Here is a 57,061-nt window from a genome sequence, read left to right on the forward strand (position 1 = left end):
TTGACCAAAGTCAAGGACCGCACCCATACCCCTGACCGAGGGTGAGGGCCGAGCAGACAGACAAGACAGATAAGGACGCCCATGCGCACCCCCAGCCTCCTCGCCTTCGGCTTGATGACCATTTCGGCCTGCGTGACCGAGAACGCCACTCCGACCGAGGCCGATATCGACGCGACCCGCGGGGCCGCCCTTTTCGCTCAGGATTGTGCCGCATGTCACGGCGCGATGGGAACGGGCGTCATCGGGCCGGATCTAACGACACTTTCCAGCCGCAACGGTGGCGCCTTCCCCCGCGACCGCGTGATGGCGACAATCGACGGGTTGGGCCGCCACGAGGAGGCAGGCGGGGTAATGCCCGAGTTCGGCGCAAACGGACTGGGCCCCACCGTCATCGTGGAGCACGACGGTCTTGGCACGCCGGTGCCTGCCGACCTTCTGGCGCTGACGGCCTTTCTGGAAGAAATCCAACGCTGACGGCCCTATACTTCCGCGCGCTATGGGCGTAAGGGCAGCCCCTTGCCGCCCCGACTGCGCGGCCACGAAAGGCCATTCCCATGAAAAAAGCCCTCGCCGATGCGCTCGAGGCGCGTGGATACAACACGCTCACACCTGTTCAGGAAGCCGTCCTCGACCCCCAACTCGACGGGGTGGACATGCTCGTCTCTGCCCAGACCGGGTCCGGCAAGACGCTGGGCTTCGGCCTCGCCATTGCGCCCACACTGCTTGGTACCGCTGAGTCCTTTGCACAGGCCGGTCCGCCGCTCGCCCTTATCATCGCGCCCACGCGCGAACTGGCGATGCAGGTCAAGCGCGAACTCTCCTGGCTTTATGAAAAAGCCGGTGCCGTTCTGGCCTCGACCGTCGGCGGCATGGACATGCGTGACGAACGCCGGTCGTTGGACCGCGGCGCACACATCGTCGTCTCCACGCCCGGCCGCCTGCGCGACCACATCGCACGCGGCTCCATCGACCTGAGCGAGATTCGCGCCGTCGTTCTGGACGAGGCGGACGAGATGCTGGACCTGGGCTTCCGCGAGGATCTGGAATTCATTCTGGGTGAATGCCCCGAAGCGCGGCAAACCCTTCTTTTCTCCGCCACCGTTCCCGCCGCGATCGCCAAGCTGGCCGAATCCTATCAGCAGGATGCCGTTCGCGTTGCGACCGTAAATCCCAAGGAACAGCACGCAGACATCGAATACACCGCCCTCGAAGTCGGCCCGCGCGACGGCGAGAACGCGATCATCAATGTCCTGCGCTTTCACGAGGCACCCAACGCCATCGTCTTTTGCAACACCCGCGCCATGGTCAACCGCCTGACGACCCGGCTGTCGAACCGGGGGTTCTCCGTCGTCGCCCTGTCCGGGGAGCTGAGCCAAGCCGAACGGACGCACGCGTTGCAAGCCATGCGCGACGGACGCGCGCGCGTCTGCGTCGCCACCGATGTGGCCGCGCGCGGTATCGACCTGCCAAATCTGGACCTTGTGATCCACGCAGAATTGCCGACCGGGTCCGACACGCTGCTTCACCGCTCGGGTCGCACGGGCCGTGCCGGACGCAAGGGCGTCAGCGCCCTGATCGTGCCCCCCGCCGCCAAGAAGAAGGCGCAACGCCTTCTGGGCTGGGCCAAGCTTTCGTCCACTTGGGCCCCTGCCCCCGGTGCCGACGAGGTACGCGAGAAGGACCGGGAACGGCTGCTGGCCGATCCCGCTTGGTTCGAGGACATTTCCGAAAGCGAATCGCCCACCGTGGTCGAACTGACTGCGCGCTTCAGCCCGGAACAGCTCGCCGCGGCCTATCTGCGCCTCAAGGCCGAACGGCAGACCGCGCCCGAAGACCTCTCCGACATCAAGTCAGCACCGCCCGAAAAGGCCCGCCAGGAATTCGGCCCGTCCGTGTGGTTTGCCATTCAAGGCGGTCGTCAGGCCCACCAGGACCCGCGCCGCCTGTTGCCGATGCTGTGCAAGGTTGGCGGCCTGACCCGCGACGACATCGGCGCGATCCGCATCCGTGACGACGAAAGCTTCTTTCAGATCGCCGAGGCGCGGGCCGAAGGTTTCGTCAAATCGCTCGGCTCCGACATGGTGGGCGAAGACGGCCTGACCATCCGCCGCTCCGATGCCCCCCCGGCGCAAGGGTACACGCCGGGCGGCAAGCCCGGTGGTGGCTACAAGGGCAACAAACCTCGCGGTGACACGCCGCAGGGCGAGCGCCCCGCATGGAAAGACAAGAAAGAGGGCGCGGGTAAGCCCGAGCATCCCAACGCCAAGCCGCGCAAACCGCATTTCGATCGTCCGGAGGGTGTCGTCGAAGACTATAAGCGGCCGTCCAAACCCGGCGGCAAGCCAAGCGGTAAACCCGGCAAACCAGGTGCGAAGCCCTATCAGGGCAAGCCCGGCGGCAAACCCGCGTTCAAGGGTAAGGGTCCCAAGCCGGGCGGTGCGCCGGCGACGGCCAAGCCCAACAGCAAGAAGAACAAGGCCCGCGCCGCCGCCAAGAAGGACTGACGCTGGAGCACCGCGAACCTGCTCCTCGTCGGGCAGGTTCGCCTGCGTCAACTCATCCGGATGACCTTGGGATCCAGGGCCAGAACATAACCCTGCCGCGTGATGTTGCGGATCAGGAGGTGGGTGACGATCTGGTTGCCCAGCGCATCGCGCAGTCTCTTGATGCGGGTCGCGCCCGCCGCTTCCTCGCACTCGATCTCGGGCCTGCCCGAGATCATCGATTCGATCTGCACACCCGTCAGCATGTCACCGTCCAGCCGCGCCTCGGCCAGAACGGCCAGCGTCTCCATCGCAGCATCGGTCAGCTTCAACTCGATATCGTTGAGCATTACGGCATTCTCGGCCCGCGCCAGGATCAGTGACGTCACCTGGATGCCCGATCGCTCAATCTCGCCCATGCGCCGGTTGAGCGTCACGATCGCCACCAAAAGCACCATGCAGGCAACGAGCAGGGCCGTGGCGAACACCAGAAGCACGAAGATGATCGTCCGGTAACTGGCCAGAACGTCGGAAAACGCCGTGCCCGACTGCGCCAGAACTTCAAGAAGTCCGATCTCGGCCGGGGCGGTCAGGTCGGATTCGACGAACAACTGCTCGACCCGCGCGTTGAACGCGTTGGCATCGGGCAGGGTCGCAAACAGGAAGACCGCCGCCGCCAGCAGGATCAGGACGATGGCCGCAATGCCCAGCCCGACGACCTTGGCCGAGGCTGCGCGCGTTTCAGTAACGGAGGAAGTATTCGCCGGCACTTGCTTTCCTTCGCTGGAGTCCGTCGTCATCGAAGACCGACATTACCTGCAGCAATTGCCACCCGTCGCCAAGGCGCGCGCGCAAAGTATCCGCAGCAGACTGAGGGTCACAAGCCGATGGCCGGAGCTCGATGACGCCGTAATGAAGCTGCAAAGGGTTGTCCTGCTTTGCCTTGTAATCAGCATAGCAAGCCGCCGATGCGGGTCCGGCCAGCAGCAGCGCCAGCATGAAGGGGAGTGCATGTTTCATGCGCCATTCATGCGACACCCATTCGCGTCAGGCAATGACACAGGTGCCGCTATCGCATGACATCGCCCGGTCATTGAGCATCAGACGGCCCGAAACGCAGGCTCGGAGCATCCCGAGACAGCCAGAGGAGTTCCGTTATGTTCCGCACCATCCTTGCCGCCACGCTATCCGCCGCGATTGCCCTCCCCCTGACGACAGCACCCGCCACCGCGCATGATATCGGCTATGCCCACCGCCACGACCGCGGGAGCAATGCAGGCCCCGCCATCGCGATTCTGGGCGGTCTGGCCGCACTCTACCTGCTCAAGCGGCAATCGGACCGACGGGATGACAAGCGTCGCGCCGCGCCCGCCCCCGTGCGCCGCGATGACATTTATCGCCCGCCGCGCCGCGATAGCCGCCGCGTCCTGCCCGATAATTGCTTTCGCAGGCTCGAAACCCGCCGGGGTGAAGTCCGCGGCTATGGCGCGCGCTGCATGCAGCGCTCAGTCGCACGGCCAGGCAGCCTTCCACCGGAATGCATCCGGCAGGTCCGCACCGATCGCGGCACCCGAAACCTCTACACCGCGCGCTGCATGCGGCGGGCTGGCTGGACCTCCCGCACCGCGCGGCGTTGACGCTCTGACGGGGGAACGACAGGGTCGCACGATGAAACGAACAGCGCCGAGCACCGCATCACCCGACTTTACCCACGAGCGCGCCGCCCTTGACCGCGGGGCGCGCTGCGTCGTCGGACTGGACGAGGTGGGCCGCGGCCCCTGGGCCGGGCCCGTCGTTGCCTGCGCCGCCCGCCTTGTCGGCGATGCCCCGCCCGGACTGAACGATTCCAAGAAGCTGACAGCGGTACGCCGGGAGGCCATGGTCCCGCTTTTGTTGACCTGTTGCGAGGTCGGATTCGGCGAAGCGTCGGTCGAGGAGATCGACACCCTCAACATCCGGCAGGCCACGCATCTGGCGATGCGGCGCGCGGTGGCCGCGCTGCCACAAGCTCCGGACTATCTCCTGATCGACGGAAACGACTGCCCCGCCTGGGTGGATTGTCCACGAGAACTGCTGATCAAGGGCGATGGGCGCTCATTGTCCATCGCGGCGGCTTCAGTTCTGGCAAAAACAAGGCGAGATCAAGGCATGGTGTCGCTGGCGCAACAACACCCCGGCTACGGCTGGGAGAGCAACGCCGGCTACGGCACAAAGTCACACCAGGACGGTCTCGCAAAACTGGGCGTGACACTACATCATAGGCGCTCCTTTGCACCCATACGCAAGATGTTGTGCCAATAGGACTGCCTTATTCTTGCCCCATCCGACCCATGGACGGTTAATCGCCGTCCCGTCATGTTGATCTTACAACAACAGGCACCCTGAACAATCAGGGGTCGATTTGAGGCGACAGACAATGGCAAGAAATACCCCGGAGGCACCCGTGCTTCCGCTCGATACGATTATGTCCGGTGACTGCGTGGCAGCAATGGACAGCCTTCCCGAAAACTCCGTCGACCTGATTTTCGCGGACCCCCCCTATAACCTTCAACTGCGCGGCGAGTTGCACCGACCCGACAACTCGATGGTGGATGCCGTCGACGATCATTGGGACCAGTTCGAGAGCCTGAAGGCCTATGACCATTTCACGTCCCGGTGGATGAAGGCCGCGCGCCGCATCCTGAAACCCGACGGGGCCATCTGGGTCATCGGCAGCTATCACAACATCTTTCGCGTCGGGGCCACGTTGCAGGATCAGGGCTTTTGGATCCTGAACGACGTGGTGTGGCGCAAGACGAACCCGATGCCGAACTTCCGCGGCATGCGCCTGACCAATGCGCACGAGACGATGATATGGGCCTCCAAGTCCGAAGGGGCGAAGTACACTTTCAATTACGAGGCCCTGAAGGCGCTGAACGAAGGCACGCAGATGCGGTCCGATTGGACCTTCCCGATCTGCACAGGGCACGAGCGTCTCAAGAACGAGCGCGGCGAAAAAGCCCATCCGACCCAAAAGCCCGAGGCCTTGCTGCATCGCCTTTTGATCGCGACCACCAATCCGGGCGACGTCATTCTGGACCCGTTTTTCGGCACCGGCACGACGGGGGCCGTCGCCACAATGCTGGGCCGCCATTTCATCGGGATCGAGCGGGAGGAGGAATACCGCCAGCTTGCCGCCGAACGCATCGCCAAGGTCCGCACGCTGCCCAAAGATGCGCTCCAGACGACGACCTCCAAGCGTGCCGAACCGCGCGTGCCCTTCGGCCAGCTGGTCGAGCGCGGGATGCTGCGCCCCGGTGAGGAGCTTCAGTCCGGCAACGGCCGCCATCGCGCCAAGATCCGCGCGGACGGCACGCTGACGGGCGAGGGCGTCAAGGGATCAATCCACCAGGTCGGTGCCGCCTACGAAGGCGCGCCCAGTTGCAACGGCTGGACCTACTGGCATTTCAAGCGCGAGGGGAAATCGGTCTCGATCGACACACTGCGCCAACAAATCCGCGACGAGATGAGCAAGCTCAACTGACGTCGCGACCAACTTACCGCCTGCGGTCCCTGTCCAATGTCCGGGGACCGCAACTTAACCCCTGTTCCCGCTTGTCGGGTTCAGGGGTTCTTTTTTGCAGCAAATCCAACGCGCCGGTTGCGGCAAACGAAAAACGCGCCCCCGAAGGGACGCGCTTTCCAAAGAATCGGTTGGTTCGTCGCTTTGCTTGGATCAGTCCGAAGCAGCGGCGGCCAGCAGGATGATCGCCAGGATCGGAACAATGATGCCAGCGGACGAGGACGAGGTGTCCTCGACGATGACAACGGGCTCGACCGGGGCCGGAGCGGGGTTGCCAGCGAAAGCGGCGGTGGAAGCGAACGTCAGAGCGGTCGCGAGAGCGAGTTTCTTCATAGTAGTATCCTCCAAGATACGCCATTATGTGAGGGGACAGCTGCCACACAATATGACACCCAAGACTGTACCTCGTCTTATTCGTTAAACAGCTATGACATGGCTTTGCAACGATTCCAGCATGCAGCGACAACAGCTTTCGCTAAAATTTCGTCAAATTAGCAACACCTGTGTACCCACCTGGGTCATCCCGAAAACCTCGGCGATGTGTTCATTATAGAGGCCAATGCAGCCAGAGGAAGACTTTCGCCCGATCTTGCGCGTGTCGTGGGTTCCGTGAATCCGGTAATAGGTCCACGACAGGTACAGGGCGTGCGTGCCTAAGGGATTTTCGGGGCCCGGCCCCACGACGGCAGGCCATTCCGGATTGCGGCGAAGCATGTTCGGCGTCGGCCGCCAAGTCGGTCCCACGACTTTGCGCACAACACTGGTGCGACCGCGACGCGTCAGATCCTCGGACTGCGGCACCGAGGAGGGGTACAGGTGATAGTCCCCTGATTCTTCCCACATGTGCAGCGCGCGACTTTCTATATCCACAAGGATCGCGCCGTTGGAGAGGTTCGAGAAATGCGACCGCCAGTCACGCGCACGAAAGCTGGATGTGTTCCGACGCGTCGTACTCGAAAGTGCCTGTTCCATTTGCACCGAATCAGGAAGTGTCTGGGCAGCAGCGGGCAGCATCAAGGTGGACGCAGCGGCGGCTCCGGTCGCAAGAAAAGCTCGACGATCAATAGGATGCATGGGACTCTCCTGCGGTTTTCTGTCCAGCCGGGATCGTAAGAACCGCCCTGGCCGAACTATCGGCATGAACAATTATTTCATCCTACATGCGAAACCCGCAACACCCCGCAAAAGTTCGCCTAAAACAGAATGTCCATGGCATTTGCGTCCCCACTTGCTCCGTTATAGTCACGGAGAACCGCTCAAAGACCCTGGGGACTTGCTAATGAATCGCCGTTTTGCCTTGATCCTGCTCGGCTCCACCGTTTTGGCGGCCTGTGCACCGCCACCGCCGCAGCTTGGCCCCGATGGTCGACCGCTCCCGAAACTCTACCGGATTTCCAGCGCAGATGCCCGTCGCATTCCGTTCCGGGCGCTCGACGCCGTGAATGCGCTGCGTCAGGGGGCCGGTGCCCGGCCGCTGGAACTGGACAGCAAATTGTCCGCAGCCGCCGAAACCCATGCCCGCGACATGTCGTTGCAAAATCGTCCCTGGCACTTCGGGTCCGACGGCTCATCACCGATCGACCGGGCTCGGCGCGTGGGATTCGACGGGCAGCTTCTGGGCGAGACACTCTCGGAAACCTACGAAACCGAGCTTGAAACCGTGGCCGCGTGGCTTCAGGAACCCGGGCCGCGCCGCGTCCTGCTCGACCCGGAGGCCCGCCGCATGGGCTTCGCTTTCTACCAAGAGCGCAACGGCAAGATCTGGTACACGCTGAACGTGGGCACCTGATCAAGCTTCTCATATTAATAGAAAAACGGGGACAGCGGGGGCCCGGTGGTGCCCGCGGCGCTTGATCAGGCGAAGATATCGACCGGCACGCCGTTCTGTACCATTGCATAGATCAGCTTCATCTCGCGGTTTGTCACCGCCACGCAGCCGGCAGTCCAGTCCTTGCCGCGGCCGCGGCGCTTATCGCCCCAACCGTGGATAAAGATGTCACCGCCCGGCTTCTTGCCCATGGCTTCGGCATAGGCGCGATCTTCCGCGTTCGGATAATCGATCCCGACCGAAAGATAGAAATCTGAATTCGGGTTGCGCCGGTCGATATGATACCGGCCTTCCGGCGTCTTGCCATCGCCCTCGAACTGCTTGGGGCCCTCGGCAGTAAAGCCCAGTTGAACCTCATAGGGCTCCAGAAGGACGTTGTGGTGAAACAGGTACATCGCCCGGTTCGACTTCTGGATTTCGACCCGCGTGACCTGCGGCCCGCGGTAGGTCATGAACTTGGTTCCGCATCCCATGGCGAATGCTGCCGAACCGAGGGTAAGCGAAAGCGCGCCCCGACGGGTGAATTTTTCCATATCTGCCTGCCTGCACTCTGACGTTGCACTGTTTGGAACCTGCATAGCGCAGAATCACGCCTATCGGAACGGCTCACGTTTTCGTGATGACCCCGTCGCGGTCACGCCGCAACAGGTCCGTCAACCCGGCACGATAGTCAGGGTACAGCAACTCGACCCCCAGATCCGTCTTGATCCTGTCGTTCCGAACTCGCTTTGACTCGGCATAGAAGCTGCGCGCCATAGGGGTCATCTCCGCCGCTTCAAAATCCTCCTCAGGCGGCAATGGCTGGCCCAGCAGTTCCGCTGCGTATCCGATCACGTCCTGCGGCGGGGCCGGGTCGTCGTCGCACAGGTTGTAGATGGCCCCCGCATCGGGCCGCGCAATGCTGGCCGCAAGGACCTGTGCAATGTCTTCCACGTGGATGCGACTGAAGACCTGCCCCGGCTTCACGATCCGCCGCGCCGTTCCGTTGCGGACCTTGGCGAATGGCCCCCGCCCCGGACCATAGATTCCTGCCAGCCGGAAGACATGTAACGGCGCGCCGGTTCTGGCGGCCAGCGCCTGCCACGCCGCCTCGGCCTCGACCCGCCATTTGCCCCGCCGCGTGGTCGGTGTCAGCGGGGTCTCCTCATCGATCCAACCGCCCGCATGGTCGCCATAGACGCCCGTGGTCGACAGGTACCCAACCCAGTCCATCCGGCCCAAATTCGTCTCTAGTAAGTGCAAATAAGCCCGTAGAATCGGATCCCCCGCCTCGTCTGGCCCGGCGGAGATCAGCACATGCGTCGCCCGCGCCATCCCGTCGTCCAGCGCCTCTCCGAAGATCACCGGCTCCACGCCCTCGCCACGCAACGTGTCCGCCTTTTCCGCCGATCGGGTCGTGCCGATCACCGTCCAACCCTCAGCCAACAACAGAGGCGTCAGGGCACGCGCAGAATAGCCATGCCCGAAACTCAGCAACGTTTTCATAACCGACCCACCGCCCAGCGCGCGGCATCAGCCACCGCTGCATCCGCGTCATCAAATAGTCCCTGAACAACGGGTTTCAGCCGTGCTTCCCCGGAATTACCGATGGCATAACAAACGTTGCGCACCATCCTGTCCCGCCCGATCCGCTTGATGGGCGAACCCGAGAACCGCGCCCGGAATGCCGCATCGTCCAGCACCGCCAACCCAGCCAGATCGGGTGCGCGGTGCGGTCCGTGGTACCGCAGATCCGACGCCGCGACCGCGAACTTGTTCCACGGACAGACGGCCAGGCAATCGTCACAGCCATAGATCCGATTGCCCATCCTTGCGCGCAGGTCCATGTCCACCGGTCCGCTGTGCTCGATCGTCAGATAGGAAATGCACCGCCGTGCATCCAATTGAAACGGTGCGGGAAAAGCATCGGTCGGGCAGATGTCCAGACACTTGCGACAACTGCCGCAATGCTCGCCCTCGGCCACGTCGGGTGCCAGGTCCAGCGTGGTGAAAATCGCGCCAAGGAAGACCCAGTTCCCGAAATCGCGGCTGAGCAAGTTCGTGTGCTTGCCCTGCCAGCCCAGCCCCGCCGCCTGCGCCAGCGGCTTCTCCATCACCGGGGCCGTGTCGACGAAGACCTTCACCTCGCACTTGGCGTCGGTCACCATCCAGCGCGCGACGCGTTTCAGCGCCTTCTTGACCACATCGTGGTAGTCCCGCCCCTGCGCATAGACTGAAATTGCGCCGTGTTCGGGTCTTTCGAGATCCTCCAGCGGGTCATGTTCCGGGGCATAGGAATGCGCCAGCATCACCACCGACCGCGCCTCCGGCCAAAGGCTGGCCGGATCGCCGCGCCAAGCCGTCCGCTCGCCCATCCAGCCCATCTGCCCGTGGTGCCCGGCCTCAAGGAACCGGGCCAAGCTGTCCGGTGCCTCAGGGATCGCATCAGGCCGGCACACGCCCAGCGACACGAATCCCGCCGCCCGCGCCTCCGCCTCAAGCCGGCCGCGGAAGGTCAAAAGTCCAGATCGGCATAGTGTTTCGCGGGCCGGAACCCCGGCACCACATCCGCCAGAATCGAACGGAACGCTGGTCGCGACTTGATCTTTGCATACCAGTCGCGCACCGCCTGGTTTCGGTTCCAATCCACGTCCGATGAATAATCGAGGCACGACAGATGTGCGGCAGCCGCAAAATCGGCGACCGTCAAGTCGGGCCCGGCCAGCCAGCGACTCCGATCCAGAAGCCACCCCATGTAATCCAGATGGAATTTGATCGCCTTTACACCGTCCTTGACGTTCGCGCCGTCGGGATAGCCCGCGCGGGTCAGCTTCTTGTTGACCCGCTCATAGACCAGCTTCGAGGTCACTTCCTTGTGGAACTTGTCGTCGAACCAAGCCACCAGCCGCCGCACCTCGGCGCGCGCGGCCGCGTCCTTGGGCATCAAGGCGGGTTCGGGGTTCGTCTCTTCCAGGTATTCGCAAATTGCCCCGCTATCGGACAGCGTAAGCCCCTCGATCCGCAGCACCGGCACTTTGCCAGCGGCGTTGCGGCGCAGAAATTCTGATGACGCCTCCCAATACCTCTCGTCGATCAGCTCCACTTCGAGCTTCTTCTCGGCCAGCACGAGCCGGACCTTCCGGCAAAACGGCGACAGGGCAAATTGATATAGTTGGATCATGGATACGGGATGCCTCGTGCAGCGACGCTTTTCAATCCTCGAAGCACGCGGCCCTGCCATCCGCCAAGATCGTGGCGGCCCCGTCGCGCACGCGAGCGGCTTTCCGCTGTAGCGCAGCGCTCAGCCCGGCGGCGTTCCGATCCTTCGGGTTTGGCAGGATCGAGGCAAGCGCCGCCGCCTGACTGGCTGACAGGTCGCTTGCATTGACGCCGAAGTATCGTTGCGCCGCCGCCTGCACACCGAAGACACCCTCGTCGAATTCGGCCACGTTCAGATAAATCTCGATGATCCGCCGCTTGGACCAAAGGGTTTCCATCAGCGGGGTCAGCCCCGCTTCCAAAGCCTTGCGCGGCCAGCTGCGGCCCTGCCAGAGGAAGGCGTTCTTGACGACCTGCTGGCTGATGGTTGACGCACCCCGATTGCTTCCCTCCTCGATCGCCTCGCGGATGGCTTCGACATCAAAGCCCCAATGGTTGCAGAAGTTCGCGTCCTCGGCCGCCACGGCTGACCGCGCCATGACAGGCGCGATGGCGTCGATATCGACCCATGCCCGCTCGACCCCGCCAAGGCGCGAACCCTCCGACCATATATAGGGCGTCGTCGGCGGATCGATCCAGCGATAGGCCAGCACCCAGGCCACCAGCGCCACCGCCCCCCAGAACAGGCCGCGCACGATCCAACGCAACATACGACGCAGGACCGGCGGTTGCGCCTTGGCCGAAGCCGTCTTCGCCGCGGACCGCTTGCGCGCCGGGGCCTTCTTCTTTGCGGGTGATTTCGATGTGGATCGTGCCATGCCCTCACCAACCGGCCTGCGCGCCTGCGGTCAAGAAAAACCCCGCCCGCCGAGAGGCGAACGGGGCAAAAGCGTCACTTTTCAGGGACTATTCGGCTGGAATCGCCCCTGCATTCTTGCTCAGCGGAGCAGGGATATGGACCAGCATCTCCTTGGGGCAGACCTGAAGGAAATGGGCCTTCTCACGCTCCCAGTCAGACAGGATTCGGCGGGCTTTTACCGAGTTGGTCTCTGCGGCGTGCCTCTCGACAAGGCGGTGCAACTGCGCCTCCCAATGGGGCACCGTGACAGGGCAGGTGACGAGCGTTTCCATGTTCATCAGCACCGCCGAAGACCCGTCCGGATCGTACAGATATGCCATGCCCCCGGTCATGCCCGCGCCGAAGTTCGCGCCGATGCTGCCCAGGATCACGGCAACCCCGCCGGTCATGTATTCGCAGCCGTTCGACCCGCACCCCTCGATCACGACCGACGCGCCCGAGTTGCGCACGGCGAAACGTTCGCCCGCCCGGCCCGCGGCAAACAAATATCCGTCGGTCGCACCATACAGGACGGTGTTGCCGATAATCGTGTTCTCGTCCGCCTTGAGCGGCGACGCCATGGTCGGCCGTACCACGATGGTGCCCCCCGACAGACCCTTGCCGACATAGTCGTTGGCATCCCCCGACACTTCCAGCTTCAGCCCCGGTGCCAGGAAGGCCCCCAGCGACTGACCGGCGGACCCCTGCAGCTTGACCGTCAGGTGATCGGGTTGCAGCGAATTGCGCATCCCGAACTTGGACACCACGTGGCTGGAAATCCGCGTGCCGACGGTGCGGTGTGTGTTCTGCACCGCGTATTGCAGCTGCATCTTTTCGCCGTCGTTCAGGAAACGCTGTGCGTCCTGCACGATCTGCGCGTCCAGCGTGTCGGGCACCGCGTTGCGCGGCTTGTTGCGGTCGTAGTTGATGCGATCCGCGCCATCGACCGTGATCAGCAGCGGGTTCAGGTCCAGGTCGTCCAGATGCGCCGACCCGCGCGAAACCTGCGTCAGCAGGTCGGCCCGGCCAATCACCTCGTCCAAAGATCTGGCCCCGATCTCGGCCAGGATCTCGCGGACTTCCTGGGCGTAGAAGGTGATCAGGTTGACCACCTTGTCGGCGGTACCGGTAAACTTGGCGCGCAACTCGGGGTTCTGCGTGCACACGCCCACCGGGCAGGTGTTCGACTGGCACTGCCGCACCATGATGCACCCCATCGAGATGAGGGCGGCGGTGCCGATGCCGTATTCCTCGGCCCCCATCATCGCGGCCATGACGATGTCCCGCCCGGTCCGCAGTCCACCGTCGGTGCGCAGGGTCACCCGCTCCCGCAGCTTGTTCATCGCCAGAACCTGATGCGCCTCGGTCAGGCCCATTTCCCACGGCAGACCCGCGTATTTGATCGACGTCGCGGGCGACGCGCCCGTGCCGCCGTTGTGCCCCGAAATCAGGATGACGTCGGCCTTGGCCTTGGCCACGCCGGCCGCAATCGTGCCGACGCCCGATGATGCCACCAGCTTGACGGTCACCTTGCAGCGCGGATTGATCTGCTTGAGGTCGTAGATCAGCTGCGCCAGGTCCTCGATCGAATAGATGTCGTGGTGCGGCGGGGGTGAAATCAGCGTCACGCCCTTGGTCGAATGGCGCAGCCGCGCGATCAGGTCGGTGACCTTCATGCCGGGCAACTGACCGCCCTCGCCGGGCTTGGCCCCCTGCGCGACCTTGATCTCAAGCTCCTCGCAGTGGTTCAGGTATTCCGCCGTGACACCGAAGCGCCCCGAAGCGACCTGCTTGATCTTGGCCGACGGGTTGTCGCCGTTGGGCTCCGGCACGAAATGCGCCGGATCTTCCCCGCCCTCGCCCGAGTCGGACTTGGCCCCGATCCGGTTCATCGCAACATTGAGCAGCTTGTGCGCCTCCGGGGACAGGGCCCCGAGGCTCATGCCCGGCGTCACGAACCGCTTTCGGATCGAGGTGATGCTCTCGACTTCCTCGATCGGGATGGGTGCCCCCTTGGGCTTGATCGCCAAAAGGTCGCGCAGGTGGATCGGCGGATTCGACTGCATCGCGTGGCTGAACTGCTTCCAGACCTCGTAGGAGCCGCGGTCGCAGGCCGTCTGGAGCATATGCATCGTCTTGGCTTCCCAGGCGTGCTTCTCGCCCGAGCGACGCGCCTTGTAGAAGCCGCCAATCGGCAGAACGTTCGACGCCCCGTGATAGGCGCTTGCGTGCACCGCCTCCAATTTCTTCTGGATACCGTTCGTGCCGATACCGGAAATCCGGCTCAACATGCCGGGGAAGTACTCCGCGCACATCGCCCGGCTCAATCCGACTGCCTCGAAGTTCAGACCGCCGCGATAGGAGGAGATGACCGAAATGCCCATTTTCGCCATGATCTTCAACAATCCGGCATCAATGGCCTGACGATAGCGGTCAACCGCGACGTCCAGCGTACAATCCAGCAGACCCTTCTCGATCCGGTCAGCCAGGCTGTCCTGCGCCAGATAGGCGTTAACCGTGGTCGCGCCACAGCCGATCAGCACCGCGAAATAATGCGGGTCGATGCATTCGGCCGACCGCACGTTGATCGAACAGAAAGTCCGCAACCCCTTGCTTATCAACCACGAATGCACGGCGGACGTCGCCAGGATCATCGGCATCGCGACCTTGTCTTCGCCCTGCATGCGGTCGGTCAGGACGATATGCCCCGCACCAGAGCGTACCGCATCCTCGGCCTCGGCCCGGATCCTCTCCAGGCCTTCCTTCAAGGCACCAAAGATACCACCGGCCTCGAACGTGCAGTCGATTGTTACCACGGATTCCGCAAAATGGTCGAACATCGCCTGGAATTGCGAGTTGCCGACGAAAGGCGAGGGCAATTCGAGGATCTCGGTCTGCGACGAATCCTCGTCCAGCACGTTCTTGAGGTTTCCGAACCGTGTCTTCAGGCTCATCACCCGGAACTCACGAAGCGAGTCGATGGGCGGGTTGGTCACCTGGCTGAACGCCTGGCGGAAGAAGTGGCTCAGGGGACGATACTTCTCGGACAGCACGGCACTGGGCGTGTCGTCGCCCATGGAGGCCAACGTCTCTTTTCCGTCCTCGGCCATCGGGGCAAGGATCTGCTCCAGCTCCTCGATGGAATATCCGGCGGCCACCTGCCGCGTGCGCAACTCGTCACCCGAATGGACAGCCGTTTCGGCGACGCCCTTGGTGACTTCGGTCAAGTCAGTGATCTTCTCCACCCACTCCCCGAACGGCAGTGCGCGGGCCAGCTTGTCCTTGATCTCTGTGTCGTGGAACAGGGTTCCCTTTTCCATGTCCACGGCGATCATCTGGCCGGGTCCCAGGGCCCCCTTTTCCACGACTATGCTTTCATCGACCGGCACCATCCCGGCCTCGGATCCGGCGATCAACAGACCGTCGCCGGTCAGGGTATAGCGCATCGGGCGCAAACCGTTCCGGTCAAGCCCCGCACAGACCCAGCGGCCGTCGGTCATGGCCAGCGCGGCAGGTCCGTCCCACGGCTCCATCACCGCGTTGCAATAGGCATACATGTCGCGCCAGGCGTCGGGCAATTCGACCGCCGACTGCGACCAGGACTCTGGCACCAGCATCGTCTTGGCCATGGGTGCCGACCGCCCGGCCCGCACCATCACCTCGAACACGGAATCCAGCGCGGCGGAATCCGACGCGCCCTTGGGGACGATCGGCTTGATGTCCTCGGCCATCTCGCCAAAGGCACCGGAGGCCATGCGGATCTCGTGCGATTTCATCCAGTTGACGTTACCCTTCAGGGTATTGATCTCGCCGTTGTGGGCCAACATCCGGAACGGCTGCGCCAGCCACCACTGCGGGAAGGTGTTGGTCGAATACCGCTGGTGGTAGATTGCGAAGGCGCTCTCGAACCGCTCGTCCTGAAGATCAGGGTAGAATTCCGCCACCTGCTCGGCCAGCATCATACCCTTGTAGATCACGCCCCGGCAGGACAGCGAGGCAAGATAAAGCCCGCTGATCTGCGCCGCGATGGCTGCCTTCTCGATCCGGCGGCGGATGACATAGAGCTCACGCTCAAAGGTGTCTTCGTCCACGCCTTTGACGTTGGAGATCAGAATCTGCTCGATCTCGGGGCGGGTCGCGTTGGCCTTCTCGCCCAGACAATCGATGTTCACCGGCACGTGGCGCCAGCCATAGATGTAATACCCCATCCGCAAGACCTCGGTCTCCACGATGGTCCGGCAGACTTCCTGCGCGCTGAAGTTGTCGCGCGGCAGGAAAACCTGCCCCACGGCGATGCGCTTGCCCTCGTGCGGTTCGTGGCCTGTGCGGCGGATCTGGTCCTTGAAGAACTCCACCGGGATCTGCACGTGGATGCCCGCGCCGTCACCCGTCTTGCCGTCGGCGTCCACCGCACCCCGGTGCCAGATGGCCTTGAGCGCCGCGATCCCGGCCTCGACCACCTTGCGCGACCGCTTGCCCGAGATGTTCACGACAAGACCCACCCCGCAGGAGGCGTGTTCGCTGTCCTCATGATACAAGCTGTTGCTGTCCATGGCTTGGCGGCGGGTCAGCTCGTCGCGTTCCCAGTCACTGAAATAATGGGTCATGGGGTCTCTCCTTGAACAGGGATGGCGGGGCGGGACGGTCCTTCGACCATCTCCGAATAGCGTTGGTACAGGGCTTCGACGCGGGCTTTTCTGCCCCTGATAATCGCGCCGATCAGGTCGTAGAGGATCCCCGTCTCTTTCAGCGAACCCGCCAGGTTGTGGCGGCCGCGCGGCAGGATCCAGCGATGCACCCGCTTGTCTTGGGGCGCGAATTCCAGATGGTCGATATCTTCACGACACCCGCCACCTGCCGTGAGATAATACTGTGTGCGTGTGCTGGCAAAGGTTTCGCCGACATTCCGCGCGGGCATCTTGCCATAGCGCTTCATGATATCGGGCCAGCGCGTGTCGTCGGTCAGGTCACGGGCCAGCGTCAACTGCGGCGAGAACGCGATGGCCCGCTTCACGCGCAGGTCCTGCGGCAGCAAGAGCGCGCCATAGCCACCCATCGAATTGCCAAGCGTCACGATCTCTTCGATCCCTTCGGACCGGCGCAGGTACCGCACCAGCTTGACGATTTTCGACCACAGGCCCGGTGCCGAGTACCACGTCGCGCGCCGATCGGTCACGAACAGCACGTTGTTCTCCCCTCGGCGCGACGCAGAGGCGGCAAATTCATCCAGCGGCGCGCCACCGAAGCCGGCCTGCACGCCGGTGAACACCACGATCATCCGCCGCGCGCTGCCGGGCAGCCAGCGCAGAAGAAGCTCCTCATCCTGGAGCACGGTGTCGATGGTCGGAGCCATTTGGATTTCATCAACCTCTGGAACTGGTCAGCTATACTGACCTTTCAGCTTCAATACGTATGCCGTGTATCACCCGCGGATCATCCGTCGGATTCCCATCATTCGGCGGCGATCACCGGCGCATCTGCGGCGGAAAATTTCTCCAGAATTGCATCGGCGGCCTCGCGTCCGTCGCGGATCGCCCAGACCACCAAGGAGGCACCGCGCACGATGTCCCCAACCGCATAGACACCGTCCAACGGGGTCTCATGGGTGCGAAAATCGGCCTTCACCGTACCCCAACGAGTCACTTCCAACTCGGGCTTGGACCACAGCGTCGGCAATGATTCGGGCTCAAAGCCCAGCGCCTTCACCACGAGATCGGCTTCCTCGATATAGTCAGCCCCCTCGATCAGTTCCGGCTTCTGGCGGCCCGTGGCGTCCGGCTCTCCCAGGCGCATTTTCTGGACGTTGACGCCGCTCACGGCAACGCCACCCTCGGAGGCTTCCTGAAGCCCGGCCTCGAACCCGGCGGGCGCTGTCAGCCAGACAAACTCGACGCCCTCTTCCTCGGCGTTCTGCACTTCGCGCTGCGAACCGGGCATGTTCGCCCGGTCACGCCGGTACAGGCACTTCACCGATGTTGCCCCCTGACGGACAGCCGTGCGCACGCAGTCCATAGCCGTGTCGCCGCCACCGATGACAACGACGCGCTTGCCCTCCGCCGACAGCTCCCCGCTATCGAACTCGGGCACGTCGTCGCCAAAGCTCTTGCGGTTCGACGCGGTCAGATAGTCGATGGCACGCACGACACCCCGTGCGTCGGCATTCTTTCCGTCCAGTTCCCGCGTCTTGTAGACGCCGGTAGCAACGATGACCGCGTCATGCTTTTCGCGGATCTGATCGAATGTGATATCCCGGCCAACCTCGCAGTTCAGCACGAACGCGACGCCGCCGTCGGCCAGTTGGTCATTGCGGCGCATCACGACATCCTTTTCCAGCTTGAAGCCGGGGATGCCATAGGTCAGCAAGCCGCCCGCACGATCGTAGCGGTCATAGACGGTAACCTGCACGCCCGCTCGGCGCAGCATATCCGCCGCGGCCAGGCCACCGGGGCCGGCACCGATGATTCCGACACTCTCGGCCCGTTCGCGACGCGGTTTGATTGACGGAACCCAGCCCATCTCGAAGGCGGTATCGGTGATGTATTTCTCGACCGCACCGATGGTGACGGTGCCGTGGCCCGACTTCTCGATCACGCAGTTGCCTTCGCACAGGCGATCCTGCGGACAGATACGACCACAAATCTCGGGGAAGGTGTTGGTGGCTTGGCTGATCTCGTAGGCCTCTTGCAACCGCCCTTCGGCCACAAGACGCAGCCAGTCAGGGATGTTGTTGTGCAAGGGGCAGTGGGTCTGGCAATACGGTACGCCGCACTGGCTGCACCGGCCGGCTTGTTCGGCCGCGCGCTCGGCAGCATACTCGCGGTAGATTTCGCCGAAGTCTTCCTTCCGGGTCTCCGCATCCCGCTTCTCAGGAGTCTTGCGTTCGACGGTTACGAACTGGAGCATCTTGTTGCCAGCCATGGAATCCTCCTGCGTGGTCGGGAATTATCGCATAAACGATGCTTAGGTGAACATAAAGTCAGCAATGCTGACCTAATACATCATTTTTCGCCATTCGCGCGCACGCCACCGCGACAAATTGCCGTTTTTTAGGTCCGTATCGGACCATTCACCCGACTTCCCCTGTCACGTCCCCTGCTTCATGGTGCGAAAAACAAGTCGAATCAGGCAGTCCACAATGGCACTTTGGCATCTTATCCTCCTGGCGATGATTCAGGGCGTGACAGAATTCCTGCCGATATCTTCCTCGGCGCATCTGATCCTTGTCCCACAACTGACTGGAATTCAGGATCAAGGGGTCGCGTTGGACGTTGCGCTGCACATCGGAACGCTGGGGGCTGTCCTGCTGTACTTCCGTACTGAGGTGATGCGCGCGCTGGTCGGCACCGCAGGCTTGTTCGCGCGTCGTTGGGGACCGGACGAACGCCTCGCCGCCGGGCTGGCCATTGCAACGGTGCCGGTGATGATCGCGGGGCTGGTGCTGAAGATCACCGGGGCGTCGGACCTGCTGCGCTCGGTCGCGGTGATCGGGTGGGCTACGATCCTCTTTGGAGCACTGCTTTGGTTGTTTGATCGATATGGCGGCAGCGAAAAGGACATCACAGACTGGACGCCTGGACAGGCGATTAAATTTGGCATCTGGCAAGCGCTGGCGCTGATTCCCGGAACATCCCGCTCGGGCATCTGCATCACCGGGGCGCGCGCGATGGGGTACGGCCGGGAGGATGCGGCCCGCATCTCGATGCTGATGTCGATCCCGACGATCATCGCTTCGGGTTTTTTGCTCTCGCTCGACCTGATCGGCCAGACCGATGGGCAACTTGTGCGCGATGCGGCCATTGCCGCGGTCATGGCCTTCTTCGCGGCACTGGCCGCGCTGGCACTGATGATGCGGCTGCTTCGGTCGGTGAGTTTCACGCCTTACGTGATTTACCGCATGATGCTTGGCGCATTTCTCCTCGGTTGGGTTTACCTCTAGTCGGGAACGGCCTTGGCGGGCACCGCGACCGGCAAGGCGTCGAGCGTCAAAAGATCCGTCGCCCGCGCCGCAACCAAGACGGCCCACGCACCAAACACGTTGGCCAGGACAGCCGCGCCCAGGATGCCCGCATAGCCGAACAGCGTCACTCCCAGCCAGGCCAGTGGAACGTAGACGACCAACACGCGAGCAATAGAGAGCGTCATGGAATGGCCGGACTTAGAGATGGCGTTCAACGCCGCGTTCCCGGTCACAAGCATTCCGAAACCGAACAGCGACCAGCCAACGACACGCAGGTAGGATTCGGCGGCCTGCGTGCTGCTTTCGCTGGCACCGAATGCGTTGGCGATAGGTTCGGCAAATACCGTCAGCACAAGCGCGACCAGCAGGCCGTACCCGACCGAAAACCCCAAACACAGGCGCAACGCCCGACGGGCGCGGTAGCGCTTGTCGGCCCCCCAGTTCTGACCGACCACGGGCCCGATCCCTGCCGAAAGGGCCAGCAGCGGCACAGCCATGAACGATTCGACCCGTGTCGCCGCACCGAAGCCGCCCACGCTGGCGGAGCCGACGGTCGCAACTGCGGCAGTAACCAGCGCCATGCCGGCCGGGTTGATCGCGTTTGACGCGGCGGCGGGCCCACCGATCCCGGCGATGATCTTGGCGTTGCGCCACAGATCCCTGAACGGCTCGGAACAGGGCTGCAACATGCCCGACCGCAGGGCGAGATACCCTGCCAGAATGCTGGCTGTGACCATCGCCACCAACGTGCCCATCGCCGCGCCCGCGATCCCCATTTCGGGCACCGGGCCCCAACCCACGATGAACATCGGAGTCGTCGCCACGTTTACCACCGCCGAAAACACCATGATTCCGGCCGACGCCACGCCGCTGCCGTGCGCGCGAAAAACGGAGTTGATCAGCATCATCGATACAAGAAATGGAAATGACAGGCACCAGAGCGGCGTATACCGCAAAGCCGCGTCAAGAACCGCACGATCCGCGCCCAGCGCCTGAAACAGCAAGCCGTCCAGCAGCCAAAACAGAAGTCCGGCGATGACCGCCAGAACAATGCCGATGCCGAGGGAATGAAGGCCCCGGCGCGTCACGTCGTCATCGCTTTCCTTGCGGCCCAGCGCTTGGCTGATGATTGCCCCCGCACCTGCCGACAAACCGATCGACAACGATGAGATCGCTGTTGTCACCGGATACACGAAACCGACCGCAGCCAAGGCATCGGAGGAAACTTTGGCCAGAAAATACGCATCAACAAGACCCGTCGAGATAACCGCCAGAATTCCCAGCATCATGGGCCCTGCAAGCATTGCAAGCGTCTTCCAGATTGGGCCTTCAGTCAGGTCGCGTGTGTTCTCGGCCATATCGGTCCCCTAAGATGAGGACGGGGACATAGTGCGGATGCGCGGCGCGTCAGGTCTTCATGTTCTTGGCGCTGTCCTTGATATCCGAATACTGACCCGAAGGGCGGAACCTCCACAGGTATCCGGGCAGGACCGTCTCCATCGTCGACGGCTCGATGCCGAGTGCCTTGAACCCCGGATAGTCACCGCTGGTAACATTGTCCTTGGCCAGGTTGCGCACCTGGTCCCGCGTCAGCACCCCGTTGTGCAGGACACCGGCGGTAGCCTTCTGGCCGAAGTCCAGCACGGCCGCCATGATCCGCGCCACGAAAAACGGCACGGTCACGATCAGGGCACGGCGGCGGATGACCTTGAGCATGGTCTGCATCAGCTCCCGAAAGGTGTCGACATCCGGGCCACCCAGTTCATAAATCCCCGCCGGGGCCTTGCCGGTCAGCGCCAGTTCAGCGGCTGCTGCCACGTCATCGACGTAGACGGGCTGAAACTTAGTGTCGGGGCCCACCACCGGCAGAACCGGCGCAAGACGCGCCATGCCGGCGAAGCGGTTGAAGAACTCGTCCTCGGGGCCGAACACGATGGAAGGGCGCAGGATTATGGCCCCCGGCTGATGCTCCAGCACTCCCGCCTCTCCAGCGGCCTTGGTGCGGGCATAGTCGCTGTCGCTATCGGCATCGGCACCGATGGCGCTTATCTGGACCATGTTCGTGATCCCCTCGTCGGCGGCAATGCGGGCAATACGGGTCGCGCCCTCGGCCTGCGTCGCCTCGAATGAGTTCTTGCCGGACGGGGCAAGGACCCCCACGCAGTTGACGACCGCATCGGCCCCCGACAGCGCAGCGGCAACGGAGGCGTCGTCGCGGATGTTCGCGAAAATCGGCTCGACCTGCCCGACGGCTCCGTACATGCGAACGAAATGCCCCTCGTTCGGGCGGCGGCAGGCGACGCGGACACGCCAGCCCTGTTTGGCCATTCGGCGGGCGATGTAGCGGCCGACGAAACCGGATCCGCCGAAAATGGTGACGAGCTTCTGCATGGAAGACCCTCCTGAATTCACGGTCCGCGATACCGCTCGAGAGCGGCGCGGGCAAGACTTTCGATTTTATGAACCAGAGCGATTGACACCCCACTCGACCGGATATACGCACCGCGCACCGTGGATGCCCAGGTGGCGGAATTGGTAGACGCGCTGGCTTCAGGTGCCAGTTCTCGCAAGGGAGTGGAGGTTCGAGTCCTCTCCTGGGCACCACGGTCTACCATGCATGAAACGCCCGGCGCGCCTTCTACCAGGGCCGCCGGGCGTTCGTGTTTTCAGGACCGGATTTCAGGGGGCACCCATGACCATCGCGCTGGACAAGATCACGCTGCACAAGGGCGATTTGCCTGACGGGCTGGATATGGGAAAATCGGTTGCGATCGATTGCGAGACCATGGGCCTGAACCCCCACCGCGACCGGCTTTGCCTGGTGCAGCTTTCGTCCGGCGACGGCACCGCGCACCTGGTGCAGGTGATGCAGGGCCAGACCGAGGCCCCGAACCTGGTCCGGCTGGTGAACGACGACAGCGTGCTCAAATTGTTCCACTTTGGACGGTTCGATATCGCGGCGATGTACCACACGTTCGGTGCACTGGCGCAGCCGGTCTGGTGCTCCAAGATCGCGTCGCGGTTGGTGCGGACCTATACCGACCGTCACGGCCTCAAGGCGCTTCTGTCGGAGCTTCTGCAGGAAGACATCTCCAAGATGCAGCAGACATCCGACTGGGGCGCGGCGGAGCTGACGGATGCGCAGATGGCCTATGCCGCATCCGACGTGCTGTACCTGCATCGCCTGAAAGACACTCTGGACGCCCGGCTGGAGCGCGAGGGACGGATGGAGATCGCGCAGGCCTGTTTCGATTTCCTGCCAACGCGGGCCAAGCTCGATCTCATCGGCTATCCCGAAACCGATATCTTCGCCCATTCCTAATCGGACGCGCCGGGCCTAGATATTAACCATGGCGATACGCAGCCCGACCACTCCCCTCCGCAGCCGGATCATCCGGTCGGCGACGCTGATCCTGCCTGTTCTGGCACTTGCGTTGCTGTCCACAATGTTCCTTCTGGCGCGCAAGGTGAACCCCGACGATGCCATCCCGTATGCCGAAGTCGATGTATCGGAACGGGCCCGCGATCAGCAGCTGACCATGCCGCGCTTCGCTGGCGTGTCGCAGGGCCGGACGGCATTCGATCTGTCGGCGCGCCTGGCGCTCCCCGACCCGGAGGACCCCCGCCGCATGTCAGCCGTGGCCCTACGCCTTGTTCTGAACGACGCCGGTGGCGGTCGTGCGACGGTCATTTCGGATGCAGGCGATCTGGACACTGCGGAACGGACCATCGTCCTGACGGGCGATGTGCGGGTCGAAACCTCGACTGGATACGTGCTCCGAACCGACCAGCTGGAAGGGTCATTGGCCGGGCTGGCAATCGTATCACCCGAGGAGGTCACGGGTGACGGACCGCTGGGCAAATTGCGCGCCGGCAGCATGGTCCTGACCGAGGATGAAAACGGCTCGGCGCTGATGCTATTCACGAATGGCGTGGATCTGCTATACACCCCCCCAAAGTGATCCGGATTATTATGATGTTCTTGCGTGCCCTTGCCCTTCTCTTCCTTGCCCTTCCTGCGACGGCGCAGACATCCGATATCGGCTTCGGTCGTGGAAATTTCGACAATTCCGCCCCGGTTGAGGTGGCCGCAGACAACCTGGAGGTCGATCAGGCCACGGGGCGGGCCGTTCTGACAGGAAACGTCGTGATCGCGCAGGGTGACCTTCGCCTGTCGGCCCGGCAAGTCACCGTCGACTATACCACCACAGGCGGAAATCGGTCGATCGAGCGGCTCAACGCCAGCGGGGAGGTTTTGATTGTCGCAGGCGACGATGCGGCCGAGGGGCAGGAGGCGGTCTATACCCTTGGCTCCTCCGACATCCTGCTGACCGGCAACGTGGTTGTGACGCAGGCGGGAAACACGCTCGCCGGTGACCGGCTGACGGTGAACCTCAATTCCGGTGCGGGCGTCGTGACGGGCCGCGTGCGGACCACTCTGCAACCATGAGCAAGTTCTCGGTCACCGAAGGCGAGGGCGGGCTGCACATTCGCAACCTGCGCAAGTCCTACAAGAAGCGCCCAGTGATCCGCGACGTGTCGATGGACCTGGCGCGCGGCGAGGTCGTCGCACTGTTGGGGCCTAACGGCTCGGGCAAGACGACGACGTTCTATTGCATCGCCGGCCTGGTGACACCGGACGGCGGCACAGTAACGCTGGACGGGGCCGACGTGACCTTCCTGCCGATGTATCGCCGCGCCAAGGCCGGAATCGGATATTTGCCACAAGAGATGTCGATCTTCCGTGGCCTTACGGTCGAACAGAACATCATGGCAATTCTGGAGGTGGCCGAGCCCAAGCGCCACCGCCGCCGGGAGCGGTTGGAGGAGCTGTTGGGCGAATTCCACATCGAACACTTGCGCCGTGCCTCGGCAATGGCCCTGTCAGGCGGCGAACGTCGCAGGGTCGAGATCGCGCGCTGCCTTGCCGCCAACCCCCGTTACCTGCTGCTGGACGAACCTTTCGCTGGTGTCGATCCGATCTCCGTCGGTGATATTCGCGCGCTGGTCGTGGAGCTGAAATCTCGTGGAATCGGGGTGCTCATCACGGATCACAACGTCCGGGAAACGCTGGAAATTGTCGATCGGGCCTATATCCTGCACGATGGCGGCGTCCTGATGTCGGGCACGCCCGACGAAGTGGTGTCCAACGACAACGTGCGACGGGTCTATCTGGGCGAGTCTTTCGCAAGATAGCACGGGTTCACTGGGCCCATTGGGTCGAGGTCGATGCGTTTCAAGATTGACAGATGCCCCTGATAAAGCGCCCAATCAGGTATGGAGACCCGTCCACCTGCCCCTGTTCCGTTGGCTGGAACGCTTGTGCAGACCCTTACCGCCCCAGCGGTTCGGTGCCCGGACCCTCATGCAGCGACTTCGGTCAGGTCCGGCGGCTCCGCTATGCATTTCAGGAGGAATCATGCGCTACCAGATCACAGGAAAACAGATCGACATCGGCGAAGCCCTGCAGACGCACGTCAAGACCGAGCTTGGCTCTGTCATCGACAAGTACGCCCAGCGCCCAACCGATGCAAACATCGTCTTTTCCAAGTCGGCGCACGAATTCGGTTGCGAGGCGACGGTACACCTGTCGACCGGGTTGACCGCGCAAGCCAGTGCAAAAGCCACTGAAATCTATGCTGCTTTCGATGCTTGCAGTGAAAAGATGGACAAGCAGTTGCGCCGCTACAAGCGCCGACTGAAGAACCATCATCAGGAGCGTTCTCAGCCGGTTGAACTTTCGGGGGCGTCCTCGTATATCCTCGCCGCAGAGGCGTCGGATGATGAACCTGATAGTCTTTCGCCCGTGATCGTGGCCGAGATGGAGACCAGAATCCCCTCCCTGTCCGTAGGCGAAGCGGTCATGCAAATGGAGTTGGCCAGCGCACCTGTGCTGGTGTTCAAGAACGAAAAGGGCGGCGGCGTGAACGTGGTCTACAAGCGAGAAGACGGAAACGTCGGCTGGATCGACCCTGCGACCAGCGCCTGAAGCCGTCAGGTCGGCATCAACGAGGAAGAGCAATGCAGTTGAGCGAAATATTGTCCCCCGGGGCAGTAAAGGTGTTGCCCAAGGCTTCCAGCAAGAAGCGTCTGTTCTGCGACCTCTCCGAGGTGGTCAAGGAACTGTATGGACTGGATTATGATGCCGCGTTCAACGCCCTGCAGGAACGCGAGGCGCTTGGAACGACGGGTGTGGGCGACGGTGTCGCCCTCCCCCACTCACGAATGGCCGACCTCGACCAGGTACATGGCGTCTTCATACGGCTGGAAGCGCCGCTGGACTTCGACGCGACGGATCGTAAGCCCGTGGACCTTGTCTTCGCCCTGTTCGCCCCCGAGGGTGCGGGCGTTGCACACCTCAAGGCGCTTGCGCTGGTGTCGCGCACGCTGCGAGATTCGGCGCTTTGCGCCAAGCTGCGCGCCAATGGCGACCCGGCGATTCTCTACACGATCCTGACCGAGGCACAGTCGTCGGTCGCCGCCTGACCGTCAGGAATTCTTCCATTTCTTGAAGCCGAAGCCGAGGTAGTCGCGTCGGTAGGCCTGCATGCAGGCGTGATCGATTTCTTCGGTAAGTATCGCGTCAAGTGCATCGCGTCCCGGCAAATCGAAGGTCGGCGCAATCCGTCCCGACCTTTCAGCCAGGCGCGCAAGCTCATCCTGCGCTTCACCCTCGCGGATAAGGCGCTGGGGCAGGACAGCCTGGGCCATCCCCGACAGAAGCGCGGCTTGGCTTGCCCATTCGGGGGCCGCGGGCAGTGACGACTGCCGGTTCAAATTTGCGCCCAAAAAGTTCAAAAATCCCAAGAACGCCACCGCAGGGGGGCCATCCAACTCGACTGCATGCTGGTTCGTCAGGATCCGACGCAGATTGTTTGCCTGCGGTCCATTGGCGGCCATCATCTTGCGGAAGGCATCGTGCGCACGGGCCAGCGGATGCCGAACGATCGTAAAACTGACGAATCCTTTGGCCTTTCGCATCCAAGGTCGCAATTGTTTCTGGGTGAGGCCTTCGGACGGGGGCACCCCGTCGAGCGCGGTCAGCCAGTCGCGCAGCGATTCCTCGGGTCCGCCCGGAATAGGCAGCGCAAGAAGCGGGCTGTCGGCCGCGGCCATGAACGTTGGCGTCGCGGGACCACGGGCGGGTTCGACGTTGACCGATCGCGACAGCAGAAATGGATCGAGCGTCGCGAGATGCGCGCGCATTTCGTCTGGGTTCTCGACCTTTTCCTCGATTTCGCCGGGGTTTTGCCGTTTGAGCTTGCCCGGCACCTCCTCCAACCTGGCCTTGGACCCAAGGAACGCGGCAAGCCCATTGAGAACATCTAGGTCGCCGATGTCGTCGTAGCCGATCCAGAATGCCGACTGGCCCGTCGTCTGTAGCTGTCGCTGGACCCGGTCACGGAAGCAGCGCTGGCGGTCAATGAGCGCATCGAAGTCGGCGCCGACGAACGTCGCCTTCGCGGCCTTGGCCATCTTGGGGTTCGTCAGGCGCCATTGGCCCGTCTGAGATGCAATCGCCAGCGAGACATAGCTGTCCAGAGGATTGCGGCTGAGAATGACCTTGCCGATCTTCGGATCATCCAGAACCGCATCCAGTACGCGCGGGTCATGATCATGGAAAAACCGGAACCCGCTGACCCCTGTCTGCGCCACGATTTTCCGCAGCAGCGCTATCGGATCAGACTCGCGCATTTTCATGTCGATTCCGAACAACTCGGTCTGGTTTTTCGACCCTATGAAGACCGGGTTGAAAACTTCACCGAAGCTGGTGATGTCGGCCATTGTGTTGAGCGACTCCTCTAGGTGATTGGAGCCGGTCCGCATTTCCGCGAACAGGACGAAGGCGTCGAACCTAGTGGCCATCAAAGCTCCCCATCACCTGCGGCTTCATTCCCGCGTTGCGTAATTTTTGCAGGAAAACCGGGAAAGCGGACAGGTCGCGAATTTCGGGCAGGTCGGTCAGGCGGCGTGGGCCGGGTCCGGTGATTTCCCGCATCACGTTATTTACCTTTTCCTTTGGGTTCACGACGAAATCCGCAAGCGTCCAAAGGTGAAGGCGCGCAGCAACGCCGGGGGCCTTCAGCTCACGCAGGAAGGCAAGCTCGGCGCGTTGCAGGCGCGCAGCCTCGGTTTTCACCTCGTCGAACTCCATGTTTGACGTATGCAGCGGCACGGCCCATGCCCCCGAGATCACAACGAGAGTCGCGTTCGGATCTCGGGCCAGAAATGCCCCTATCTCGGGTTGGTCGTTCGGCCCGAAGAAGAAGCTCTGCCGCTCTCCTCGGGTGGACCACAGAAGATTGGTCAGGAACTGCTCCGGCCGATAGTCGCGCAGCGCGGCGCTGTCGGACAGACAACCGTTGATCACGGTCTCACCGCCCGCGAATTGAACACGGTCAGGGTGATAGAGATGCCCGTGCACGCGACCACCCAAACGCCGCGCGAGCCAGGGTTGGACCTCCTCGAACAGATCCTCGAACCCGCAGAAAACGTTGTAGCGCGCAGCGGTGATCCCGTTTTCCAAACCGGGCGACGGAAAGCGGGCCTGCGAATAAAGACCGGGCCGGCCCTGCCCCCGACGTTCGTTCGCCTTGGAAAACACGCGATCGATCTTGCCCGGATTGGGCTCCCCCCGCCGAGTAACAGGACGGTTGTCATCCAGAAACGTCTGGTACAGCTTATCTGCCCGTGGCCAGATCTTGCGGGCGACGAAGCAATCCGAGCGCTCCAGCAAGGGCTGGTGGTCATCGTAGAAGATATGCGGCTTTCCATACACGTCGAACTTGGACAACGTCAGGGAGCGGCTCTCGATACATGTCGAAAACCGTCGAACGAGAGACTGAAAATAGCTCTCGTCCGGAATCCAGACCTTGGAGAAATACGCATCCAGCTCCGCCCTGTCGGGGGCCTGAAGGATCGATTCAAGCGTCCGCCGCGTCAGACACCACCATTGGCTACCAAGGTGGGGCGACACCGTCTCGGGAATGCGCCTTTTCAGGCCGAGGCGACGTTGGAGTCGGACGTAGGCGTCGAAAAGCTTCCGGTTCTTTCGCCACGAGAATGGGAAGCGCAGCGTGAACCGCTCGGTCTCCAGCCCGTCGACGGTCCAAGTGACCTGATCCGTTGTGACGCTTTCGATGAAGTCCGTCTCCGGCCTCTCATCAAGATAGTCGCGCAGCTCGGCCACAGGACGCAGCGGCAAGCAGGACCCGGACGCCAGGAAGACGTGCCGCACCTCTGGAAACTCCTCCAGAAGGCGCGTTGATGCCTCCTGCGTCGCGCGAACCAACGACCAGGTGCCCCACTCCACGCGGGTACGCCTGCAAAAGCGGATCGCGGGGTCGTCTTTGAAGCGGTCCCGAAACTCCCTGAAGACGCGCTGCTTGACCTTGCCATCCACGTGGATGACCACAGGGCAGTCGTTTGCCGCGAAATAGCGCGCCACCTGCTCGGCCCGGTCAAACGCCGTGTGCACCAGAAGAACAAAGCCCAGCGTCACGCCCAGTTCCCCTTGGAGATCAGGCCCAGTATTTCCAGTTGCCGCCAGTTGATATAGCGCTCCGACCACTTGCACCACAGGTCGGCATCCGCATCGATCCCGTCGGCATAGACCTTGTATTCGTCGCTCGCGCGGTAGTGTTCGGACCGCTTCGCCTCCTCGGCGGCGCGGTCGACGAACAGGCTCAGGAACTTGGCGTGCAGCAGAACACCGGTCGTCTTTTCACCGCCAGACGCGTCATAGGTCAGGTTCAGTCCGCGCGGCAGAAGGGCGTGCGTCGAGCTGATGTAGACGAATTCCTTTCTCCATTTAACAAGGGGAACCTTGTTGAGCGCGGGTGCCTTCCTTGGTGATCCGGCGAAGAATTTCCGTGCGCGGACCCCCCCTTGGATCCAAAGGTTTCCATAGGTGGAGTTCTTCTGGATCATGTAGTTTCCGCTGTCGAACCATGCGGCGATGTCGAATGGGTTTTGCCCCTCGCGGTAGGGCTGCGCGTAAAGGGGGCCCTTGGGATACATGTCCAGAAGCATCGACCCGAAACTGCGGATCGATGACGCGTCGAGCCAATCCGTCAGCGCCCGCAGCGGGCGGGTATCACAGAACGGGTAGACCAGGAATTCGTCAATATCGACGGTCAGGCACCAGTGCCGGTGCGCGTGCAGTCGCATCAGCCAGTTCAGCCAGTCCACGCCGTACGCCGACTTGGCGTAACTGGCCGTCGTCGTCCAGACCGAGACGTCGGGCTGGTCGGAAAGGTATTGCCGCGTACCATCATCACTGCCGTTGTCGACGATTAGAAACTGCTCGACACCCATCTTGCGATAGTAGTCCAGGAAGAACGGCAGGCGTATCCGCTCGTTCCGGACCGTCGAGAAGGCGAGGATCGCGCCGGGCCTAATATCGCGTGTGCGGTCATGGACGACCGACAATTGCCGCCGGCGCCGGAAAGCGCGCGCACGCCAGTATCGCCGCCGCCAGCGCATTCGGTAGGACGAAATCAGCCCCATCTCAGGACGCTTGCCCCCCTTGAACCACAAAAGAAATACCGCCCAACCTTGAGCATTGTTTCCAATCTGAGTGCAATTGCCTGGAACGCTGTCGCTCCGCGAATGAATCCATTGGGCAACGGTTCCGTCATCAATTCCACCCCCCGCGCGACAACAGGCCCAATCCCTCCAGTTGCTGCCAGCCGTGGTATCGCGTCGACTGATCGCACCACAGCACCGGGTCGTCGGTCAGCGCGTCGTAATATCCTTTATAGAGCAAAGAGTTTTCGAAATGCTGACGACGCCGCTTTTCTTCGGCGGATTTGGCGATGACCTCCGGCAGGAACTTGGTGTGCAGCAAAACGCCCGTCGGTGCCTCGGAGCCATCGGTTTCATAAACGTGGTTCAGATGCCTTGGAAGCAGGGAATGTGTCGAGCTGACATAGGTATAGCGGCGGTTCCAGCGGACCAGCGGCACCTTGGACAGGGTTGGCGCGCGCCGGGGTTCGGCTTGGAAGAAAGCACGCGCCCGCGGCCCGCCCTGAACCCAGAGGTTCTGCAATTTCGGCTGGCGGATCATGACGTAGTTTCCCGCATCGAAATAGGGCAGCGCTTTGATCGGGTCTGACTCCGCATCCTGCACGCCCCGTCCCAGCGCGCCCCGCGGATACATGTCGAGCATCAGCGCCCCCATCGATGGTCGCCGCGTCACGTTAAGCCAATCGGTGAGCGCACGCAGGTCGCGACGGTCATGATGGGCGTAGACTAACAGTTCATCGGCATCCAGCGTCAGGCACCAATGCCCGTGCCCATGGCGCATCATCAGCGCCGTCATCCAATCCACCCCGAACCGGGAGGCCTTGTAGCTGTCGGACGTGGACCACAGCGATACGTCCGGCTGTCCGGCGAGGTATTCGGCAGTGCCGTCATCGCTGGCGTTATCGATCATCAGGAAATGGTCGACGCCCAGCGCCCGATGATGGCGCAGAAAATGGGGCAGACGACCCATTTCGTTACGGATGGTCGAAAAGCAAAGGATCGCGCTGGGCGCGATCGTGGGGGTTCGGTCGACGACCCGCGTCAGTTGCCGCGCCTTGGCGAGGGATCGGGCCAGAAGGCCACGCCGCCGCCACCGCAATTTGTAGGAAGCCCAGAGGTCTCCGGCGCGCGGCATGCGGCCTACTTGCTGCTTAGGCTGAGCGCCGAGAGGAATTCCGAAAGCTCATCCCGCAAATCGGGGCGCGCCAGTCCGAAGGCGACGGTCGCCTGCAGGAAGCCGGCCTTCGATCCACAATCGTAGCGTTGCCCTTCAAACCGGAAGCCGTAGACACCGTCGCCATCCACTTCGCGCGCGATCGCATCCGTCAGTTGAATTTCCCCACCCGCCCCGGCTCCGAGGCCGGTGAGGTGCTTCATCACGCGCGGGCTGAGGATGTAGCGACCGATCACCGCCAGGTTAGACGGCGCGGTTCCCGACTCGGGCTTCTCGACCATTCCACGCACTTTCAGGGCTTGGCCTTCGTTGTTTTCGACATCCAGGATGCCATAGGAAGATGCCCGGTCGGGCGCGACCTCCATAGCGGCCACCATGCTGCCACCGGTTTCGGCATAGGCTTCGACCATCTGCGCAAGACACGGCTTATCCGCCGCAATCACGTCATCAGGCAGGATCACGGCAAATGGTTCGTCGTGAATCATGCGACGCGCGCAGGCGACCGCGTGACCCAACCCCTTGGCACGGTGCTGACGGATGTAGGCGATCTGACCCGACTCCATCGTCGTCTTCCTGAGAACTTCCAGAAGCTCGGTTTTCTTCTTGCGGCGCAGCTCCTGCTCAAGAACGGGGGCATCATCGAAGTAATCCTCCAGCGCGGACTTGCCGCGCGAGGTGACGAAAATGAACTCCTTGATCCCGGCCGCGCGCGCCTCGTCGATGGCATATTGGATCAATGGGCGATCAACGAGCGTCATGATCTCCTTGGGCACGGACTTCGTCGCTGGCAGAAACCGGGTGCCCATTCCGGCCACGGGAAAAATCGCCTTGGTAACGGTTCGCTTCATGTTTTTCCCTTTACTCAACCACCCAGAACGCAGGGCCTGAGGTGGCACGCAATTAAGACCACAATTTGTCGATTATGCTGTCTTTAACACCACACCCGGCGCCAATGCGATGAAGAATGGGTTTTCGAAGATCGGCTTGCCATAGGTAAGCGGCGTGTGGTCTTCGAAACGCACCACCTGACCGCCCGCCCCCGAAAGAACAGCGTGCCCGGCGGCGGTATCCCATTCCATCGTGCGACCCAGCCGGGGATAGATGTCCGCCTCGCCCGTGGCCACCAGGCAGAACTTCAGAGACGATCCAGCCGACTTCATGTCCGCGACCTGATACTTGTTGATATAAGCGTCGGTCGCGGCGTCGCGGTGCGACTTGCTGGCAACGACCAGAAGCGCCGAATTGTCCGGTTCAGAGACTGATATAGGGCTCAATTTGCCCGGTGTCTCTTTGTCGAAGGGGCCTGTCTCCTCGACGGTGGTGCCATCCGCCTTGGTCCAGAACAGCCGCCCCTTCGCAGGGGCATAGACGACGCCGCGCACGGGGACACCATCCTCGACCCAGGCGATGTTGACCGTGAAATCACCGCGGCGCTGCACGAACTCCTTGGTGCCATCCAGCGGATCCACGATGAAGAACGTGCTGACCTTCAAGTCGTGCGTCTCGGACTGCTCCTCGGTCACCAGTGCAGCATCGGGAAACGCGGCGCGCAAACCGGCGGAGATCAGCGCATCTGCCGCCTCGTCCGCCTCTGTCACGGGGCTCTGGTCGGATTTCGACTTCACTTCGAAATCGGGAGACGCATAGATTTCCATGATCTTGTCCCCCGCCTCGAGAGACAATTTACGGAGAACCACCATCATTTTGTCGAAATCCATAGCTAATACCCCTATTGAAAATCTTCGGTCCGAAGGCAGGCTTATGATACGGGATGGCTTCAGGGCAAGCGCAGCAAGGGAAGAGCCATGTTCAAGCCAGAGCGCCGCGACACCGCGCTGACCCGCGCCTTCACTCTTGGGGAGTTGGTGTATCACGCCACCGTCCGCAATATCCGCAAGGGCCATTCTACCGGCCTTCAGGCGCTGATCATGAACATCATGCAGTCGGTGATCTTCATCGCCGCCTTCGTTATCATGTTCACATTCCTCGGGCTTCGCGGGGCCGCCCTTCGCGGCGATTTCGTTCTTTATATCATGTCCGGAATCTTCCTGTTCATGACGCACATCAAGGCGATGGGGGCCATCGTCGGGGCCGAGGGCCCGGCGTCACCGATGATGAAACATGCGCCGATGAACACGGCAATCGCCATCCTGTCAGCCGCATTGTCGTCGCTATACATCCAGCTCCTGTCAGTCTTTCTGATCCTGTTCGGCGTTCACGTCATCTGGCACCCCATCGTCATCGAGGATCCGGGCGGAGCCTTCGCCATGTTCATGCTGGCGTGGTTCACGGGGGCCGCCATCGGGATGATCCTTTTGGCGCTCAAGCCCTGGTTTCCGAACTTCGTACAGATCGTCAATTCGATCTACAGCCGCGTGAACATGATCGCGTCCGGCAAGATGTTCGTCGCAAATACGCTGCCGTCCACGATGTTGGCGTTCTTTGACTGGAACCCGCTCTTTCATGCCATCGACCAGTCGCGCGGCTATACCTTCATCAATTACAACCCGCATTATACGAACTGGGAGTACCCCCTCATGATCGGCGTGATCGCCTTGGTCATCGGAATGATGGGCGAATTCTATACCAAGCGTCACACCTCCGCCTCCTGGTTCGCCGGTCGATGAGGTGGCTGGTCGCGGCCATCTTTCTGGCAGTGCCGGCACAAGCTGACGGCGGGCGCTTGCCTGCGCTGTTCGATGTAGTGGGCGTAGCGGCGGACGATCGTCTGAACGTGCGCGCGCAACCCGATGGGTCGGCCGAAATTCTCGGCGATCTTGCAGCCAATGCCGTGAATATCGAAGTTGTCCGCCTGAATGCGAGTGGCGCTTGGGGCCAGGTGAATCTGGGCGAACGCGCCGGATGGGCATCTATGCGATTCCTGTCCCGGCAAGCCGGGCAACCCGACGATCAACCACCGGCGATCACCACATGCTACGGGACGGAACCGTTCTGGTCACTGAATCTGATCGACCGTTCGTTCCGCACACCACTTGAAGAGCTTCCTATCGATACCCCCGTAATCCGTGCCGCTAGCGGCCGATCGGAACCTTGGGGCATCATCGCTCAAACAGAGCGCGGGCCGATTCATGGTATTCTGTCAAGGAACATCTGCTCGGACGGCATGTCTGATCAGCAGTATGGCCTGCAACTGGATCTGACCCACGCAGGGTCGGAAGTCTATACGGGGTGCTGCACTCTCTCACCCTGATTGCCCGCCCAAAGCCTATGTCACGACCCGCAGTGTCAGGTTGATCCGTCCCGGCGCGTCCAGAAGAGTAGAGGTGCCAGGCGCGATCCGGTCGACCCCATGGTGCAGAAGACGTGCCGGACCTTCCATCACCAGTACGTCACCGGATCGCAGCCACAAGCTCTCGGTCTTGCCGCCCCGCTCCGGGTTTCCGATGCGGAACAATGCGTCATCGCCAAGGCTGATCGACACGACGGGCTGCGCGGGATCCGCCTCGTCACGGTCAACGTGCATCCCCATCTTCGCGTCCGGCCCATACCAGTTGACGAGACAGCTTTCGGGCGGGCGGGCCGTCGGAACGACCGCATCCCAGACCGCCCGGACACGTACCGGAATCGGGGGCCAGGGTTCGCCCGAAGGGTGTCGCACCTCGTAGCGGTAGCCCTTCTGATCGGTCACCCAGCCCAGCGCACCGGCGGACGTCATACGCACCGAGAGCGGCCGTCCACGCGGCGTCATGGGCCGGATAAACGGGGCCATGCGGGCGACGGCCCGAACGTCCTCAACAATCGCAACCTGCTCCGCGGTCGACAGAAATCCGTCGATAACACGCACACCCCGTACGTCACGTTCCCATTTTTCCGTCAAATTCACTCCCATCACGTCCTTGCGACGTCAAATGCCTCTCCTTATATACCCCGTGATCCGCGGGGCGGGAAATCTTCGCCCGGCATCGCTTTTAACCTGGGATTGGGACCGGGGCGCCTTAGAGGGCCTCGGGACGCGCAAATCGCCAAGAGAGGACTATTCGAAATGGCAAAAGTCATCGGTATCGACCTCGGGACCACCAACTCCTGCGTCGCCATCATGGACGGCTCGCAGCCCCGCGTCATTGAGAACGCGGAAGGTGCCCGGACCACCCCCTCCATCGTCGGCTACACGGAAAACGAGAAGCTTGTCGGTCAGCCCGCCAAGCGGCAGGCCGTCACGAACCCCGAAAACACCGTCTTCGGTGCCAAGCGCCTGATCGGTCGTCGCTTCGATGATGAGCATCTGGCCAAGGACAAAAAGAACCTTCCGTTCAAAGTGGTTGCCGGTGGCAACGGTGATGCATGGGTCGAAGTTCGCGGTGAGAAGTATTCCCCCGCACAGGTGTCCGCACTGATCCTTCAGAAGATGAAGGAGACCGCCGAGTCGTACCTGGGCGAAGAAGTCACGCAGGCCGTCATCACGGTGCCCGCGTATTTCAACGATGCCCAGCGTCAGGCCACCAAGGACGCGGGCAAAATCGCCGGCCTTGAAGTTCTGCGCATCATCAACGAGCCGACGGCCGCTGCATTGGCTTATGGCCTCGACAAGAAAGAGACGCGCACCATCGCCGTCTACGACCTTGGCGGCGGTACGTTCGACGTCACGATCCTTGAGATCGACGACGGCCTGTTCGAGGTGAAGTCGACCAATGGCGACACCTTCCTGGGTGGCGAAGACTTCGACATGCGCATCGTGAACTACCTCGCCGAGGAGTTCAAGAAAGAGCATGGGACCGACCTGACGCAGGACAAGATGGCGCTTCAGCGCCTGAAGGAAGCGGCAGAGAAGGCCAAGATCGAGCTGTCGTCCAGCCAGCAGACTGAGATCAACCAGCCCTTCATCTCGATGGGTTCGAATGGCCAACCATTGCACATGGTCATGAAGCTGACGCGTTCGAAGTTGGAAAGCCTGGTCAGCGACCTGATCAAGGCATCGATCAAGCCCTGTAAGGACGCCCTGAAAGACGCCGGCATCGCCACCTCCGAGATCGACGAAGTCGTTCTGGTCGGCGGCATGACCCGTATGCCCAAGGTCGTCGAGGAAGTGACCAAGTTCTTCGGTAAAGAGCCGCACAAGGGCGTGAACCCCGACGAAGTGGTCGCACTCGGTGCCGCCATTCAGGCCGGTGTTCTGCAAGGCGACGTCAAGGACGTGGTCCTGCTGGACGTCACGCCGCTGTCGCTGGGTATCGAGACGCTGGGCGGTGTGTTCACCCGTCTGATCGACCGCAACACCACGATTCCGACGAAGAAGGCCCAGGTGTTCTCCACTGCCGAGGATAACCAGAACGCGGTGACGATCCGCGTGTTCCAGGGCGAGCGGGAGATGGCGGCCGACAACAAGATGCTCGGCCAGTTCAACCTTGAAGACATCCCTCCGGCTCCGCGCGGCATGCCCCAGATCGAGGTAACCTTCGACATCGACGCCAACGGCATCGTCTCAGTCGGGGCCAAGGACAAGGGCACCGGCAAGGAACAGAACATCACGATCCAAGCCTCGGGCGGTCTATCGGAGGAGGATATCGAACAGATGGTCAAGGACGCCGAGGCGAACGCCGAAGCCGACAAGGGCCGTCGCGAGTTGGTGGAGGCCAAGAATCAGGCCGAGAGCCTTGTTCATTCGACCAAGAAGTCCTTGGAAGAGCATGGCGACAAGGTCGATCCCTCGACCGTCGAAGCCATAGAGTTTGCCGTTACCGCGCTCGAAGAATCGATGGAGACAGAGGACGCCGGCAAGATCAAATCCGGTATCCAGAACGTCCAGGAAGCTGCGATGCGTCTGGGTGAGGCGATCTACAAAGCCTCCGCCGAAGCCGAAGGTGGCGACGAAGGGATCAACCCAACCGACGGACCTTCCGAAGGAGGTGATGACGGTATCGTCGATGCCGACTTCGAAGATCTGGATGACGAGAAGCGGGCCTGAGCCTCGGATTAGGACAAGAAGGCCGGCCCCTCCGTGGGCCGGTCTTTTCGTTGGAGTGAAATGATGGCGAAACGTGACTACTACGAGACGCTGGGCGTCCCGAAAGGTGCCAACGCGGACGAGATCAAGAAGGCCTACCGTAGTAAGGCCAAGGAATTGCACCCCGACCGCAATTCAGACAATCCAAATGCTGAGGCGCAGTTCAAGGAAGCGAATGAGGCGTACGACGTCCTGAAGGACGCTGAGAAGAAAGCTGCCTACGATCGTTTCGGCCACGCCGCCTTCGAGGGCGGCATGGGCGGCGGAGGCGGTCCACGGCGGCCCCAAGGCGGCGGGCAGGGCGATTTCGCCAGCGCTTTCTCGGACGTGTTCGAAGATCTGTTCGGCGACTTCATGGGTGGCCAACCCGGTGCCGGTCGCGGCGGCCGTACGCGCGCGACGCGGGGCTCCGATCTGCGCTATAACATGCGCATCACGCTGGAAGAGGCATTCTCCGGTCAACGGAAGACCATCAACGTTCCCACTGCCGTGCAATGCGACACCTGCGAGGGCAAGGGCACCGAAGGCGCATCTGAACCGGCCACCTGTCCGACCTGTTCAGGAATGGGAAAGGTGCGCGCACAGCAAGGTTTCTTCACCGTCGAACGGGCCTGTCCGACCTGTTCTGGGGCCGGTCAGATCATCAAGAATCCATGCAAGGCGTGCGGCGGCGGCGGTCGGGTCGAAAAAGAACGTCAGCTCTCGGTCAATATCCCCGCAGGCGTCGAAACCGGCACCCGCATTCGCCTCACCGGCGAGGGGGAAGCAGGGCTGCGCGGCGGGCCGACGGGCGATCTGTATATCTTCATCGACGTCGAAACCCATCCGATCTTCGAGCGTGACTCGGTCAATCTCTACTGCGCGGTGCCTGTGTCCATGACGACCGCAGCGATGGGCGGTGAAGTCGAAGTTCCGACTATCGACGGCGGGCGCAGCCGCGTGAAGGTCCCCGCCGGATCGCAAACGGGTCGCCAGATGCGTCTGCGCGGCAAGGGCATGCCAGCGCTTCGCGGCGGACCGGCTGGTGACATGATGATCGAGCTGGCGATCGAAACGCCAGTCAATCTGACGCCCCGCCAGAAGGAACTGCTGCGCGAGTTCGACAAGATCGAAGCCGACAACAACCCGCAGGGGGATACATTCTTCCGGAAGGTTAAAGGCTTCTGGGATGGAATGACCCAGTAAAGCGACGGACCGCGCTTGCCCGGCGCAGCGCGGTCCTTTCAAGACTCCCTTTGGCGCAAGCCGCCAGCGGACTTAGCTTCCGATCCGGCAAGCGGCCAGCAGCGCCATATTCACGATATCCGACGAGGTTGAATTGATCGAGGCGATCTGAACCGGGTGGTCGACGCCCGTCAGGATCGGCCCGATGATTGTTGCGCCCGCCATTTCCTGCATCAACTTGACCGAGATGGACGCCGAATGGCGCGCCGGCACAACCAACACATTCGCCGGGCCCGTCAGGCGCGAGAACGGGTACTGCGCCGCGACTTCGGGGTTCAGGGCAACGTCGACAGTCATCTCGCCTTCATATTCGAAGTCGGCACCACGCGCCTCCAGCACGACAGGGGCCAAGTGCATCTTGGTCGCGCGCTCCGACACCGGGTATCCGAAGGTCGAGAAGCTGACGAAAGCGACGCGCGGCTCCATGCCCAGCCCGCGGGCAACGCGGGCCCCCGCTTCCGCGATTGTGGCCAAATCTTCCTCGTCGGGCCATTCGTTGACCAGCGTGTCGCCCATCAACACGATTTTCCCGCGATGCAGCAGTGCAGTGATACCAACCGCATCGGGGTTTTTCTGTATGTCGAAGACATGATCCAGCAGCCGGATCGCGTGGGCCGACTTGCGCGTCGCCCCCGTAACCAAACCATCCCCATGTTCATGCGCCAGCATCAGCGCCGCGAAGACATGCCGGTCACGGGACGCAAGGCGGTGCACGTCCTGTTGGTCGTAGCCCTGCCGCTGCAACCGCTCATAGAGAAACGTCTTGTATATTTCCAAGTGCCGGGTGTTTGCCGCGTTTACCACTTCCAGCTCCCGCGTCGCATCACCCAGACCTGCGGCCTCCAGCTTGGCGCGCACATCATCGTCGCGCCCGACGACCAGTGCCTTGCCATAGCCGTTCCGCTGATAGGCCACGGCGGCACGCAGCACGCGGGGGTCGTCCCCTTCGGCAAAGATCATCCGCGCCTGCGCTTGGCGCGCACGGGCAGAGATGCCCTGCACGATGCTCGCCGTTGGATCCATGCGCGCCGCCAGACTGTCAGCATAGCCCGGCATGTCGACGATGGGGCGACGTGCAACGCCGGTGTCCATTCCCGCCTTGGCAACCGCCGGGGGGATCACGTGGATCAGTCGTGGGTCGAAGGGTGTCGGGATGATATAGTCTCTACCAAAGGACAATTTGCGCCCATATGCCACGGCGACTTCGTCCGGGACATCTTCGCGGGCCAGTTCCGCCAAGGCCTCGGCGCAGGCGATTTTCATTTCGTCGTTGATCGCCCGCGCATGGATGTCGAGTGCGCCACGGAAAAGGTATGGAAAACCAAGGACGTTGTTCACCTGGTTGGGATAGTCCGACCGCCCGGTTGCAACGATGGCGTCCGCGCGCACCTGATGCGCCTCTTCCGGCGTGATCTCAGGGTCGGGGTTGGCCATGGCGAAGATGACGGGGTTTTCCGCCATGTTAGAGACCATTTCTTGTGTCACTGCGCCCTTGGCCGAGACGCCGAGGAAGACATCCGCGCCCTTCATTGCATCGTCGAGCGTGCGCAGGTCGGTCTTGACCGCGTGCGCCGATTTCCATTGGTTCATCCCCGTAGTCCGCCCCTGGTAGATGACGCCCTTGGTGTCGCACATGATGCAGTTCTCGTGCCGGGCCCCCATCGTCTTGAGCAGTTCCAGACAGGCGATTCCCGCGGCACCGGCCCCGTTGAGAACGATACGCACATCCTCGATCTTCTTGCCGGAGATATGCAGCGCGTTGATCAGGCCGGCGGCGCAAATCACGGCCGTTCCATGTTGGTCGTCGTGGAAGACGGGGATATCCATCGCTTCCTTCAACTGGCTTTCGATCATGAAGCATTCCGGGGCCTTGATGTCCTCCAGGTTGATCCCACCGAACGACGGCCCCATCAGTTTGACGGCGGCGACGAAGGCATCGACCTCCTCTGTGTCCAGTTCGATGTCGATGGAGTTCACGTCGGCAAAGCGTTTGAACAGGACAGCCTTACCTTCCATCACCGGCTTGGACGCCAACGCGCCTAGGTTGCCTAGCCCCAGAACCGCCGTGCCGTTGGAGATCACTGCGACCAGGTTCCCCTTGGTGGTGTAGTCATAGGCCAGTGCCGGATTGGCCGCGATCGCCTCGCAGGGGACAGCCACGCCGGGCGAATAGGCCAGCGACAGATCGCGCTGCGTTGCCATCGCGGTCGAAGCGTTGATCTCGATTTTCCCCGGACGGGGGTCAAGATGGTAGGCAAGCGCCTCTGCGTCGGTGATCTTGCTGCGTCCGGCCATGTTGTTCCTCCCTCAAGGCCCAGATGGTGTAGCGGCCCCGATCTGAGGGCGATAGGGTGCATTCGCTAACACCGGGGGTTTCATGTCCGTCACGCCGATGATGGCCCAGTATCTGGAGATCAAGGCCGAGGCCCCCGAGGCCTTGCTGTTCTACCGGATGGGCGATTTTTACGAGCTGTTCTTCGACGACGCCGTCGCCGCCTCGGCGGCGCTGGACATCGCTCTGACCAAACGCGGCAAGCATCTGGAACAGGACATCGCCATGTGCGGCGTCCCGGTGCACTCGGCCGAGAATTACCTGATGACGCTTATCCGCAAGGGCTTTCGCGTCGCCGTGGCTGAACAACTGGAAGCGCCGGAGGAAGCCAAGAAGCGCGGCTCAAAGTCGGTGGTCAAGCGGGGAATCGTGCGGCTTGTGACGCCGGGCACCCTGACCGAAGATACGCTCCTGGACGCTCGCGCGCACAACTACCTTGCCGCGTGGTGCGAAGTACGCGGCAAGGGGGCCTTGGCCTGGGCCGATATCTCCACCGGTGCGTTCCATGTGGCGGGTTCCCCGCGCGTGCGGCTGGGGCCTGACCTTGCCCGGATCGGCGTATCGGAGGTCGTGCTGGCCGAGGACTCTGGTGTCGAAGGCATCGTCGAGGACCTGGGCGCGGCGGTCACGCCGCTAGGGCGCAGCGCCTTTGATTCAGGCTCAGCACAAGGACGATTGCAGACTTTGTTCGATGTCGGGTCGCTTGACGCGTTTGGCTCGTTCGACCGGGCGGAGCTTGGCGCGATGGGTGCCTTGGTCGAATATATCGAGATCACGCAACGCGGCAAACTCCCCATGATGCGGCCACCCAAGCGCGAAGCCGCGTCGACCCTGATGGCGATCGACGCCGCAACGCGCCGCAATCTGGAGCTGACGCGCGGGGCATCCGGTGGGCGCGACGGGTCGCTTCTCTGGGCGATTGACCGAACGACAACGGCCGGGGGTGGGCGGCTGCTGGAGCGCCGCGTTTCAGCGCCGTCGACGCAGGAAGATATCATTTGCGCGCGGCTCGACAGCGTGGACTGGGCCGTTACGAACGATACGCTGGCCGATGACACCCGGGCAACGCTGCGGCGTGCGCCCGACATGGACCGCGCCCTTTCGCGCCTTTCGCTGGATCGTGGCGGACCACGGGATCTGGCCGCGATCCGTGGTGGGCTTGAGGCGGCTGAGATGCTGTTTTCCCGCTTGTCAAAGACTGATTTGCCGCTCGATATCAGCGACCTGATCGGGCAGGAGGAGCTGCTTCGGCTGTTGGACGCGGCGCTCGTTGCCGAGCCGCCGCTTGCACTGCGCGATGGCGGTGTAATCGCGCCCGGTTACGACACCGAACTCGATGAAGCGCGCAAGCTGAGAGATGAGGGTAGGGGAGTCATCGCAGCGCTCCAAAAGGAATACGTCGATGCAACGGGCATCGGCTCGCTGAAGGTGAAGCATAACAACGTGCTGGGCTACTTCATCGAAACGACCGCGACCCATGCCGACAAGATGCGCACCGACGAGCGATTCATCCACCGGCAGACAACAGCCAATCAAGTCCGGTTCACGACTGTTGAATTGTCCGAATTAGAGACCAGGATCCTCAATGCCGGGGGTCGGGCGCAAGCAATCGAGGAACGGATTTTCGCCTCCCTGAGCAGTGCCGTTCTAGCCGCGTCAGACTCGATATTCGCCGCCGCGCGCGCCCTGGCCGAACTGGACGTTGCAACAGCGCTGGCCGACCTGGCACGCGGCGAAGGCTGGACCCGCCCCCGTGTTGACGGCAGCCGCGCGTTCGAGGTGACAGCGGGACGCCACCCCGTGGTCGAACGTGCCTTGAAGCGCGACGGCGCGCCCTTCGTGGCCAACGATACCGCGCTGACGGCGGAAGACGGGGCGGCAATTCGACTGCTGACCGGGCCAAACATGGCGGGTAAGTCGACATGGCTGCGGCAGAACGCACTGCTTGCCGTGCTGGCCCAGATGGGCAGTTTCGTGCCGGCCGAGGCCGCGCATATCGGGATTGTTAGCCAGTTGTTCAGCCGCGTCGGCGCGTCGGATGATCTGGCACGGGGGCGATCGACATTCATGGTCGAGATGGTGGAAACGGCCGCAATCCTGAATCAGGCAGATGAGCGCAGCTTCGTGATCCTGGACGAAATCGGACGCGGGACCGCCACGTACGACGGGTTGAGCATCGCGTGGGCCACGCTAGAGCACTTGCATGACGTGAACCGCTGCCGCGCGCTCTTTGCGACGCATTACCATGAGATGACGGCGTTGTCGGCCAAGTTGACCGGGGTGGAGAACGCCACCGTCGCCGTCCGCGAGTGGGAGGGCGACGTCATTTTCCTGCACGAGGTATGCGACGGTGCCGCTGACCGCTCCTACGGGGTTCAGGTCGCCAAACTGGCAGGGCTGCCGGACGCGGTGGTCGCCCGGGCCCGCGCCGTGCTGACCGCGCTGGAGGAGGGCGAGCGGGAAGGGGGCACGAAACCCAAGGCGATGATCGACGATCTACCACTGTTTTCAGCAACCCCGGTGCCAGTACCCGCCCCGAAAAAGGAAAGCGCAGCCGAAGGACGGCTGCGCGATATTCTACCCGACGAACTGACGCCGAAACAGGCGTTGGATCTGATCTACGAGTTAAAGTCCCTGACCTGACCGCTGGCCGGCTCAGTTAGCAGGCGTCGACGACACCCCAACTTGCGCGGGGCGCAAAAGGCGGTCGCGTAGCATGAAACCTTCAGCCGCGACCTGAATGATTTCGCCCGCCTTGGTGCCGGGCAGTGGTGCCTCGAACATCGCCTGATGCATCTGTGGGTCAAACTTGTCCCCCACCTCGGGTGAGACAAGGGTGATTCCATGCTTGTTGAAAACCGAAAGAATTTCTTTCAGCGTCAGTTTTACACCTTCGATGACAGCATCGTCCGCCTCGCCGGCTGCATCCAGCGCGCGGCGCAAGTTGTCGTAGACGGGCAGCATGTCACGCGCCAGCTTGGACCCGCCATATTGCTCCGCTTCGACCCGCTCGCGCGCGGCGCGCTTGCGGACGTTCTCGGCCTCGGCCAGCGACCGCATCAGCCGGTCGCGCATCTCGTCACGCTCGGCGATGAGGGCGTCCATAGCCGCACGACCCGACTTCGGTGACGCGTCCGGATCTTCTTCCATCGCAGCGTCGAGGTCGAATTCTTCGTCCACCATCATTTCGGGATCGTCGAGGAATCCATCATCCTTCGGCTCGGCCATATCTAACCTCTATATTTTTCAGCGCTTGGGGGCGGACAGCATCCGACCAACCAGTTGTGCGGTGTAGTCGACGATCGGCACGATCCGACCATAGTTGAGACGGGTAGGGCCGATCACACCGACCGCGCCCACGATTTTACGGTCCGCGTTCATATAGGGAGAAACGACCAAAGATGAACCGGAAAGTGAGAAGAGTTTGTTCTCCGACCCGATGAAAATACGAACTCCCTCACCGTCTTCGGTCAGGCTGAGGAATTCGGTGATATCCCGCTTGCGCTCAAGATCGTCGAACAGGATCCGAATGCGGTCCAATTGCGCCGCGTCGCCGCCCTGCTCCAACAGGTGCGAGCGTCCGCGCACGATCAGGCGCTCAGACCTTTCACCCTGGTTTTCCCAAGCGGCCAGGCCTTTTTCGATCAGATCATGCGCCAGGGTGTCGATTTCCTGCCGCCGGTCGGCAACCTCCTTCAGCATCAAGTGCTGAAGGTCGGAAATCGTGCGTCCTTCGATCAGCGCGTTCAGCATGTTGGCGGCTTCCCGCATCGAGCTGGGCGTCTGACCGGGGGGCGGCACGAAGACGCGGTTTTCGACGTGGCCGTCCGCGAAGACCAGAACCACCAGCGCGCGATCCGGAGCGAGTGAGACAAACTCGATATGCTTGATCGGGGCCTCCCTCTTGGGGGCCAGCACCAACGATGCCCCCTGTGTGATACCCGACAGGGCGCTGCCCACGCGATCCATCATGGCGGAAACGTCATCTTCCGATGAGCCCACGGTCGCCTCGATCCGGTCGCGGTCCTCATCGCCCAGATTTGCCTCCAGAAGGCCATCAACGAACATCCGCAAGCCCGCCTGCGTCGGAATGCGCCCGGCGCTGATGTGCGGCGCGGCCAGAAGGCCCATGAATTCCAGGTCCTGCATCACGTTTCGGATCGTGGCGGCGGAAACCTTTTCCGACATCGCACGGGTCAGTGTACGACTTCCAACCGGGTCTCCGGTGCCCAGATACCCTTCGACAACCCGGCGAAAAACTTCGCGGGAGCGTTCGTTCATTTCTGAAAGGATTTGGGCGTTATCGTTCATGTTGTGTCCGATGGGGGCGTACGGGATGTATGCAACCAGACCGCCCGGGTCAATCCGCCAGCGACATTCCGGGGGGTTGCACCGCGCAAGGCCGAGGTTCATGTCGGAGCCAACCACGACACAGGAGAGACATATGCGACCCTCAGGACGAGCCCTTGACCAGATGCGCGACATTTCGATCGAAACCAATGTGACGAGGCACGCCGAGGGATCCTGCATGATCCGGTGCGGCGACACCCACGTCCTCTGCACTGCATCGCTGGAGGAGCGGGTGCCCCCCTTCCTGCGCAACACCGGGTTGGGCTGGGTTACGGCGGAATATGGAATGCTGCCCCGCGCCACGACGACACGGATGCGGCGCGAATCCGCAGCAGGCAAGCAATCGGGCCGCACGCAGGAAATTCAGCGCCTGATCGGGCGGTCCCTGCGCGCGGGCATCGACCGCAGCGCCTTGGGCGAGCGGCAGATCACCGTCGACTGCGACGTGATCCAAGCCGACGGCGGCACCCGCTGCGCATCGATCACCGGCGGGTGGATCGCGTTGCGCCTGGCGGTGAACAAGTTGCTGAAGGCCGGAGACATCGTATCTGACCCGATCATCGACCACGTCGCCGCCGTCAGCTGCGGTGTCTACGCCGGCCAATCGGTTCTGGACCTGGACTACCCCGAGGATTCCGAAGCCGGGACAGATGGCAACTTTGTCATGACAGGCGCGGGTCAGATGATCGAACTTCAGGCCAGCGCCGAAGGTGCGACGTTCAGCAAGGGCCAGTTCGCGGAGCTGATGGGCCTTGCCGAAAAAGGCGTGGGCGAGTTGGTCGCCGCGCAAAAAGCCGCCGTCGCATGAGGACCTTCGAGGGGAAAGAGTTGCTGATCGCAACTCACAACCTGGGCAAGCTGGACGAGTTCAAGGCCCTTCTGTCCCCCCTCGGCATCACCTGCCGATCGAACCGCGATTTCGACCTGCCTGAGCCCGTGGAAACCGAACAGACTTTCGTTGGCAACGCCCGCATCAAGGCACGCGCCGCAGTAGAGGCCACAGGCCTGCCCGCGTTGGCCGACGACTCCGGCATAGAGATCGATGGTCTGGACGGGGCCCCTGGTGTTCATACGGCCGACTGGGCCGAAACGCCCGACGGCCGCGACTTCGTTATGGCGATGACCCGCGCCTGGACGGAGCTTGAATCGCGCAACGCGCCGGAACCGCGCACAGCCCGGTTCTGTGCCACGCTCGTCCTTCTTTGGCCCGACGGGCATGAGGAGGTTTTCGAGGGTCACGTCTCCGGCCACCTTGTCTGGCCGATACGGGGTACGGTCGGGCACGGGTACGACCCGATGTTTCAGCCCGACGGCTTTGACCTGACGTTTGCGGAAATGCCTACGGAACAGAAGAACGCCATCAGCCACCGCTCCGCCGCGCTGCGCAAGATGGCGGCCTGCTTTGGGGCCAAGTGATGAGCCGGGTGTCAATCTACGTCCCGCACGCAGTCAACCGTATCGCAGTCCGGGGTACATGATGGAAAACTGGCAGGAGGCAGGGTTCGGGCTTTATGTCCATTGGCCATTCTGCGCCGCGAAATGCCCGTATTGCGACTTTAACAGTCATATCACCGACCGCGTCGAGCAAGACCGTTGGCGCGCCGCCCTTCTGCGGGACATTGACTATTGGGCTGAGCGGACTGGGCCGCGAATTTTGACCTCGATCTTTTTCGGCGGGGGAACGCCCTCGATGATGGTGCCCGAGACAGTGGCCGCGATTATTGACCGGGCCCGCACCCGGTGGACCGCCGCAAACGACCTGGAAGTTACCTTGGAAGCTAACCCGACGTCCGTGGATGCTGGCCGGTTTTCCGGGTTCGTAGATGGCGGTGTCAACCGTATCTCGGTAGGTCTTCAAGCGTTGAACGATCAAGATCTGAAGCAGCTGGGCCGTCTGCACAGCGTCAGCGAGGGCAGGATTGCATTCGATCTTGCAAAAGAACTTGTGGATCGCGTGTCTTGCGACCTGATCTATGCTCGACAGGATCAATCCGCAAAGGCATGGGAACAGGAGTTGGCCCAAGCGCTGACGTTCGCGGGCGATCACCTTTCCCTGTATCAACTGACAATCGAGGACGGGACGGCCTTTGGTCGCCGGCACGCCGCGGGTCGCCTGCCCGGTTTGCCCGACGAGGATCTGTCCGTCGACCTTTGGAACATCACGCAGGATCTGTGCAGCGCAGCTGGCTACCGTCGGTACGAAACATCGAACCACGCGCGTGCCGGGGCCGAGTCCCGGCATAACACGATCTATTGGCGCGGCGGCGACTGGGTCGGGGTTGGGCCCGGTGCGCATGGGCGCCTAACGATGCCCACCGCAAGGATTGCGTCGGAAGCGGCACCCATGCCGGATGCCTGGATTACCCGCGTCGAGAAGACGGGAACGGGCACGATGCGGGAGAGCGTACTTCCGCAACAAGAAGTCGCCGAAGAGTTTTTACTTATGGGCCTGCGGCTGCAGGAAGGTCTGGATCTCGACCGCTATGCCCGCCTTGGAGGTTCAATTGACGCCGATGGGCTGTCTCGAATGATGGCCCAAGGGTTTGTCCGAACCAATAAAAACAGGCTCTATGCAACGGAATCCGGCACGCTGCTGCTAAATTCAGTCTTGGTCGAACTAAGCCCGGTCGAGGCCTGACGACAAAAGCTGACACAGCCGGTCCAGATCGTCGAGCGACTTGTATCGAACCGAAATGTGCCCGCCGTCACCAGCAGTCGCATGATCAATCTTGACGCTCAAACCAAGCGCCGCTGACAGATCACCTTCCAGTGCCCGCGTGTCCGCGTCCTTCTCCGCCGACGACCGCCCGGTCGGTGCCGATGTTTCACCCCGAGGGTTGGTCGCTGCCTTCGCCAACCGCTCCGTTTCGCGAACGGACAGCCCACCACTCACAACGCGCTTCGCCAGTGCCACCGGGTCGGGCGCATTGATCAACGCGCGCGCATGGCCTGCGGAGAGCATTCCCTCGCGCAGAAGATCCTGCACGACGTCCGGCAATTTCAGAAGACGCATCAGGTTCGCGACATGACTGCGCGACTTTCCCAGGACAGTGCTCAACTTTTCCTGCGTATGCCCGAACTTCTCCATAAGTTGACGAAATCCGAGTGCCTCTTCAATCGCGTTCAAATCCGACCTTTGAATATTCTCAATGATCGCGATTTCGAGGACCTCCGTGTCGTCCATGTCCCGGCGCACGACCGGCACCTCGTGAAGTCCCGCCCGCTGCGCAGCGCGCCAACGGCGCTCGCCCGCAACGATCTGGAAATCGCCCGGCCGCCCAGGGTCCGGACGAACAATCAGAGGTTGAATCACGCCCTTCTGCGAAATCGATGCCGCCAGGTCTGACAGGTCGCCTTCGTCGAAAGACCGACGTGGCTGCTCGGGATTCGGCCTGATCTTTTCGATCGGCATCATCTGATCGAGTGAGACGCCGCCGTCCATATCAGTTGCCGAGACACCGACATCGGCCATCAATGCGGACAATCCGCGCCGCATCGCGCGTTTTTGCGGGACTTCAGACATGGGACACCTGCTTCACATTATTTCGCTGTAAAAGTTCCGCCGCAAGACTGCGGTACGCGATCGCTCCGCGGGACGTGGGGTCGTAGTTCAAGACCGGCATCGCATAGCTTGGTGCCTCGCTCAGGCGAACATTTCGGGGGATCTTCGTCTGGAAAACCAGATCGCCCAAGTTCTCCCGCGCATCCTCCTCCACCTGGAGGCAGAGATTATTCCGACGATCAAACATCGTCAGGACAACCCCTTCCACCCGAAGATCGGAGTTCGCCGTCGTTCGCACCTCGCGAACCGTCAGAAGGAGCTGGGAAAGACCCTCCAAGGCGAAGAATTCAGCTTGTAGCGGGACCAGTATCGTATCCGACGCTACAAAAGCGTTTATCGTCAGAAGATTTAGAGATGGTGGGCAATCGATCAAAATATAGGAATATGGGGTATCTCGAAGCCGCAAAGCGTTTCGGAGGTGCATCACGCGCCGTGCACTGCTCATCAGTTCGGTGTCTGCCGAGCTCAGATCCATCGTGGCCGGTACGATCCACAAGTTCTCGACATCTGTCTGCTGCGCAATGTCAGAAGGCGCTGACTCCCCAAGAATGAGGTCATAAGTGCTTTGGTGCCGCGTCTCCTTCGAAACACCAAGACCGGTTGACGCATTCCCCTGCGGATCGAGGTCGATCAGGAGAACACGCTCACCCCGCATGGCGAGCGCTGCGCCCAAATTTATGGCCGTGGTCGTCTTTCCGACGCCACCCTTTTGGTTCGCGATGCTTATTATCTTTGGTTTCACTGCTTGATCCGCCGCGCGTTTTTTATTTTCAAGATTACCGACCCGGTGCCTGCCGGGTTGTCAAAGACCTCCAAATCATACTCCCAATTCTTCCGCGCCACTAGATCTTCGCTACGCCAGTTCGCGCCCTTCAAGAAAAGTAGCGCACCATCTTCCGCCACGTGCCGCGCCGAAAATTCCAACAAACCCGGGAGTGGGGCGAGTGCACGCGCACTGATGACCTCAGCACGTTGTGGGTCAGCCGCCTCGATCCTTGAATTGACAATCTCGACACTCAGGCCCAACTCGCGCCGAGCCGTCGCCAGGAACGCGCACTTGCGGCCGTCGCTCTCGATCAATTTTATGGGCCGCTTGCCACCCTCAATGATTGCAACGACAAGCCCGGGAAAGCCACCTCCGCTTCCCAGATCTACCCATTTCCCCACCCCTTCTCCGTAACGAATTAGCGCAATGCCATCGGCGAAGTGTCGATCTTGAAGGGCGGCAAGCGTCGACTTGGCAACGAGGTTTATTCGCGGGTTCCATTTTCTGACAAGAACTTCCAGATGATCCAATGCGTCCTGTGTTTCACGTGAAACATCGAAGTGTGTTGATATGATGCTCATGCCGTCCGACGAGTCCCGTGTCGGATGGCCGCCAAAAGAACGACGATCGCTGCAGGCGTAATGCCCTCAATTCGGCCAGCCTGAGCCAACGTCTCCGGGCGAACAGTCTGGAACTTACTCCTCACCTCGGACGACAGACCATCTATTGCGCCGAAATCAAACCCAGCCGGTATCGCTAGCCCTTCGTTTGCCCGGACACTCTCGATCTCCTTAAGCTGCCGCGCCACATAAGAATCATACACCGCACCGCACCGAAGCTGCTCCACAGCGGCAATCTTCAGTTCGTGAAACGCTGGAACAGCCGCTATCAGTACAGCGGGATCACAATCTTTAAGCCGTAGCGTCTCATATCCACTCCTCGCCGGCGAGTCTGGACGGATGTTCAAGCCAAGATCGATCAGCGTTTTCGCCGATAGCAGCTCGCCCTCCATACTAGATCGATGGTCAGCAAGCTCTGCAGCCTTAGCACCGAACGTCGCAGCTCGCCGCTCCCCGACACACCCGATCTCAACACCACGCGGGGTCAAGCGAGAATCCGCATTGTCCGCGCGAAGCAAAAGCCGATACTCTGCGCGTGACGTAAACATACGGTAGGGTTCGGTCACGCCCCGTGTCGTCAAATCGTCAATCATCACGCCAAGATAGCCCTCCGACCTCGAAAAGCGGACGGCTTCTTCGCCGCGAACTGCCTTCACGGCATTGATGGCGGCAACAAGACCTTGACCTGCGGCCTCCTCATAGCCGGTCGTGCCATTAATCTGGCCCGCTAGGTACAATCCTCGGGCACCGTGAACCATAAGCCCCGAAGTAAGGCCCCTCGGATCTACGAAATCATACTCAATTGCATAGCCTAGCTGCGCTATCTCCGCCTGCTCAAGGCCTGCGATGGAGCGAACGTAGTCAAGCTGCACATCCGCCGGAAGAGAGGTCGAAATGCCGTTTGGATAGACCAGGTCGGACGTCAGACTTTCGGGCTCTAGAAAGATCTGATGCGACGTCTTCTCAGAAAAGCGTACCACCTTATCTTCAATCGACGGGCAATAACGCGGGCCAGTGCCGTCAATCATGCCTCCGTACATCGCCGAACGATCAAGGTTCGCACGGATGATATCGTGAGTCCTCTCGTTTGTGTGCGTAATTGAGCAGGAAATTTGGGGCGCAAAAGCCTTATCATGGAGAAAGGAGAAAAGTGTCGGGGTCTCGTCACCAACCTGCTCTTCTAGGCCTTCGAATCTGATCGAACTCCGGCGAATACGCGGGGGCGTTCCCGTCTTTAACCGCCCGATCCGAACGCCAAGATCACGAATCCGATCTGCCAGGCGCATTGAAGCATTAGCGCCATGCCGCCCGCCAACGGTCTTCTCATCACCGATGTGCATCAATCCACGGAGAAACGTGCCTGATGTCAGGATCGTCGCACCTGCAGGAATATCTGTTCCGTCACCAAGCCTGACGCCATTAATCGTACCATCTTCCTCGGACAACAAGTCAACGACTTCAGCCTCAATCACTTCCAGTCCATGTGCCGCGTTGATCTCCGATTGCATCGCGGCCTGGTAGAGCGCTCGATCCGCCTGAACTCGGGGTCCGCGAACCGCAGGACCTTTACGCCGATTCAGCAGCCGAAATTGAATCGCCGCACGATCGGCGACACGACCCATGATCCCGTCAAGCGCGTCGATCTCCCGAACCAAATGGCCCTTACCTAGCCCCCCGATCGCCGGGTTGCACGACATGACTCCAATATCAGACTTCTGAAATGTGATCAGCGCCACCCTCGCGCCCATTCGCCAAGCAGCATGCGCAGCTTCGGTGCCGGCATGACCCGCACCAATGACCAGAACATCGAAGGCTGTGTGTTTCACGTGAAACACTCCTATTTTCCGAGGCAGAAGGACGAGAACACTTCATCCAATACCTGTTCGATATCAACTCCGCCAATAATTTCTTGGAGCACGCTGGCCGCATTCCGAAGGCGCAGGGCAATAATGTCTGCGTCTTCCACACCGATATCCGCGATTAGTTCGGCCAAGATGTCACGTGTTGCAACCAGTACACGCTGATCGCGCTCCTGCGAAACCAAGCCGCTGTCTGATACCCGGCACGAGAGCCGATCGCCAATCTGCGTCAGAAGCCGCTCAATTCCAATACCAGATCGCACGGAGATCGCACGCGGGTCCCCGTTCAGATCGCCTTTGCTTCGCACGACCATGTCATCGGGGAACCGGTCTACCGGCCAAGCTGGAGCAATCTCTTCCTCATGAAGGAGAATTCTCAAGTCAGCACTCTCTGCACGGGCCAGGGCCCGCGACACACCAATCATCTCGACGGTATCTGTCGTCTTTCGGAGACCAGCAGTGTCAAGAATTGTTACAGCTAAACCGTTGATATCACACCTTACTTCAACAATATCTCGCGTAGTTCCGGCAACGTCCGTAACAATCGCAGAGTCGGTTCGCGTCAACGCGTTCAACAGGGATGATTTCCCGGCATTCGGCGCACCGATCAATGCAACCTCAAAGCCCGACTTAAGCCGGGCAACCCCAGCGGCCCCCGTAAGCTCGCGCTCGATCCCCGCCTTCGTAGTTGTAATCAGATCGAGCACTTCACCGAACACGTCTTCGGGCACCTCCTCGTCCGCAAAGTCGATTGTCGCCTCGGTCAGGGCGGTCGCCCGGATCAACTGATGCCGCCACATTCCCACTCGCTCTGCAACTTCGCCGCCAAGGACTCGCATCGCATGTTTGCGCTGTGCCTCGGTCTCGGCCTCGATCACATCCCCCAGACCCTGCACCTGAGTCAGATCCATTCGGCCGTTCATCAGCGCACGTCGCGTGAATTCTCCCGGTTCCGCCATGCGCGCCAACCCGGTATCGCCAATTGCGCGAAGAACGGCGCGTATGACCGCGACGCTGCCGTGCAGATGCAGCTCAACGACGTCTTCACCAGTGAAGCTGGCGCCCGCTTCGAAATACAGAACGAGAGCATGATCCAGAATATCGCCGGATGCATCCGTCAGCTTGGCAAGTCGGCTCCCGCGGGGATCCGGTCGTTTGCCCCCGAGTTGCGACAGGGTCTGGACGGCCTGTGGTCCGGAAACCCGAACAATTGCGACGCCTGCCTTTCCCTGGGCGGTGGCCAGGGCAAAGATCGTATCTTCCACCCTGTCGTCCCCCGGGTCAGGAATTCATAGACTCAAAGAAATCGTTGTTTGTTTTCGTCTGCTTTAGCTTGCCGATCAAGAATTCGATCGCATCGGTTGTTCCCATCGGGTTCAGGATACGCCGCAGGACGAAGGTTTTCTGCAGGTTCTTCGGATCGACCAAAAGCTCTTCCTTCCGCGTGCCGGACTTCAGGATGTCCATCGCTGGGAAGACGCGCTTATCCGCAACCTTGCGATCAAGGACGATTTCGCTGTTACCGGTGCCTTTGAACTCCTCGAAGATCACCTCGTCCATACGGCTTCCGGTATCGATCAACGCGGTCGCAATAATCGTAAGCGATCCACCTTCCTCGATGTTACGTGCAGCACCGAAGAACCGCTTTGGCCGTTGCAGGGCATTGGCGTCCACACCACCGGTCAGAACTTTACCCGACGACGGGACCACAGTGTTGTAGGCACGGCCCAACCGAGTGATCGAGTCCAGCAGGATTACGACGTCTCGCTTGTGCTCGACCAACCGCTTGGCCTTCTCGATGACCATTTCGGCCACTGCGACGTGGCGCGTGGGCGGCTCATCAAAAGTCGAGGAGACGACCTCACCCTTGACCGACCGCTGCATGTCGGTGACCTCTTCCGGCCGTTCGTCGATCAGCAGGACCATCAGGTAGCAATCGGGGTGGTTCGTCTCGATCGACTTGGCAATGTTCTGCAACAGTACCGTCTTACCCGTGCGCGGCGGGGCCACGATCAGCGACCGCTGGCCCTTACCGATGGGTGCAACCAGGTCAATGATCCGAGCGGAGCGATCCTTGATCGTCGGATCCTCGATTTCCATCTTGAACCGCTCATCCGGGTACAGCGGTGTCAGGTTGTCGAAACTAACCTTGTGCTTGGCCATTTCCGGATCAGCAAAGTTGATCTGCGTAACCTTGGTCAGAGCGAAGTAATTCTCGTTCTCTTCCGGAGCCTGAATGATCCCGTCAACCGTGTCACCGGTGCGCAGCGAATGTTGACGGATGACTTCGGGCGAGACGTAGATATCATCAGGCCCGGAAAGGTAGTTCGCCTCGGGCGAGCGCAGAAATCCGAAACCGTCCTGCAGAACTTCCAGCACACCTTCGCCAGAAATCTCCCAACCTTCGTCAGCCCGTTCCCGCAGAATCGAGAACATCATCTCGCCCTTGCGCATGGTGGAGGCGTTCTCGATCTCAAGCTCTTCAGCCATATCGACCAGGGCCTTGGGCGACATCGCCTTGAGATCGCGCAGGTTCAACTGTTCCGGAGCCTCGTCGCTCTGGTTATCGTCGGGGGTATTGTCGTCACGCATGAACATGCTCTCCGCAGGGGACAGGCGACGCTGCCCATCCTTGGGCGCGGCCACGTCAGAAATTTCGAGACCCGATATCCAGATCAGAACGATCCATCGGTATAGGCCAGTTAAATGCTGCGTCGTTTCAAGTCAATCACGACTGAAATCATCAGAACGGTCGGACAATCACTGCGACCACGATAACGAGCAAGAGCACTGTCGGAATTTCGTTCATCATGCGATATGTCCGACCGGATTTCATCTGCCCTTCGGCCAAGCGCTTCCGTTCCCCGCCGCACCACATGTGGAACGCCGTCATTGCAATCACACAAACAGCTTTGATCCAGGGCCAGGCTGACCCCCAATCAACACTTCCCATCCCGACGATAGCGAGGCCGAAGACCCACGTCGCGATCATCGCCGGATTCATGATCGCCCTGAGAAGACGCCGTTCCATCACTTCCAGGACAGGAACCATTGCCGGAACCTTCGCGGCCTGCTCAGCGTGGTAGACGTAGAGGCGTGGCAGGTAAAAAATACCAGCCATCCACGCAATCACCGAGATCACGTGACCGGCTTTCAACCACAGATACAGATCGGTCATCGCGGTCCCCCTTTACCCGGCCTTCCTATCTTAAAGAAAGAAAGAAAGAAGGATGAAGTTGATTGTAGGAGCAGTGGATATCGGGGATTAAATTTCGTTCAGGCAGATGCCCACAGAGACGATCGGCTTCGACTCTCACAGTTCGTAGACTGGGGATAATCAGTCTACCTCTCAGCCAAAGAAGGGATGATGGCTGTGGAAGGCCTTGGGGAACGTAACTGGATACACGACGAACAGATCAAGTTGTTGCACAGCCCGAAGATGAACCTCGCCAAGCCAGAAAAGTTTCAGACGGATCGCGCAAAACCGATGACTTGTCCTCAGGCCCGGCAGGGTCCAATCCTGTCACAGGTTTTCCCACCGGGTTTCATACCCGGTTTTCCCCAGAGTTGCTCCGGTCCCTGAATGCTGATTCTTGCTTCCACGTCCCGCACCCGTCAGGAATTGCTGCGCAACGCTGCGATTCCCTTTCAGGCGCGCCCGCCCCGCGTTGATGAAGAGATGGTGAAGGAGGCGTTGCTTGCCGAAGGGCATCCTCCTCGCAATATCGCGGATGCCCTCGCGGAGCTTAAAGCGATGAAGGTTCGGGATGGAGACCTGGTCCTGGGCTGTGATCAAGTTCTTGATCATGCGGGGGCATTGATGTCCAAGCCCGGCACGCCCGAGGAGGCCGTTGCACAACTGACAGCTTTGTCCGGCGATAGGCACCGTCTGCACGCGGCCGCCGTCGTGGCTGAAAACGGTAAGCCTGTCTGGCGACATATCGCGACCATAGCGATGACGATGCGAAAGATGAGTGACGATTATATATCTGATTACGTTGAAAGAAATTGGGATACGATCCGTTACTCCGCCGGAAGCTACACGCTGGAGGGAGAGGGTGCGCGGTTCTTCCACCGGGTCGATGGAGACTACTTCGCGGTTTTGGGTTTGCCATTGCTGCCGTTGATCGACTTCCTCGCCAATCGTGGAGACTTGCGAATATGACTCTTTTGGCCGGTGTCATCGGCGATCCGATCGCCCAAAGCCGTTCCCCCCGTCTCCATGGTCACTGGCTTCGGCGCTATGGGATCGACGGGCATTATGTACCGCTGCATGTCAGGCCCGAAGTCTTGGAAGCGACACTGAAGGTGCTGCCCGATATCGGGTTCTCCGGGCTGAATTGCACGATTCCGCATAAGGAGGCCGCGTTCCGCCTGGCCGATGATGTAACGGACCGGGCACGCGCGGTTGAGGCGGCAAACACGCTGATGTTCACGGAAGATGGAAGAATTATAGCCGATAACACAGATGGTTACGGGTTTATCGCCAACTTGAAACAGCAAGCCCCAGAGTGGGATATTACCAAGCCGGCCCTTGTACTCGGAGCTGGCGGCGCGGCACGGGGAATCGTTGCGGCCTTGCTGGAGGTGGGCGTGCCCGCGGTGACCATTGCCAACCGGACGCACACGCGCGCCGAGGGGCTGGCCGCCTTGTTAGGCGCGGATGTATTGCCGATCGAATGGGCCGGGGCTTCCACGGCGCTGGCTGATCATGGCTTGTTGGTTAACACCACAAGCCTCGGCATGTCTGGGCAGCCCCCGCTTGTCTTCGACCTGTCATCGATGTCGGACCATACCACTGTAGCGGACATCGTTTACTCCCCGCTGATGACCCCGCTCCTGACGGATGCGCAGGCGCGGGGCGCACAGGTCGTGGACG

54 protein-coding genes and 1 tRNA gene (1 of these 55 running past the window's edge) are annotated in these 57,061 nt (G+C 61.5%); 24 read left to right on the top strand and 31 right to left on the bottom strand.

The features are described 5' to 3' along the window. Positions 1-81: 81 nt before the first annotated feature. Both BLV27_RS01350 and BLV27_RS01355 read left to right on the top strand, forming a co-directional pair. On the top strand, positions 82-474 hold the full coding sequence (locus BLV27_RS01350; RefSeq protein WP_092641140.1) for a c-type cytochrome: 393 nt from the start codon (positions 82-84) through the stop codon (positions 472-474). 80 nt (positions 475-554) lie between these two features. Further along, positions 555-2,504 carry a DEAD/DEAH box helicase gene (locus BLV27_RS01355; protein WP_092641143.1) on the top strand — a complete coding sequence of 650 codons (1,950 nt, stop codon included), beginning with the start codon at positions 555-557 and terminating at the stop codon, positions 2,502-2,504. A 47-nt stretch (positions 2,505-2,551) separates the two neighbouring features. Here the strand turns inward: BLV27_RS01355 and BLV27_RS01360 are convergent, their stop codons facing one another. Beyond that, positions 2,552-3,253 (bottom strand): winged helix-turn-helix domain-containing protein, encoded by a 702-nt coding sequence (locus BLV27_RS01360; RefSeq protein ID WP_092641147.1) that lies wholly within the window; start codon positions 3,251-3,253, stop codon positions 2,552-2,554. After that, positions 3,225-3,482: a hypothetical protein gene (locus BLV27_RS01365; RefSeq protein ID WP_342023270.1), complete on the bottom strand. Its 258-nt coding sequence runs from the start codon at positions 3,480-3,482 to the stop codon at positions 3,225-3,227. Before BLV27_RS01365 ends, BLV27_RS01360 begins: the two co-directional genes overlap by 29 nt. 158 nt (positions 3,483-3,640) lie before the next feature. On the opposite strand from BLV27_RS01365, the gene BLV27_RS01370 reads away from it, so the two are divergent. The 3 genes from BLV27_RS01370 (at position 3,641) to BLV27_RS01380 (ending at position 6,006) form a co-directional block, all read left to right on the top strand. Next, a complete protein-coding gene (locus BLV27_RS01370) occupies positions 3,641-4,120 on the top strand; it encodes a hypothetical protein (protein ID WP_092641153.1) in 480 nt (159 codons plus the stop codon). A gap of 31 nt (positions 4,121-4,151) precedes the next feature. Continuing rightward, positions 4,152-4,784, top strand: a complete 633-nt coding sequence (locus tag BLV27_RS01375; protein WP_092641156.1) for a ribonuclease HII — start codon at positions 4,152-4,154, stop codon at positions 4,782-4,784. A gap of 115 nt (positions 4,785-4,899) precedes the next feature. Next, positions 4,900-6,006, top strand: coding sequence for a site-specific DNA-methyltransferase (locus tag BLV27_RS01380; protein WP_092641159.1), 1,107 nt, complete (start codon positions 4,900-4,902; stop codon positions 6,004-6,006). A gap of 192 nt (positions 6,007-6,198) precedes the next feature. Here BLV27_RS01380 and BLV27_RS01385 read toward each other — a convergent pair whose 3' ends face one another. Continuing rightward, a complete protein-coding gene (locus tag BLV27_RS01385; RefSeq protein ID WP_092641162.1) occupies positions 6,199-6,378 on the bottom strand; it encodes a hypothetical protein in 180 nt (59 codons plus the stop codon). Positions 6,379-6,531: 153 nt separating this feature from the next. After that, a complete protein-coding gene (locus BLV27_RS01390) occupies positions 6,532-7,119 on the bottom strand; it encodes a L,D-transpeptidase (protein WP_092641165.1) in 588 nt (195 codons plus the stop codon). 205 nt (positions 7,120-7,324) lie between these two features. Here BLV27_RS01390 and dalA point away from each other — a divergent pair, with 205 nt between their 5' ends. Beyond that, positions 7,325-7,834 (top strand): divisome-associated lipoprotein DalA, encoded by a 510-nt coding sequence (dalA, locus tag BLV27_RS01395; RefSeq protein ID WP_092641168.1) that lies wholly within the window; start codon positions 7,325-7,327, stop codon positions 7,832-7,834. A gap of 65 nt (positions 7,835-7,899) precedes the next feature. Here the strand turns inward: dalA and BLV27_RS01400 are convergent, their stop codons facing one another. The 8 genes from BLV27_RS01400 to BLV27_RS01435 all read right to left on the bottom strand — a co-directional run bounded on the left by BLV27_RS01400 (position 7,900) and on the right by BLV27_RS01435 (position 18,767). Beyond that, positions 7,900-8,406 (bottom strand): L,D-transpeptidase family protein, encoded by a 507-nt coding sequence (locus tag BLV27_RS01400; RefSeq protein WP_092641171.1) that lies wholly within the window; start codon positions 8,404-8,406, stop codon positions 7,900-7,902. 73 nt (positions 8,407-8,479) lie between these two features. After that, complete coding sequence (locus BLV27_RS01405; protein ID WP_092641174.1) at positions 8,480-9,358, bottom strand: SDR family oxidoreductase; 879 nt, start codon at positions 9,356-9,358, stop codon at positions 8,480-8,482. Beyond that, on the bottom strand, positions 9,355-10,371 hold the full coding sequence (gene queG / locus BLV27_RS01410) for a tRNA epoxyqueuosine(34) reductase QueG (protein WP_092641177.1): 1,017 nt from the start codon (positions 10,369-10,371) through the stop codon (positions 9,355-9,357). Before queG ends, BLV27_RS01405 begins: the two co-directional genes overlap by 4 nt. Continuing rightward, the gene (gene fzlA, locus BLV27_RS01415; RefSeq protein WP_092641180.1) at positions 10,368-11,033 is read right to left on the bottom strand and encodes an FtsZ-binding protein FzlA; all 666 of its coding nucleotides are present in this window, start codon (positions 11,031-11,033) and stop codon (positions 10,368-10,370) included. Before fzlA ends, queG begins: the two co-directional genes overlap by 4 nt. Before the next feature lie 31 nt (positions 11,034-11,064). Further along, on the bottom strand, positions 11,065-11,829 hold the full coding sequence (gene mtgA / locus BLV27_RS01420) for a monofunctional biosynthetic peptidoglycan transglycosylase (RefSeq protein ID WP_092641183.1): 765 nt from the start codon (positions 11,827-11,829) through the stop codon (positions 11,065-11,067). An 88-nt stretch (positions 11,830-11,917) separates the two neighbouring features. After that, complete coding sequence (gene gltB / locus BLV27_RS01425) at positions 11,918-16,456, bottom strand: glutamate synthase large subunit (RefSeq protein ID WP_092641186.1); 4,539 nt, start codon at positions 16,454-16,456, stop codon at positions 11,918-11,920. Beyond that, positions 16,453-17,202: an alpha/beta hydrolase family protein gene (locus BLV27_RS01430; RefSeq protein WP_092641189.1), complete on the bottom strand. Its 750-nt coding sequence runs from the start codon at positions 17,200-17,202 to the stop codon at positions 16,453-16,455. The genes gltB and BLV27_RS01430 overlap by 4 nt, the downstream gene beginning before the upstream one ends. Before the next feature lie 98 nt (positions 17,203-17,300). Continuing rightward, positions 17,301-18,767, bottom strand: a complete 1,467-nt coding sequence (locus BLV27_RS01435; RefSeq protein WP_092641192.1) for an NAD(P)-dependent oxidoreductase — start codon at positions 18,765-18,767, stop codon at positions 17,301-17,303. Positions 18,768-18,984: 217 nt separating this feature from the next. Between BLV27_RS01435 and BLV27_RS01440 the strand changes: the two genes are divergently transcribed. Continuing rightward, the gene (locus BLV27_RS01440) at positions 18,985-19,785 is read left to right on the top strand and encodes an undecaprenyl-diphosphate phosphatase (protein ID WP_092641195.1); all 801 of its coding nucleotides are present in this window, start codon (positions 18,985-18,987) and stop codon (positions 19,783-19,785) included. On the opposite strand, the gene BLV27_RS01445 is transcribed toward BLV27_RS01440, so the two are convergent. Both BLV27_RS01445 and BLV27_RS01450 read right to left on the bottom strand, forming a co-directional pair. Then, a complete protein-coding gene (locus BLV27_RS01445) occupies positions 19,782-21,164 on the bottom strand; it encodes an MATE family efflux transporter (protein ID WP_092641197.1) in 1,383 nt (460 codons plus the stop codon). The genes BLV27_RS01440 and BLV27_RS01445 overlap by 4 nt on opposite strands. A gap of 49 nt (positions 21,165-21,213) precedes the next feature. Further along, a complete protein-coding gene (locus tag BLV27_RS01450) occupies positions 21,214-22,197 on the bottom strand; it encodes a complex I NDUFA9 subunit family protein (protein ID WP_092641200.1) in 984 nt (327 codons plus the stop codon). Positions 22,198-22,323: 126 nt separating this feature from the next. Here BLV27_RS01450 and BLV27_RS01455 point away from each other — a divergent pair. The 7 genes from BLV27_RS01455 (at position 22,324) to BLV27_RS01485 (ending at position 26,292) form a co-directional block, all read left to right on the top strand. Then, a tRNA-Leu gene (locus BLV27_RS01455) sits at positions 22,324-22,410 on the top strand. An 88-nt stretch (positions 22,411-22,498) separates the two neighbouring features. Beyond that, complete coding sequence (locus tag BLV27_RS01460) at positions 22,499-23,128, top strand: ribonuclease D (RefSeq protein ID WP_092641203.1); 630 nt, start codon at positions 22,499-22,501, stop codon at positions 23,126-23,128. Positions 23,129-23,156: 28 nt separating this feature from the next. Beyond that, positions 23,157-23,768 (top strand): LPS export ABC transporter periplasmic protein LptC, encoded by a 612-nt coding sequence (lptC, locus tag BLV27_RS01465; protein ID WP_092641206.1) that lies wholly within the window; start codon positions 23,157-23,159, stop codon positions 23,766-23,768. Positions 23,769-23,782: 14 nt separating this feature from the next. Continuing rightward, positions 23,783-24,256 carry a lipopolysaccharide transport periplasmic protein LptA gene (gene lptA / locus BLV27_RS01470; protein ID WP_244504497.1) on the top strand — a complete coding sequence of 158 codons (474 nt, stop codon included), beginning with the start codon at positions 23,783-23,785 and terminating at the stop codon, positions 24,254-24,256. Next, positions 24,253-25,002 (top strand): LPS export ABC transporter ATP-binding protein, encoded by a 750-nt coding sequence (lptB, locus tag BLV27_RS01475; RefSeq protein WP_092641212.1) that lies wholly within the window; start codon positions 24,253-24,255, stop codon positions 25,000-25,002. Before lptA ends, lptB begins: the two co-directional genes overlap by 4 nt. A 223-nt stretch (positions 25,003-25,225) precedes the next feature. Further along, positions 25,226-25,795: a ribosome hibernation-promoting factor, HPF/YfiA family gene (hpf, locus tag BLV27_RS01480; RefSeq protein WP_092641215.1), complete on the top strand. Its 570-nt coding sequence runs from the start codon at positions 25,226-25,228 to the stop codon at positions 25,793-25,795. Between the two features lie 32 nt (positions 25,796-25,827). Next, positions 25,828-26,292 (top strand): PTS sugar transporter subunit IIA, encoded by a 465-nt coding sequence (locus BLV27_RS01485; protein ID WP_092641218.1) that lies wholly within the window; start codon positions 25,828-25,830, stop codon positions 26,290-26,292. A gap of 3 nt (positions 26,293-26,295) precedes the next feature. Here BLV27_RS01485 and BLV27_RS01490 read toward each other — a convergent pair whose 3' ends face one another. The 6 genes from BLV27_RS01490 to cysQ form a co-directional block, all read right to left on the bottom strand. Continuing rightward, on the bottom strand, positions 26,296-27,672 hold the full coding sequence (locus BLV27_RS01490; RefSeq protein ID WP_092641221.1) for a hypothetical protein: 1,377 nt from the start codon (positions 27,670-27,672) through the stop codon (positions 26,296-26,298). Next, positions 27,662-29,308: a DUF5927 domain-containing protein gene (locus BLV27_RS01495; RefSeq protein ID WP_092641224.1), complete on the bottom strand. Its 1,647-nt coding sequence runs from the start codon at positions 29,306-29,308 to the stop codon at positions 27,662-27,664. The genes BLV27_RS01490 and BLV27_RS01495 overlap by 11 nt, the downstream gene beginning before the upstream one ends. Continuing rightward, the gene (locus BLV27_RS01500; protein ID WP_092641227.1) at positions 29,305-30,315 is read right to left on the bottom strand and encodes a glycosyltransferase family 2 protein; all 1,011 of its coding nucleotides are present in this window, start codon (positions 30,313-30,315) and stop codon (positions 29,305-29,307) included. Before BLV27_RS01500 ends, BLV27_RS01495 begins: the two co-directional genes overlap by 4 nt. 130 nt (positions 30,316-30,445) lie before the next feature. Continuing rightward, entirely contained in the window at positions 30,446-31,468 is a 1,023-nt protein-coding gene (locus tag BLV27_RS01505; RefSeq protein ID WP_092641230.1) for a glycosyltransferase family 2 protein, read from the bottom strand. Positions 31,469-31,473: 5 nt separating this feature from the next. Further along, on the bottom strand, positions 31,474-32,355 hold the full coding sequence (gene galU, locus BLV27_RS01510; RefSeq protein WP_092641233.1) for a UTP--glucose-1-phosphate uridylyltransferase GalU: 882 nt from the start codon (positions 32,353-32,355) through the stop codon (positions 31,474-31,476). Between the two features lie 72 nt (positions 32,356-32,427). After that, a complete protein-coding gene (gene cysQ, locus BLV27_RS01515; protein ID WP_092641236.1) occupies positions 32,428-33,225 on the bottom strand; it encodes a 3'(2'),5'-bisphosphate nucleotidase CysQ in 798 nt (265 codons plus the stop codon). Positions 33,226-33,312: 87 nt separating this feature from the next. Between cysQ and BLV27_RS01520 the strand changes: the two genes are divergently transcribed. Beyond that, positions 33,313-34,134 (top strand): ABC transporter permease, encoded by an 822-nt coding sequence (locus BLV27_RS01520; RefSeq protein ID WP_092641239.1) that lies wholly within the window; start codon positions 33,313-33,315, stop codon positions 34,132-34,134. Further along, complete coding sequence (locus BLV27_RS01525; protein WP_092641242.1) at positions 34,131-34,718, top strand: hypothetical protein; 588 nt, start codon at positions 34,131-34,133, stop codon at positions 34,716-34,718. Before BLV27_RS01520 ends, BLV27_RS01525 begins: the two co-directional genes overlap by 4 nt. A gap of 15 nt (positions 34,719-34,733) precedes the next feature. Here BLV27_RS01525 and BLV27_RS01530 read toward each other — a convergent pair whose 3' ends face one another. Next, the gene (locus BLV27_RS01530) at positions 34,734-35,357 is read right to left on the bottom strand and encodes an alpha-ketoglutarate-dependent dioxygenase AlkB (protein ID WP_092641245.1); all 624 of its coding nucleotides are present in this window, start codon (positions 35,355-35,357) and stop codon (positions 34,734-34,736) included. 153 nt (positions 35,358-35,510) lie between these two features. On the opposite strand from BLV27_RS01530, the gene dnaK reads away from it, so the two are divergent. Both dnaK and dnaJ read left to right on the top strand, forming a co-directional pair. After that, entirely contained in the window at positions 35,511-37,430 is a 1,920-nt protein-coding gene (gene dnaK / locus BLV27_RS01535) for a molecular chaperone DnaK (protein ID WP_092641248.1), read from the top strand. 63 nt (positions 37,431-37,493) lie between these two features. Beyond that, positions 37,494-38,654: a molecular chaperone DnaJ gene (dnaJ, locus tag BLV27_RS01540; protein WP_092642017.1), complete on the top strand. Its 1,161-nt coding sequence runs from the start codon at positions 37,494-37,496 to the stop codon at positions 38,652-38,654. 72 nt (positions 38,655-38,726) lie between these two features. On the opposite strand, the gene BLV27_RS01545 is transcribed toward dnaJ, so the two are convergent. After that, positions 38,727-40,988: an NADP-dependent malic enzyme gene (locus BLV27_RS01545; protein WP_092641251.1), complete on the bottom strand. Its 2,262-nt coding sequence runs from the start codon at positions 40,986-40,988 to the stop codon at positions 38,727-38,729. Positions 40,989-41,070: 82 nt separating this feature from the next. Between BLV27_RS01545 and mutS the strand changes: the two genes are divergently transcribed. Beyond that, a complete protein-coding gene (gene mutS, locus BLV27_RS01550; protein ID WP_244504498.1) occupies positions 41,071-43,668 on the top strand; it encodes a DNA mismatch repair protein MutS in 2,598 nt (865 codons plus the stop codon). Positions 43,669-43,680: 12 nt separating this feature from the next. On the opposite strand, the gene BLV27_RS01555 is transcribed toward mutS, so the two are convergent. Continuing rightward, positions 43,681-44,253 (bottom strand): nucleotide exchange factor GrpE, encoded by a 573-nt coding sequence (locus tag BLV27_RS01555; protein WP_092641254.1) that lies wholly within the window; start codon positions 44,251-44,253, stop codon positions 43,681-43,683. Positions 44,254-44,271: 18 nt separating this feature from the next. Next, positions 44,272-45,336, bottom strand: a complete 1,065-nt coding sequence (gene hrcA / locus BLV27_RS01560; protein WP_092642022.1) for a heat-inducible transcriptional repressor HrcA — start codon at positions 45,334-45,336, stop codon at positions 44,272-44,274. 133 nt (positions 45,337-45,469) lie between these two features. On the opposite strand from hrcA, the gene rph reads away from it, so the two are divergent. The 3 genes from rph (at position 45,470) to hemW (ending at position 48,013) form a co-directional block, all read left to right on the top strand. Then, complete coding sequence (rph, locus tag BLV27_RS01565) at positions 45,470-46,183, top strand: ribonuclease PH (protein ID WP_092641257.1); 714 nt, start codon at positions 45,470-45,472, stop codon at positions 46,181-46,183. After that, positions 46,180-46,791, top strand: coding sequence for a non-canonical purine NTP pyrophosphatase (locus BLV27_RS01570; RefSeq protein ID WP_092641260.1), 612 nt, complete (start codon positions 46,180-46,182; stop codon positions 46,789-46,791). Before rph ends, BLV27_RS01570 begins: the two co-directional genes overlap by 4 nt. Before the next feature lie 61 nt (positions 46,792-46,852). Next, positions 46,853-48,013 carry a radical SAM family heme chaperone HemW gene (hemW, locus tag BLV27_RS01575; RefSeq protein ID WP_092641263.1) on the top strand — a complete coding sequence of 387 codons (1,161 nt, stop codon included), beginning with the start codon at positions 46,853-46,855 and terminating at the stop codon, positions 48,011-48,013. Here the strand turns inward: hemW and BLV27_RS01580 are convergent. From BLV27_RS01580 to hemJ, 7 genes are all read right to left on the bottom strand, one after another. Further along, complete coding sequence (locus BLV27_RS01580) at positions 47,993-48,898, bottom strand: ParB/RepB/Spo0J family partition protein (protein ID WP_092641266.1); 906 nt, start codon at positions 48,896-48,898, stop codon at positions 47,993-47,995. The two genes, hemW and BLV27_RS01580, sit on opposite strands and share 21 nt — an antisense overlap. Next, positions 48,891-49,616, bottom strand: a complete 726-nt coding sequence (locus tag BLV27_RS01585) for a ParA family protein (RefSeq protein ID WP_425283630.1) — start codon at positions 49,614-49,616, stop codon at positions 48,891-48,893. Before BLV27_RS01585 ends, BLV27_RS01580 begins: the two co-directional genes overlap by 8 nt. Positions 49,617-49,675: 59 nt before the next feature. Beyond that, positions 49,676-50,284, bottom strand: a complete 609-nt coding sequence (rsmG, locus tag BLV27_RS01590; RefSeq protein ID WP_092641272.1) for a 16S rRNA (guanine(527)-N(7))-methyltransferase RsmG — start codon at positions 50,282-50,284, stop codon at positions 49,676-49,678. Next, on the bottom strand, positions 50,281-52,158 hold the full coding sequence (mnmG, locus tag BLV27_RS01595) for a tRNA uridine-5-carboxymethylaminomethyl(34) synthesis enzyme MnmG (RefSeq protein ID WP_092641275.1): 1,878 nt from the start codon (positions 52,156-52,158) through the stop codon (positions 50,281-50,283). The genes rsmG and mnmG overlap by 4 nt, the downstream gene beginning before the upstream one ends. Before the next feature lie 2 nt (positions 52,159-52,160). Continuing rightward, positions 52,161-53,447, bottom strand: a complete 1,287-nt coding sequence (gene mnmE, locus BLV27_RS01600; RefSeq protein ID WP_092641278.1) for a tRNA uridine-5-carboxymethylaminomethyl(34) synthesis GTPase MnmE — start codon at positions 53,445-53,447, stop codon at positions 52,161-52,163. A gap of 16 nt (positions 53,448-53,463) precedes the next feature. Further along, positions 53,464-54,774 carry a transcription termination factor Rho gene (gene rho, locus BLV27_RS01605; protein ID WP_092642025.1) on the bottom strand — a complete coding sequence of 437 codons (1,311 nt, stop codon included), beginning with the start codon at positions 54,772-54,774 and terminating at the stop codon, positions 53,464-53,466. 151 nt (positions 54,775-54,925) lie between these two features. Then, positions 54,926-55,360 (bottom strand): protoporphyrinogen oxidase HemJ, encoded by a 435-nt coding sequence (hemJ, locus tag BLV27_RS01610; RefSeq protein WP_092641281.1) that lies wholly within the window; start codon positions 55,358-55,360, stop codon positions 54,926-54,928. Positions 55,361-55,765: 405 nt separating this feature from the next. On the opposite strand from hemJ, the gene BLV27_RS01620 reads away from it, so the two are divergent. Both BLV27_RS01620 and BLV27_RS01625 read left to right on the top strand, forming a co-directional pair. Beyond that, positions 55,766-56,347, top strand: coding sequence for a Maf family protein (locus tag BLV27_RS01620; RefSeq protein ID WP_092641288.1), 582 nt, complete (start codon positions 55,766-55,768; stop codon positions 56,345-56,347). Continuing rightward, positions 56,344-57,061 carry the 5' portion of a shikimate dehydrogenase gene (locus tag BLV27_RS01625; RefSeq protein ID WP_092641291.1) on the top strand. Its footprint extends 101 nt past the window's final position, so only the first 718 of its 819 coding nucleotides appear in the window; it begins with the start codon at positions 56,344-56,346; its stop codon lies off the right edge, out of view. The genes BLV27_RS01620 and BLV27_RS01625 overlap by 4 nt, the downstream gene beginning before the upstream one ends.

The organism is Jannaschia faecimaris, assembly GCF_900107415.1.
Classification (GTDB): domain Bacteria; phylum Pseudomonadota; class Alphaproteobacteria; order Rhodobacterales; family Rhodobacteraceae; genus Jannaschia; species Jannaschia faecimaris.

Coding starts and splice junctions, on each gene's coding strand:
- BLV27_RS01350 (WP_092641140.1), top strand. CDS start 82: ATGCGCACCCCCAGCCTCCTCGCCTTCGGCTTGATGACCATTTCGGCC.
- BLV27_RS01355 (WP_092641143.1), top strand. CDS start 555: ATGAAAAAAGCCCTCGCCGATGCGCTCGAGGCGCGTGGATACAACACG.
- BLV27_RS01365 (WP_342023270.1), bottom strand. CDS start 3,482: ATGCTGGCGCTGCTGCTGGCCGGACCCGCATCGGCGGCTTGCTATGCT.
- BLV27_RS01370 (WP_092641153.1), top strand. CDS start 3,641: ATGTTCCGCACCATCCTTGCCGCCACGCTATCCGCCGCGATTGCCCTC.
- BLV27_RS01375 (WP_092641156.1), top strand. CDS start 4,152: ATGAAACGAACAGCGCCGAGCACCGCATCACCCGACTTTACCCACGAG.
- BLV27_RS01380 (WP_092641159.1), top strand. CDS start 4,900: ATGGCAAGAAATACCCCGGAGGCACCCGTGCTTCCGCTCGATACGATT.
- BLV27_RS01385 (WP_092641162.1), bottom strand. CDS start 6,378: ATGAAGAAACTCGCTCTCGCGACCGCTCTGACGTTCGCTTCCACCGCC.
- BLV27_RS01390 (WP_092641165.1), bottom strand. CDS start 7,119: ATGCATCCTATTGATCGTCGAGCTTTTCTTGCGACCGGAGCCGCCGCT.
- dalA (WP_092641168.1), top strand. CDS start 7,325: ATGAATCGCCGTTTTGCCTTGATCCTGCTCGGCTCCACCGTTTTGGCG.
- BLV27_RS01400 (WP_092641171.1), bottom strand. CDS start 8,406: ATGGAAAAATTCACCCGTCGGGGCGCGCTTTCGCTTACCCTCGGTTCG.
- BLV27_RS01405 (WP_092641174.1), bottom strand. CDS start 9,358: ATGAAAACGTTGCTGAGTTTCGGGCATGGCTATTCTGCGCGTGCCCTG.
- fzlA (WP_092641180.1), bottom strand. CDS start 11,033: ATGATCCAACTATATCAATTTGCCCTGTCGCCGTTTTGCCGGAAGGTC.
- mtgA (WP_092641183.1), bottom strand. CDS start 11,829: ATGGCACGATCCACATCGAAATCACCCGCAAAGAAGAAGGCCCCGGCG.
- gltB (WP_092641186.1), bottom strand. CDS start 16,456: ATGACCCATTATTTCAGTGACTGGGAACGCGACGAGCTGACCCGCCGC.
- BLV27_RS01430 (WP_092641189.1), bottom strand. CDS start 17,202: ATGGCTCCGACCATCGACACCGTGCTCCAGGATGAGGAGCTTCTTCTG.
- BLV27_RS01435 (WP_092641192.1), bottom strand. CDS start 18,767: ATGGCTGGCAACAAGATGCTCCAGTTCGTAACCGTCGAACGCAAGACT.
- BLV27_RS01440 (WP_092641195.1), top strand. CDS start 18,985: ATGGCACTTTGGCATCTTATCCTCCTGGCGATGATTCAGGGCGTGACA.
- BLV27_RS01445 (WP_092641197.1), bottom strand. CDS start 21,164: ATGGCCGAGAACACACGCGACCTGACTGAAGGCCCAATCTGGAAGACG.
- BLV27_RS01450 (WP_092641200.1), bottom strand. CDS start 22,197: ATGCAGAAGCTCGTCACCATTTTCGGCGGATCCGGTTTCGTCGGCCGC.
- BLV27_RS01460 (WP_092641203.1), top strand. CDS start 22,499: ATGACCATCGCGCTGGACAAGATCACGCTGCACAAGGGCGATTTGCCT.
- lptC (WP_092641206.1), top strand. CDS start 23,157: ATGGCGATACGCAGCCCGACCACTCCCCTCCGCAGCCGGATCATCCGG.
- lptA (WP_244504497.1), top strand. CDS start 23,783: ATGTTCTTGCGTGCCCTTGCCCTTCTCTTCCTTGCCCTTCCTGCGACG.
- lptB (WP_092641212.1), top strand. CDS start 24,253: ATGAGCAAGTTCTCGGTCACCGAAGGCGAGGGCGGGCTGCACATTCGC.
- hpf (WP_092641215.1), top strand. CDS start 25,226: ATGCGCTACCAGATCACAGGAAAACAGATCGACATCGGCGAAGCCCTG.
- BLV27_RS01485 (WP_092641218.1), top strand. CDS start 25,828: ATGCAGTTGAGCGAAATATTGTCCCCCGGGGCAGTAAAGGTGTTGCCC.
- BLV27_RS01490 (WP_092641221.1), bottom strand. CDS start 27,672: ATGGCCACTAGGTTCGACGCCTTCGTCCTGTTCGCGGAAATGCGGACC.
- BLV27_RS01500 (WP_092641227.1), bottom strand. CDS start 30,315: ATGGGGCTGATTTCGTCCTACCGAATGCGCTGGCGGCGGCGATACTGG.
- BLV27_RS01505 (WP_092641230.1), bottom strand. CDS start 31,468: ATGCCGCGCGCCGGAGACCTCTGGGCTTCCTACAAATTGCGGTGGCGG.
- galU (WP_092641233.1), bottom strand. CDS start 32,355: ATGAAGCGAACCGTTACCAAGGCGATTTTTCCCGTGGCCGGAATGGGC.
- cysQ (WP_092641236.1), bottom strand. CDS start 33,225: ATGGATTTCGACAAAATGATGGTGGTTCTCCGTAAATTGTCTCTCGAG.
- BLV27_RS01520 (WP_092641239.1), top strand. CDS start 33,313: ATGTTCAAGCCAGAGCGCCGCGACACCGCGCTGACCCGCGCCTTCACT.
- BLV27_RS01525 (WP_092641242.1), top strand. CDS start 34,131: ATGAGGTGGCTGGTCGCGGCCATCTTTCTGGCAGTGCCGGCACAAGCT.
- BLV27_RS01530 (WP_092641245.1), bottom strand. CDS start 35,357: ATGGGAGTGAATTTGACGGAAAAATGGGAACGTGACGTACGGGGTGTG.
- dnaK (WP_092641248.1), top strand. CDS start 35,511: ATGGCAAAAGTCATCGGTATCGACCTCGGGACCACCAACTCCTGCGTC.
- dnaJ (WP_092642017.1), top strand. CDS start 37,494: ATGGCGAAACGTGACTACTACGAGACGCTGGGCGTCCCGAAAGGTGCC.
- BLV27_RS01545 (WP_092641251.1), bottom strand. CDS start 40,988: ATGGCCGGACGCAGCAAGATCACCGACGCAGAGGCGCTTGCCTACCAT.
- mutS (WP_244504498.1), top strand. CDS start 41,071: ATGTCCGTCACGCCGATGATGGCCCAGTATCTGGAGATCAAGGCCGAG.
- BLV27_RS01555 (WP_092641254.1), bottom strand. CDS start 44,253: ATGGCCGAGCCGAAGGATGATGGATTCCTCGACGATCCCGAAATGATG.
- hrcA (WP_092642022.1), bottom strand. CDS start 45,336: ATGAACGATAACGCCCAAATCCTTTCAGAAATGAACGAACGCTCCCGC.
- rph (WP_092641257.1), top strand. CDS start 45,470: ATGCGACCCTCAGGACGAGCCCTTGACCAGATGCGCGACATTTCGATC.
- BLV27_RS01570 (WP_092641260.1), top strand. CDS start 46,180: ATGAGGACCTTCGAGGGGAAAGAGTTGCTGATCGCAACTCACAACCTG.
- hemW (WP_092641263.1), top strand. CDS start 46,853: ATGGAAAACTGGCAGGAGGCAGGGTTCGGGCTTTATGTCCATTGGCCA.
- BLV27_RS01580 (WP_092641266.1), bottom strand. CDS start 48,898: ATGTCTGAAGTCCCGCAAAAACGCGCGATGCGGCGCGGATTGTCCGCA.
- rsmG (WP_092641272.1), bottom strand. CDS start 50,284: ATGAGCATCATATCAACACACTTCGATGTTTCACGTGAAACACAGGAC.
- rho (WP_092642025.1), bottom strand. CDS start 54,774: ATGCGTGACGACAATACCCCCGACGATAACCAGAGCGACGAGGCTCCG.
- hemJ (WP_092641281.1), bottom strand. CDS start 55,360: ATGACCGATCTGTATCTGTGGTTGAAAGCCGGTCACGTGATCTCGGTG.
- BLV27_RS01620 (WP_092641288.1), top strand. CDS start 55,766: ATGCTGATTCTTGCTTCCACGTCCCGCACCCGTCAGGAATTGCTGCGC.